The organism is Pseudomonas sp. Irchel s3f7 (assembly GCF_900187615.1).
Classification (GTDB): domain Bacteria; phylum Pseudomonadota; class Gammaproteobacteria; order Pseudomonadales; family Pseudomonadaceae; genus Aquipseudomonas.
The window spans coordinates 1-55943 of record NZ_FYDO01000016.1; the positions used below are offsets into that span (position 1 = coordinate 1).

56 protein-coding genes, 1 tRNA gene and 1 pseudogene (1 of these 58 running past the window's edge) are annotated in these 55943 nt (G+C 59.7%); 45 read left to right on the top strand and 13 right to left on the bottom strand.

All coding sequences use genetic code 11. The annotated features are described in order from the left end of the window. Positions 1-136: pseudogene (locus tag CKW19_RS15200) on the top strand (IS256 family transposase); the annotation flags it as partial. Between the two features lie 89 nt (positions 137-225). Here the strand turns inward: CKW19_RS15200 and CKW19_RS15205 are convergent. Both CKW19_RS15205 and CKW19_RS15210 read right to left on the bottom strand, forming a co-directional pair. Then, the gene (locus tag CKW19_RS15205) at positions 226-555 is read right to left on the bottom strand and encodes a hypothetical protein (protein WP_095058578.1); all 330 of its coding nucleotides are present in this window, start codon (positions 553-555) and stop codon (positions 226-228) included. 160 nt (positions 556-715) lie between these two features. Further along, positions 716-800: transfer RNA gene (locus tag CKW19_RS15210), tRNA-Leu, on the bottom strand. Between the two features lie 106 nt (positions 801-906). Between CKW19_RS15210 and queA the strand changes: the two genes are divergently transcribed. The 6 genes from queA (at position 907) to CKW19_RS15240 (ending at position 7008) form a co-directional block, all read left to right on the top strand. Further along, positions 907-1971 carry a tRNA preQ1(34) S-adenosylmethionine ribosyltransferase-isomerase QueA gene (gene queA / locus CKW19_RS15215; RefSeq protein WP_095058579.1) on the top strand — a complete coding sequence of 355 codons (1065 nt, stop codon included), beginning with the start codon at positions 907-909 and terminating at the stop codon, positions 1969-1971. Positions 1972-1985: 14 nt separating this feature from the next. Then, positions 1986-3101 carry a tRNA guanosine(34) transglycosylase Tgt gene (tgt, locus tag CKW19_RS15220; RefSeq protein WP_160387208.1) on the top strand — a complete coding sequence of 372 codons (1116 nt, stop codon included), beginning with the start codon at positions 1986-1988 and terminating at the stop codon, positions 3099-3101. 43 nt (positions 3102-3144) lie between these two features. Then, positions 3145-3483, top strand: a complete 339-nt coding sequence (gene yajC, locus CKW19_RS15225) for a preprotein translocase subunit YajC (RefSeq protein ID WP_007916913.1) — start codon at positions 3145-3147, stop codon at positions 3481-3483. A 64-nt stretch (positions 3484-3547) separates the two neighbouring features. Further along, positions 3548-5416: a protein translocase subunit SecD gene (gene secD, locus CKW19_RS15230; RefSeq protein ID WP_095058580.1), complete on the top strand. Its 1869-nt coding sequence runs from the start codon at positions 3548-3550 to the stop codon at positions 5414-5416. A 9-nt stretch (positions 5417-5425) separates the two neighbouring features. Further along, positions 5426-6340: a protein translocase subunit SecF gene (gene secF / locus CKW19_RS15235; RefSeq protein WP_095058581.1), complete on the top strand. Its 915-nt coding sequence runs from the start codon at positions 5426-5428 to the stop codon at positions 6338-6340. A gap of 119 nt (positions 6341-6459) precedes the next feature. Next, entirely contained in the window at positions 6460-7008 is a 549-nt protein-coding gene (locus tag CKW19_RS15240) for a glycine zipper 2TM domain-containing protein (RefSeq protein WP_095058582.1), read from the top strand. Positions 7009-7334: 326 nt separating this feature from the next. Here the strand turns inward: CKW19_RS15240 and suhB are convergent, their stop codons facing one another. Further along, positions 7335-8153 carry an inositol-phosphate phosphatase gene (suhB, locus tag CKW19_RS15245; protein ID WP_016984379.1) on the bottom strand — a complete coding sequence of 273 codons (819 nt, stop codon included), beginning with the start codon at positions 8151-8153 and terminating at the stop codon, positions 7335-7337. Between the two features lie 146 nt (positions 8154-8299). Here suhB and trmJ point away from each other — a divergent pair, with 146 nt between their 5' ends. From trmJ to CKW19_RS15350, 21 genes are all read left to right on the top strand, one after another. After that, a complete protein-coding gene (gene trmJ / locus CKW19_RS15250) occupies positions 8300-9070 on the top strand; it encodes a tRNA (cytosine(32)/uridine(32)-2'-O)-methyltransferase TrmJ (RefSeq protein WP_095058583.1) in 771 nt (256 codons plus the stop codon). Between the two features lie 2 nt (positions 9071-9072). Beyond that, on the top strand, positions 9073-9849 hold the full coding sequence (cysE, locus tag CKW19_RS15255) for a serine O-acetyltransferase (protein ID WP_095058584.1): 777 nt from the start codon (positions 9073-9075) through the stop codon (positions 9847-9849). 258 nt (positions 9850-10107) lie between these two features. Then, positions 10108-10599 (top strand): Fe-S cluster assembly transcriptional regulator IscR, encoded by a 492-nt coding sequence (gene iscR, locus CKW19_RS15260; protein ID WP_003227911.1) that lies wholly within the window; start codon positions 10108-10110, stop codon positions 10597-10599. A 50-nt stretch (positions 10600-10649) separates the two neighbouring features. Beyond that, the gene (locus CKW19_RS15265; RefSeq protein WP_095058585.1) at positions 10650-11864 is read left to right on the top strand and encodes an IscS subfamily cysteine desulfurase; all 1215 of its coding nucleotides are present in this window, start codon (positions 10650-10652) and stop codon (positions 11862-11864) included. 101 nt (positions 11865-11965) lie between these two features. Beyond that, complete coding sequence (iscU, locus tag CKW19_RS15270; RefSeq protein ID WP_007974006.1) at positions 11966-12352, top strand: Fe-S cluster assembly scaffold IscU; 387 nt, start codon at positions 11966-11968, stop codon at positions 12350-12352. A 27-nt stretch (positions 12353-12379) separates the two neighbouring features. Next, positions 12380-12703: an iron-sulfur cluster assembly protein IscA gene (iscA, locus tag CKW19_RS15275; RefSeq protein WP_003227904.1), complete on the top strand. Its 324-nt coding sequence runs from the start codon at positions 12380-12382 to the stop codon at positions 12701-12703. Between the two features lie 8 nt (positions 12704-12711). Continuing rightward, positions 12712-13233 (top strand): co-chaperone HscB, encoded by a 522-nt coding sequence (hscB, locus tag CKW19_RS15280; protein WP_095058586.1) that lies wholly within the window; start codon positions 12712-12714, stop codon positions 13231-13233. Between the two features lie 51 nt (positions 13234-13284). Further along, on the top strand, positions 13285-15150 hold the full coding sequence (hscA, locus tag CKW19_RS15285) for a Fe-S protein assembly chaperone HscA (RefSeq protein WP_095058587.1): 1866 nt from the start codon (positions 13285-13287) through the stop codon (positions 15148-15150). After that, entirely contained in the window at positions 15150-15491 is a 342-nt protein-coding gene (gene fdx, locus CKW19_RS15290) for an ISC system 2Fe-2S type ferredoxin (protein ID WP_095058588.1), read from the top strand. Before hscA ends, fdx begins: the two co-directional genes overlap by 1 nt. Before the next feature lie 14 nt (positions 15492-15505). Beyond that, positions 15506-15706: a Fe-S cluster assembly protein IscX gene (gene iscX / locus CKW19_RS15295; protein ID WP_007973999.1), complete on the top strand. Its 201-nt coding sequence runs from the start codon at positions 15506-15508 to the stop codon at positions 15704-15706. A gap of 88 nt (positions 15707-15794) precedes the next feature. Then, positions 15795-16220: a nucleoside-diphosphate kinase gene (ndk, locus tag CKW19_RS15300; protein WP_007916882.1), complete on the top strand. Its 426-nt coding sequence runs from the start codon at positions 15795-15797 to the stop codon at positions 16218-16220. A gap of 28 nt (positions 16221-16248) precedes the next feature. Continuing rightward, positions 16249-17394, top strand: a complete 1146-nt coding sequence (rlmN, locus tag CKW19_RS15305; RefSeq protein ID WP_095058589.1) for a 23S rRNA (adenine(2503)-C(2))-methyltransferase RlmN — start codon at positions 16249-16251, stop codon at positions 17392-17394. Positions 17395-17410: 16 nt separating this feature from the next. Continuing rightward, entirely contained in the window at positions 17411-18169 is a 759-nt protein-coding gene (gene pilW / locus CKW19_RS15310) for a type IV pilus biogenesis/stability protein PilW (protein ID WP_095058590.1), read from the top strand. Then, on the top strand, positions 18169-19188 hold the full coding sequence (locus tag CKW19_RS15315; protein WP_095058591.1) for a RodZ family helix-turn-helix domain-containing protein: 1020 nt from the start codon (positions 18169-18171) through the stop codon (positions 19186-19188). The genes pilW and CKW19_RS15315 overlap by 1 nt, the downstream gene beginning before the upstream one ends. 3 nt (positions 19189-19191) lie before the next feature. Further along, a complete protein-coding gene (gene ispG, locus CKW19_RS15320) occupies positions 19192-20301 on the top strand; it encodes a flavodoxin-dependent (E)-4-hydroxy-3-methylbut-2-enyl-diphosphate synthase (protein ID WP_095058592.1) in 1110 nt (369 codons plus the stop codon). Between the two features lie 37 nt (positions 20302-20338). Next, entirely contained in the window at positions 20339-21628 is a 1290-nt protein-coding gene (gene hisS, locus CKW19_RS15325) for a histidine--tRNA ligase (protein WP_095058593.1), read from the top strand. A 42-nt stretch (positions 21629-21670) separates the two neighbouring features. Beyond that, on the top strand, positions 21671-22312 hold the full coding sequence (locus tag CKW19_RS15330) for a tetratricopeptide repeat protein (protein ID WP_095058594.1): 642 nt from the start codon (positions 21671-21673) through the stop codon (positions 22310-22312). Beyond that, a complete protein-coding gene (bamB, locus tag CKW19_RS15335; RefSeq protein WP_095058595.1) occupies positions 22305-23456 on the top strand; it encodes an outer membrane protein assembly factor BamB in 1152 nt (383 codons plus the stop codon). The genes CKW19_RS15330 and bamB overlap by 8 nt, the downstream gene beginning before the upstream one ends. A gap of 236 nt (positions 23457-23692) precedes the next feature. Next, positions 23693-25162: a ribosome biogenesis GTPase Der gene (gene der, locus CKW19_RS15340; RefSeq protein ID WP_095058596.1), complete on the top strand. Its 1470-nt coding sequence runs from the start codon at positions 23693-23695 to the stop codon at positions 25160-25162. 210 nt (positions 25163-25372) lie between these two features. Next, on the top strand, positions 25373-26521 hold the full coding sequence (locus CKW19_RS15345) for a pyridoxal phosphate-dependent aminotransferase (protein ID WP_095058597.1): 1149 nt from the start codon (positions 25373-25375) through the stop codon (positions 26519-26521). Beyond that, on the top strand, positions 26509-27300 hold the full coding sequence (locus CKW19_RS15350) for an amidohydrolase (protein WP_095058598.1): 792 nt from the start codon (positions 26509-26511) through the stop codon (positions 27298-27300). Before CKW19_RS15345 ends, CKW19_RS15350 begins: the two co-directional genes overlap by 13 nt. Before the next feature lie 144 nt (positions 27301-27444). Here the strand turns inward: CKW19_RS15350 and leuA are convergent, their stop codons facing one another. Further along, the gene (gene leuA, locus CKW19_RS15355; protein WP_095058599.1) at positions 27445-29124 is read right to left on the bottom strand and encodes a 2-isopropylmalate synthase; all 1680 of its coding nucleotides are present in this window, start codon (positions 29122-29124) and stop codon (positions 27445-27447) included. Positions 29125-29512: 388 nt separating this feature from the next. On the opposite strand from leuA, the gene CKW19_RS15365 reads away from it, so the two are divergent. Beyond that, positions 29513-29869, top strand: a complete 357-nt coding sequence (locus tag CKW19_RS15365) for a hypothetical protein (RefSeq protein ID WP_095058600.1) — start codon at positions 29513-29515, stop codon at positions 29867-29869. Positions 29870-29955: 86 nt separating this feature from the next. On the opposite strand, the gene CKW19_RS15370 is transcribed toward CKW19_RS15365, so the two are convergent. Genes CKW19_RS15370 through CKW19_RS15380 form a run of 3 tightly spaced genes read right to left on the bottom strand, consistent with a single transcriptional unit; the run spans position 29956 to position 33093 of the window. Further along, entirely contained in the window at positions 29956-30777 is an 822-nt protein-coding gene (locus CKW19_RS15370) for a M23 family metallopeptidase (RefSeq protein ID WP_095058601.1), read from the bottom strand. Positions 30778-30780: 3 nt separating this feature from the next. Continuing rightward, complete coding sequence (gene xseA / locus CKW19_RS15375) at positions 30781-32160, bottom strand: exodeoxyribonuclease VII large subunit (RefSeq protein ID WP_095058602.1); 1380 nt, start codon at positions 32158-32160, stop codon at positions 30781-30783. 42 nt (positions 32161-32202) lie between these two features. Beyond that, on the bottom strand, positions 32203-33093 hold the full coding sequence (locus CKW19_RS15380) for a LysR family transcriptional regulator (RefSeq protein WP_095058603.1): 891 nt from the start codon (positions 33091-33093) through the stop codon (positions 32203-32205). A gap of 99 nt (positions 33094-33192) precedes the next feature. Between CKW19_RS15380 and CKW19_RS15385 the strand changes: the two genes are divergently transcribed. Then, the gene (locus CKW19_RS15385) at positions 33193-33960 is read left to right on the top strand and encodes a sulfite exporter TauE/SafE family protein (RefSeq protein WP_095058604.1); all 768 of its coding nucleotides are present in this window, start codon (positions 33193-33195) and stop codon (positions 33958-33960) included. Positions 33961-34103: 143 nt separating this feature from the next. Here the strand turns inward: CKW19_RS15385 and CKW19_RS15390 are convergent, their stop codons facing one another. From CKW19_RS15390 to CKW19_RS15400, 3 genes are read right to left on the bottom strand one after another with little or no spacing between them, the layout of a single operon-like run. Further along, positions 34104-34496 carry a DNA polymerase III subunit chi gene (locus tag CKW19_RS15390; RefSeq protein WP_095058605.1) on the bottom strand — a complete coding sequence of 131 codons (393 nt, stop codon included), beginning with the start codon at positions 34494-34496 and terminating at the stop codon, positions 34104-34106. A gap of 8 nt (positions 34497-34504) precedes the next feature. After that, positions 34505-34933 carry a DNA polymerase III subunit chi gene (locus CKW19_RS15395; protein ID WP_095058606.1) on the bottom strand — a complete coding sequence of 143 codons (429 nt, stop codon included), beginning with the start codon at positions 34931-34933 and terminating at the stop codon, positions 34505-34507. Positions 34934-34991: 58 nt separating this feature from the next. Further along, on the bottom strand, positions 34992-36482 hold the full coding sequence (locus CKW19_RS15400; protein WP_095058607.1) for a leucyl aminopeptidase: 1491 nt from the start codon (positions 36480-36482) through the stop codon (positions 34992-34994). Between the two features lie 415 nt (positions 36483-36897). On the opposite strand from CKW19_RS15400, the gene lptF reads away from it, so the two are divergent. The 8 genes from lptF to pdxJ all read left to right on the top strand — a co-directional run bounded on the left by lptF (position 36898) and on the right by pdxJ (position 45289). Next, a complete protein-coding gene (gene lptF, locus CKW19_RS15405) occupies positions 36898-38016 on the top strand; it encodes an LPS export ABC transporter permease LptF (protein WP_095058608.1) in 1119 nt (372 codons plus the stop codon). After that, on the top strand, positions 38009-39070 hold the full coding sequence (gene lptG / locus CKW19_RS15410; RefSeq protein ID WP_095058609.1) for an LPS export ABC transporter permease LptG: 1062 nt from the start codon (positions 38009-38011) through the stop codon (positions 39068-39070). Before lptF ends, lptG begins: the two co-directional genes overlap by 8 nt. Before the next feature lie 171 nt (positions 39071-39241). Next, positions 39242-41041 (top strand): translation elongation factor 4, encoded by a 1800-nt coding sequence (lepA, locus tag CKW19_RS15415; protein ID WP_095058610.1) that lies wholly within the window; start codon positions 39242-39244, stop codon positions 41039-41041. A 5-nt stretch (positions 41042-41046) separates the two neighbouring features. Next, positions 41047-41901 (top strand): signal peptidase I, encoded by an 855-nt coding sequence (gene lepB, locus CKW19_RS15420; protein WP_095058611.1) that lies wholly within the window; start codon positions 41047-41049, stop codon positions 41899-41901. Between the two features lie 185 nt (positions 41902-42086). Next, positions 42087-42776 carry a ribonuclease III gene (rnc, locus tag CKW19_RS15425; RefSeq protein WP_053162288.1) on the top strand — a complete coding sequence of 230 codons (690 nt, stop codon included), beginning with the start codon at positions 42087-42089 and terminating at the stop codon, positions 42774-42776. Beyond that, positions 42769-43671, top strand: coding sequence for a GTPase Era (era, locus tag CKW19_RS15430; RefSeq protein WP_095058612.1), 903 nt, complete (start codon positions 42769-42771; stop codon positions 43669-43671). The genes rnc and era overlap by 8 nt, the downstream gene beginning before the upstream one ends. A 131-nt stretch (positions 43672-43802) precedes the next feature. Further along, complete coding sequence (gene recO, locus CKW19_RS15435; RefSeq protein ID WP_095058613.1) at positions 43803-44492, top strand: DNA repair protein RecO; 690 nt, start codon at positions 43803-43805, stop codon at positions 44490-44492. 50 nt (positions 44493-44542) lie between these two features. Next, positions 44543-45289 (top strand): pyridoxine 5'-phosphate synthase, encoded by a 747-nt coding sequence (pdxJ, locus tag CKW19_RS15440; protein ID WP_095058614.1) that lies wholly within the window; start codon positions 44543-44545, stop codon positions 45287-45289. Between the two features lie 120 nt (positions 45290-45409). Here the strand turns inward: pdxJ and mltF are convergent, their stop codons facing one another. Further along, the gene (gene mltF / locus CKW19_RS15445; RefSeq protein ID WP_095058615.1) at positions 45410-46870 is read right to left on the bottom strand and encodes a membrane-bound lytic murein transglycosylase MltF; all 1461 of its coding nucleotides are present in this window, start codon (positions 46868-46870) and stop codon (positions 45410-45412) included. Between the two features lie 285 nt (positions 46871-47155). Here mltF and purL point away from each other — a divergent pair, with 285 nt between their 5' ends. After that, entirely contained in the window at positions 47156-51052 is a 3897-nt protein-coding gene (purL, locus tag CKW19_RS15450; RefSeq protein ID WP_095058616.1) for a phosphoribosylformylglycinamidine synthase, read from the top strand. Positions 51053-51057: 5 nt separating this feature from the next. Further along, positions 51058-51369 carry a YqfO family protein gene (locus tag CKW19_RS15455; protein WP_095058617.1) on the top strand — a complete coding sequence of 104 codons (312 nt, stop codon included), beginning with the start codon at positions 51058-51060 and terminating at the stop codon, positions 51367-51369. 129 nt (positions 51370-51498) lie between these two features. Here the strand turns inward: CKW19_RS15455 and CKW19_RS15460 are convergent, their stop codons facing one another. After that, the gene (locus tag CKW19_RS15460; protein ID WP_095058618.1) at positions 51499-52002 is read right to left on the bottom strand and encodes a murein L,D-transpeptidase family protein; all 504 of its coding nucleotides are present in this window, start codon (positions 52000-52002) and stop codon (positions 51499-51501) included. A 108-nt stretch (positions 52003-52110) separates the two neighbouring features. Next, complete coding sequence (locus CKW19_RS15465; RefSeq protein ID WP_095058619.1) at positions 52111-52662, bottom strand: NUDIX hydrolase; 552 nt, start codon at positions 52660-52662, stop codon at positions 52111-52113. Between the two features lie 147 nt (positions 52663-52809). Here CKW19_RS15465 and CKW19_RS15470 point away from each other — a divergent pair, with 147 nt between their 5' ends. The 5 genes from CKW19_RS15470 to purT form a co-directional block, all read left to right on the top strand. Next, the gene (locus CKW19_RS15470) at positions 52810-53409 is read left to right on the top strand and encodes a CoA pyrophosphatase (protein WP_095058620.1); all 600 of its coding nucleotides are present in this window, start codon (positions 52810-52812) and stop codon (positions 53407-53409) included. A gap of 54 nt (positions 53410-53463) precedes the next feature. Beyond that, positions 53464-53988: a gamma carbonic anhydrase family protein gene (locus CKW19_RS15475; protein WP_095058621.1), complete on the top strand. Its 525-nt coding sequence runs from the start codon at positions 53464-53466 to the stop codon at positions 53986-53988. Then, positions 53985-54200 carry a DUF1289 domain-containing protein gene (locus CKW19_RS15480; protein WP_053162270.1) on the top strand — a complete coding sequence of 72 codons (216 nt, stop codon included), beginning with the start codon at positions 53985-53987 and terminating at the stop codon, positions 54198-54200. Before CKW19_RS15475 ends, CKW19_RS15480 begins: the two co-directional genes overlap by 4 nt. Before the next feature lie 146 nt (positions 54201-54346). Further along, the gene (locus CKW19_RS15485; protein ID WP_095058622.1) at positions 54347-54814 is read left to right on the top strand and encodes a VUT family protein; all 468 of its coding nucleotides are present in this window, start codon (positions 54347-54349) and stop codon (positions 54812-54814) included. An 87-nt stretch (positions 54815-54901) separates the two neighbouring features. After that, positions 54902-55943 carry the 5' portion of a formate-dependent phosphoribosylglycinamide formyltransferase gene (gene purT, locus CKW19_RS15490; RefSeq protein WP_095058623.1) on the top strand. It continues 140 nt past the right edge of the window, so 1042 of the gene's 1182 nt are visible here — the first part of the coding sequence; it begins with the start codon at positions 54902-54904; its stop codon lies beyond the right edge, outside the window.

The window sequence follows — 55943 nt, forward strand, 5'->3', positions numbered from 1 at the left end:
TGCGGCGACAAAACTGATCTGGCTTGGGCTGCGCAACATCACAGCAAACTGGGGCTCAGCGGCCCATGACTGGAAAAGTGCGATGAATCAATTCGCGATTCTGTACGGAGATCGATTTATCAGGCCAACCTGGTAAAAGCATGGCCTGCCTAACGGCAGGCCGTACCGGCCTGCACACAAAATATCTGACAGTCCCGTCCCGTTTTTTAGGTCGCCCGCCTTCATTCATTGAATATCTTTCAGATAATCCTTGAGCGCAATTAGCGGACTATCAAGCTGCTCCATCGTCTGAACCCCGGCAAATTCCCCCGCCAACCTCCCCAACTCCCGCCCCAACGGCTTATCCACACCCCCAATAGCCTCCAGCGCCAACCCCACACACTCACCCACCTTCACCTGAATCCCCTCAATATCCCCTCGCCGCACCAGCAACTCAAACACATCCCGCTGGTAATCACCCATGACCAGATCGTCACGCAAAATCGGGCTTGAATCTTCCGATTCATAAGCCAGTTTGAGGGAGAAGAGGGCGACGGTTTCCAGGTGTAATTCCATGGGGGGAATCCTTGTGAAATGTTCCGGCGGTGCGGGTGGTGTGTAAGGGCAAGGGGCAAAAGCATCGCCAGCAGGCTGGCTCCCACAGGGTGTGTGGGGTGTCAGGGGCTTTATCGCGGGCGAAAAAAAAGGCCTTGCTAAGCAAGACCTTTCTTAATTTTGGTGCCCCGAGGGAGACTCGAACTCCCACTCCTTTCGAAAACGGATTTTGAATCCGCCGCGTCTACCAATTCCGCCATCAGGGCAATGGCCGCGGAGTATAGAGATGAGATAACCGCTGGTCAATCAGGTACATGGAGAATTTTTGATATTTCCGCTAGACTTCCCGGCCCTGCTAGACGACACCCCATCATGCGCGTTGCTGACTTTACTTTTGAGCTCCCTGATTCGCTGATCGCCCGCCACCCTTTGGCCGAGCGTCGCAATAGTCGCCTGTTGACCCTGGATGGGGTCAGCGGCGCCCTGGCACACCGTCAATTCACGGATTTGCTGGAGCATTTGCGTCCCGGCGACTTGATGGTGTTCAACAATACCCGGGTGATTCCGGCGCGGCTGTTTGGCCAGAAGGCTTCCGGCGGCAAGCTGGAAATCCTGGTGGAGCGGGTGCTCGACAGTCATCGCGTGCTGGCCCATGTGCGTTCCAGCAAGTCGCCCAAGCCTGGGTCGAAGATCCTCATCGACGGCGGTGGCGAGGCCGAGATGCTGGCGCGCCACGATGCGTTGTTCGAGCTGGGGTTTGCTGAAGAGGTGTTGCCGCTGCTCGACCGCGTCGGGCACATGCCGCTGCCTCCTTATATAGACCGCCCGGATGAAGGCGCCGATCGCGAGCGTTACCAGACCGTCTACGCCGAGCGTTTGGGTGCGGTGGCGGCACCGACGGCGGGGCTGCATTTCGATCAGGTGCTGATGGAGGCGATTGCCGCCAAGGGCGTCGAGACCGCGTTCGTGACCCTGCACGTCGGCGCTGGCACGTTCCAGCCGGTGCGCGTCGAGAAGCTCGAAGACCACCACATGCACAGCGAATGGCTGGAAGTCGGCCAGGACGTGGTGGATGCCGTTGCCGCCTGCCGCGCTCGCGGTGGTCGCGTGGTGGCCGTGGGGACCACCAGCGTGCGTTCCCTGGAAAGCGCCGCCCGCGATGGCGTGCTCAAGCCGTTCAGTGGCGATACCGACATTTTCATCTTCCCGGGCCGGCCGTTTCATGTGGTCGATGCCCTGGTCACCAACTTCCATTTGCCCGAATCCACGCTGTTGATGCTGGTTTCGGCGTTCGCCGGTTATCCCGAGACCATGGCTGCCTACAAGGCCGCGGTCGACAACGGTTACCGCTTTTTCAGTTACGGTGATGCGATGTTCATCACGCGTAATCCTGCGCCGACTGCCCCTAAAGAATCGGGCTCAGAGGAAACTGTATGAGTCGCACCTGTCGTATGTCTTTCGAGCTGCTGGCCACTGATGGCAAGGCTCGTCGCGGTCGTTTGACCTTCCCGCGCGGTACCGTCGAGACCCCGGCCTTCATGCCGGTGGGCACCTACGGCACGGTCAAGGGCATGCTGCCACGGGATATCGAGGCGACTGGCGCTGAAATCATTCTGGGCAACACCTTCCACCTGTGGCTGCGCCCGGGTACGGAAGTGATCAAGAAGCACGGCGACCTGCACGATTTCATGCAGTGGAAAGGCCCGATCCTGACCGACTCCGGCGGTTTCCAGGTGTTCAGCCTGGGCGCCATGCGCAAGATCAAGGAGGAGGGCGTGACCTTCGCTTCCCCGGTCGATGGCGCCAAGGTGTTCATGGGCCCGGAAGAGTCGATGCAGGTCCAGCGTGACCTGGGCTCCGACATCGTGATGATTTTCGACGAATGCACGCCGTACCCGGCTGATGAAGACGTCGCGCGTATTTCCATGGAGTTGTCCCTGCGTTGGGCCAAGCGTTCGAAAGAAGCCCATGGCGAAAACACGGCAGCGCTGTTCGGCATCGTGCAGGGCGGCATGCACCAGGACCTGCGCATGCGCTCCCTGGAAGGCCTCGATCAGATCGGCTTCGACGGTCTGGCCATCGGCGGCCTGTCGGTGGGCGAACCGAAGCACGAAATGATCAAGGTGCTGGATTACCTACCGGGCATGATGCCGGCTGACAAACCTCGTTACCTTATGGGCGTTGGCAAACCGGAAGATCTGGTTGAGGGTGTGCGCCGCGGTGTGGACATGTTCGATTGCGTGATGCCAACCCGTAATGCCCGCAATGGGCATCTGTTCATTGATACCGGCGTGCTGAAGATCCGAAACGCGTTCCATCGCCATGATGATTCGCCGCTCGATCCGACCTGCGATTGCTATACCTGCCAGAACTTCTCCCGCGCTTATCTGCATCACCTGGACAAGTGCGGCGAAATGCTCGGGAGCATGCTCAATACCATCCATAACTTGCGTCATTATCAAGTGCTTATGGCTGGTTTGCGCGAGGCTATTCAACAGGGTACATTGGCCGCCTTTGTCGATGCCTTCTACGCCAAACGCGGGTTACCTGTTCCGCCTTTGGACTGAGTTTACTGACCCCAAGATTCAACATTTGCAACTGGAGTGCTAAATGAGCTTTTTTATCTCTAATGCCATGGCTGACGCCGCTGCACCTGCTGCTGCCGGCCCAATGGGCGGCGGTTTCGAGTGGATTTTCCTGGTCGGTTTCCTGGTCATCTTCTACCTGATGATCTGGCGTCCACAGGCCAAGCGCGCCAAAGAGCAGAAGAATCTGCTGAGCAGCCTGCAGAAAGGCGACGAAGTTGTGACCACCGGCGGCATCGCCGGCAAGATCACTAAAGTTGCAGACGATTTCGTTGTTCTGGAAGTTTCCGACACCGTCGAAATGAAATTCCAGAAAGGCGCCATCGCTGCCACGCTGCCAAAAGGCACGCTGAAAGCGATCTAAGTTTCATCTTCATTTTCAATCGACGGGGCGCGCAAGGCGCCCCGCGTCATAAACGGGCGGCGTGATGCTGAACAAATATCCTCTGTGGAAATACATTCTGATCCTGGCGGTGCTGGCGGTCGGTCTGATTTATTCCGCTCCCAATCTTTATCCTGATGACCCGGCCATTCAGGTCAGCGGTGCAAGCACTGCGCTGCAAGTCAATCAGGCTGATCTGGATCGAGTGAGCGCTGCGCTCAAGGAATCCGGGATCAACGTCAAGGCTGCCACCCTGGCAGAGGGCGGCAAGGGCGGTCTGATTCGCCTGACCAAGGCTGAAGACCAGCTGCCGGCCAAAGACGTCGTGCGCAAGGCATTGGGTGATGACTACGTCGTCGCGCTGAACCTGGCGCAAACCACCCCGCAATGGCTGCGCAACCTCGCTGCGCACCCGATGAAGCTGGGTCTGGACTTGTCCGGTGGTGTGCACTTCCTGCTGGAAGTGGACATGGATAAAGCCCTCGACGCCCGCCTGAAAGTCTACGAAGGCGACGTCAAGAGCCTGCTGCGCAAAGAGAAACTGCGTTATCGCAGCCTGCCGCAACTCGATGGTGCCATTCAGCTGGGCTTCACTGATGAAGCAGCCCGCGAACAGGCCCGTACGCTGATCCGCAAGAGCTTCAACGATTTCGACATTGTTCCGGCCGACCTCAATGGCCAACCGGTACTGCGTCTGGCGATGACCCCGGCCAAGCTGGCGGAAATCCGCGAATACTCCATCAAGCAGAACTTGACCACGGTACGTAACCGCGTCAATGAACTGGGTGTTGCCGAACCGATCGTCCAGCGCCAGGGCGCCAACCGCATCGTGGTTGAGCTGCCGGGCGTGCAGGACACCGCCGAAGCCAAGCGTATCCTCGGCAAGACGGCCAACCTCGAGTTCCGTCTGGCTGCTGAGCCTGGTGCTTCGAAAGCCACTTCCGAGTCTTTCGAGTTCCGTGAGGGCAACCGTCCTCCGGCTCTGATCGAGCGTGGCCTGATCATCACGGGTGACCAGGTCACTGACGCGAAGGCCGGTTTCGGTGAGCAGGGTACGCCGGAAGTGAACATTCGTCTGGACGGTCACGGCGGCGAGCTGATGAACCGTGCGACCCGTTCGAACGTGGGTCGCAGCATGGCGGTGATCTTCATCGAGCAGCGTCCGGTCACCACTTACGTCAAGCAAATGGTCAACGGCGTCGAGAAAGACGTGCCGGTGCAGACGTTCAAGGAAGAGAAAAAGATCATCAGCCTGGCGACCATTCAGTCGCCGCTGGGTGCTCAGTTCCGCATCACTGGCCTGAACGGCCAGGGCGAATCGTCTGAACTGGCACTGCTGCTGCGTGCCGGTGGTCTGGCGGCGCCAATGTACTTCGCTGAAGAGCGCACCATTGGTCCAAGCCTGGGTGCCGACAACATCACCAAAGGCATCGATGCATCGCTGTGGGGCATGCTGTTCGTCTCGCTGTTCATCATGGCCATCTACCGCTTCTTCGGCGTCATCGCCACCGTCGCGCTGGCGGTGAACATGGTGCTGCTGCTGGCCTTGATGTCGCTGCTGGGTGCAACGCTGACCCTGCCGGGTATCGCGGGTATCGTGTTGACCATGGGTATGGCGGTCGACGCCAACGTGCTGATCTTCTCGCGGATTCGTGAAGAGATTGCCGCGGGCATGTCGGTGCAGCGTGCAATCAACGAAGGCTTCGGCCGGGCATTCACCGCGATTCTCGACGCCAACCTGACCACCTTGCTGGTCGGCGGCATCCTCTTTGCCATGGGCACCGGCCCGGTCAAGGGCTTCGCAGTGACCATGTCCCTCGGGATCTTTACCTCGATGTTCACGGCCATCATGGTGACCCGCGCGATGGTCAACCTGATCTTCGGCGGTCGTGACTTCAAGAAGTTGTGGATTTAAGGGGCTGCCATGTTACGTACAATCAACTTCATGGGCGTTCGCAACTTTGCGTTCGGCGTCACATTGTTCCTCACGGTGCTGGCCTTGTTCAGCGTCGCCACCAAGGGCATGAACTGGGGCCTGGACTTCACCGGCGGTACGCTCATCGAGCTGACCTACGAGCGTCCGGCTGACGTCACCAAGGTGCGTGAGCAGCTGGTGAGTGCCGGTTATAACGACGCCATCGTGCAGAACTTCGGTGCAACCACCGATCTGCTGGTGCGTATGCCTGGCGAAGACCCGCAGCTGGGTCACCAGGTGGCCGAGGCCTTGCAGAAGGTGGGTGGCGAGAACCCGGCGACGGTCAAGCGTGTCGAGTTCGTCGGCCCGCAGGTGGGTGAAGAGCTGCGCGACCAGGGCGGCCTCGGCATGCTGATGGCGCTGGGCGGCATCCTGATCTACCTGGCTTTCCGCTTTCAGTGGAAGTTTGCGGTCGGTGCGATCGTGTCCCTGATTCACGACGTGATCGTGACCATCGGTATCCTGTCGTTCTTCCAGATCACCTTCGACTTGACGGTGCTGGCGGCGGTACTGGCGATCATCGGTTACTCGCTCAACGACACCATCGTGGTATTCGACCGGGTTCGTGAGAACTTCCGTGTACTGCGCAAGGCCAGCCTGATCGAGAACATCAACATCTCGACCACGCAAACCCTGCTGCGGACCATGGCGACGTCGATCTCCACGTTGCTGGCGATCGCGGCCCTGTTGTTCTTCGGTGGCGACAACCTGTTCGGCTTCTCCATCGCGCTGTTCATCGGTGTTCTGGCGGGTACTTACTCGTCGATCTACATCGCGAACGTGGTGCTGATCTGGCTGAACCTGAGCACTGAGGATTTGATTCCTGCGGTTAATACCGAGAAGGAAGTCGACGACCGTCCTTGAAGGAAAGTTCTCCTGGCGGTGTAGTCCAAAAAGGCGCGAGTTGAACTCGCGCCTTTTTTTGTGCTCCAAGGCAGGGAGAAGCGCGGACATGTTCCGCATGTGATGGTCAGGAGGTTCATGTGAACAAGTCGATGCTGGTTGGTGCTGTGCTGGGTGCTGTCGGTGTAACTGCCGGGGGTGCTGTCGCCACCTACAGCCTGGTTAAAAGCGGCCCAGAGTACGCACAAGTACTCGCCGTTGAGCCGGTCAAGACACAAATCAAGACTCCACGTGAAGTGTGCAAGGACGTAGCGGTCACCCGGCAAGCGCCGGTGAAAGATCAACACCAGATCGCCGGTACCGTAGTAGGTGCACTTGCGGGTGGTCTGCTGGGTAATCAGATCGGCGGCGGCAGCGGCAAGAAAATTGCCACGGTTGCGGGCGCGGTCGGTGGCGGTTACGCCGGCAACAAGGTTCAGGAGGGCATGCAGGAGCGTGACACCTACACCACGACTCAGACCCGTTGTAATACGGTGAATGACATCAGTGACAAGGTAGTGGGTTACGACGTGCGGTACTCGTTGGAAGGCAAGGAAGGCAAAGTGCGCATGGATCGTGATCCGGGCAACCAGATTCCGGTGGATAAAGAAGGCAAGTTGATCTTGTCGGAGAATCAGACGGCTCATTGATCTGCTGGCACTGGTTAAAAAAGAAGCACCCTGCGGGGTGCTTTTTTTGTGTGCGCAACTTATTGCTGATCTGTAGGAGCCGGCTTGCTGGCGAATGATGCCACACCGTTTGCCTGACGCACCGCTATCGCTGGCAAGCCAGCTCCTACAGGGGGTGGGCATTGCTGGATCTGTAGGAGCCGGCTTGCTGGCGATCTAGGTGTAACAGTCGACATCAATAGTGAATGTCAGATGGAATCGCCAGCAAGCCGGCTCCTGCAAAAGGAATCGTGAATTCCAGGCATAAAAAAAGCACCCCGAAGGGTGCTTTTTCTGTCGCTGGACGCTTAGCGCTTCAGCGAGGCCGGGAGGTGCGGCTGGATGGCCGTCAAAACTGCCTTGAAGCACTTGGTGTTACCGGCAACGATGTGGCCTTTTTCAAGGAAGTCGTGACCACCGGTGAAGTCGCTCACCAGGCCGCCGGCTTCTTGAATCAGCAGGGCGCCTGCTGCCATGTCCCACTCGGACAGGCCCGACTCCCAGAACGCGTCGAAACGGCCGGCAGCCACGTAGGCCAGGTCCAGGCTCGCCGAGCCAGCGCGGCGGATGCCGGCGGTCTGGCCAACCAGGGCGCGGAACATGCCCAGGTAGTTGTCGAGGTTGTCCATCTGGTCGTCACGGAACGGGAAGCCGGTACCCAGCAGGGCGCCGTCCAGGCTGGTGCGGCCGCTGACGCGCAGGCGACGACCGTTCAGTTGAGCGCCGCGACCACGGCTGGCGGTGAATTCTTCCTGGCGAACCGGGTCCAGAACAACCGCGTGCTCAAGACGACCGCGGTATTTGCAGGCGATGCTGACAGCGAAATGAGGAATGCCGCGCAGGAAGTTGGTGGTGCCGTCCAGTGGATCGATGATCCACAGGTATTCTTCGCCTTCGATGCCGGTGCCGGCGTGCAGGCCGGTCTCTTCACCGCGGATCGAGTGGTTCGGGTAAGCCTTGCGCAGGGCGTCGATGATTTTCTGTTCAGCGGCGCGATCCACCTCGGATACGTAATCCTTGGCGTCTTTTTCGTCGACCTTGATGGTATCCAGGCGCTCGATGGAGCGGAAGATCAATTCACTGGCGCTGCGGGCGGCGCGCAGCGCGATATTCAGCATGGGCTGCATGGATGTGTCACCTAAGGTTGTTAAAGAAAGCCGAGCATTCTATCAGAAAGTTTCTACAGGAGAAGGACGACGTTCGCTTTCATGGCTTAACGGTAGCGAGCGCTGTAAGATTCCGCTCCCGATTATTGTGTTCGAGAGCGCCTCCCTTGCTGCAAAACATTCGTGTCGTCCTGGTCAATACCAGCCATCCGGGCAATATCGGCGGGGCTGCGCGTGCCATGAAGAACATGGGCCTGTCGCGGCTGGTGCTGGTCGAGCCTCGTCTGTTCCCGCATCACGAGGCCGATGCCCGTGCCTCCGGTGCCGGTGACATCCTTGAAAACGCGCAAGTCGTCGCCACGTTGGAAGATGCGTTGGTCGGCTGCAATCTGGTGCTCGGCACCAGTGCCCGCGACCGTCGCATTCCCTGGCCGTTGCTCGATCCCCGCGAATGCGGCACGAAAGTGGTCGAGGAAGCCGGGCAGGGTGCAGAAATCGCCTTGGTGTTCGGTCGTGAAGATTCCGGCCTTACCAACGAAGAGCTGCAGCGATGTCATTATCACGTGCACATCCCATCAGACCCTGAGTTCAGCTCGCTGAACCTTGGGGCGGCGGTGCAGGTGTTGAGTTATGAAGTGCGCATGTCCTGGCTGGCGGCCCAAGGTCAGCCAAGCAAGGTCGAGAAGGAAGAAGTGGCTTCGGTCAAAAGCGCTGAGCTGGCGACCATGGATGAGCTGGAGCGATTCTATGAGCACCTGGAGCAAACCCTGGTGGCCATCGAATTCCTCGATCCGGAAAAACCGCGGCACTTGATGGCGCGCCTGCGCCGGTTGTACGGACGCAGCTCGGTCAGTCGGGCGGAAATGAATATTTTGCGTGGCATCCTCACGGAAACCCAAAAAGCGGCCCGTGGTGAGCTTCTTAATCGGAAGGATTAATGATGTTTGAGCGTTTGCGTGAAGATATCCAGAGCGTATTCCATCGAGACCCGGCGGCGCGTAACGCTTTTGAAGTCCTGACCTGCTACCCCGGCATGCACGCCATCTGGATTCACCGTTTGTCGGCAATGCTGTGGCGCGCGGACCTGAAATGGCTGGCGCGGCTGGTGTCGAACTTCGGTCGCTGGTTGACCGGGATCGAGATTCATCCGGGTGCGAAAGTCGGTCGTCGCTTCTTCATTGACCATGGCATGGGTATTGTCATCGGTGAGACCGCCGAGATTGGCGACGACGTGACTATCTATCAGGGTGTGACCCTCGGCGGCACCAGCTGGAACAAGGGCAAGCGCCACCCGACCCTGGGCGATGGCGTAGTGGTCGGGGCGGGCGCGAAGGTGCTCGGTCCGTTCACGGTCGGTGCTGGGGCCAAGGTCGGTTCCAATGCGGTCGTGACCAAGGAAGTACCGCCGGGTGCCACGGTGGTGGGTATTCCGGGGCGGATCATCGTCAAGCCCGACGAAGAGCAGGACGCCAAGCGCAAAGCCATGGCCGAGAAAATCGGCTTCGATGCCTACGGCGTGACTGAAGACATGCCCGACCCGGTGGCGCGTGCCATTGGTCAGCTGCTCGATCACCTGCAGGCGGTCGATGGACGGTTGGAGGGGATGTGCGGGGCGCTGAAGGATCTGGGCAGTAATTACTGTGCGAAAGATCTGCCTGAGCTGCGCGAAGAAGACTTCGCCTGCGTAAAAGACAAAGACGAAAGCAAAGCCGGTTGATGTCACTGTGAGCTGCCGAAGGCTGCGATCTTTTGATCTTAAACGGGCAAGATCAAAAGATCGCGGCCTGCGGCAGCTCCTGCGGGTCGCAATCAGGTAATGGCAGAGCGCTGACCGGTGTGCAATTAAGCCGCAGACCCTGCTATGATGCGCCCGCTCTTTTGCGGGTAATCCTGACTAAAGTACTAGGTCTTATAGTTGACTTAAATACTCGGGAATTGCATACTCGCCCCATTCCGAACTCCGTGGTAATTGTCCATGCGACTGACTACAAAAGGCCGATACGCCGTGACCGCCATGCTCGATCTGGCGTTGCACGCGCAGCACGGGCCCGTGTCCCTGGCCGATATCTCCGAGCGCCAAGGCATCTCCCTGTCCTACCTCGAGCAGCTTTTCGCCAAATTGCGCCGCAGCAATCTGGTGTCCAGCGTCCGGGGTCCAGGCGGCGGTTACCAGCTGTCACGCGACATGCAGGGTATCCAGGTCGCCCAGGTGATCGATGCGGTGAACGAATCGGTCGATGCAACCAAATGCCAGGGCCAGGGTGATTGCCACTCCGGTGACACTTGCCTGACTCACCACTTGTGGTGCGACCTGAGCTTGCAGATTCACGAATTTCTGAGCGGTATCAGCTTGGCTGACCTTGTGACTCGCCGTGAGGTGCAAGAAGTAGCCCAGCGTCAGGACCAGCGCCGTTGCAACAGCAAGGCGCCACGCCTGGACAAGATTGAAGCGTCCGCCGTCGAATGACAGCCGAAGAGCTAGCGGCACGACAGCCAGCCTGATTTAGGAGATAGTCCATGAAATTGCCGATTTACCTTGATTACTCTGCGACCACCCCGGTTGATCCGCGTGTTGCGCAAAAAATGAGTGAATGCCTGCTGGTCGACGGAAACTTCGGTAACCCGGCGTCCCGTTCCCACGTGTTCGGCTGGAAAGCTGAAGAGTCCGTTGAAAACGCCCGTCGTCAGGTCGCCGACCTGGTCAACGCCGATCCGCGTGAAATCGTCTGGACCTCCGGTGCCACCGAGTCCGACAACCTGGCAATCAAGGGTGCGGCGCATTTCTATGCCACCAAAGGCAAGCACCTGATCACCACCAAGATTGAGCACAAGGCTGTCCTCGACACCATGCGCCAACTGGAGCGTGAAGGTTTCGAAGTGACCTACATCGAGCCTCGTACCGATGGCCTGGTGACCCCTGAGATGATCGAAGCCGAACTGCGCGACGACACCATCCTGGTTTCGGTCATGCACGTGAACAACGAAATCGGCACCATCAACGACATTGCAGCGATCGGCGAACTACTCCGCTCCAAGGGCATTCTGTTCCACGTCGACGCCGCTCAGTCCACCGGCAAGGTCGAGATCGACCTGCAGAAGCTGAAAGTCGACATGATGTCGTTCTCCGCCCACAAGACCTACGGTCCTAAAGGCATCGGCGCGCTGTACGTCAGCCGCAAGCCGCGTGTGCGCATCGAGGCGACCATGCACGGCGGCGGTCACGAGCGCGGCATGCGTTCCGGCACCCTGGCCACTCACCAGATCGTAGGCATGGGTGAAGCGTTCCGTGTTGCCAAAGAAGACATGGCGAGCGAGAACGTGCGCATCAAGGCATTGAGCGACCGCTTCTACAAGCAGGTCGAGCACCTGGAAGAGCTGTACGTCAACGGCAGCCTGACCGCCCGCGTTCCGCACAACCTGAACCTGAGCTTCAACTACGTTGAAGGCGAGTCGCTGATCATGGCGCTCAAGGATCTGGCGGTTTCGTCCGGTTCGGCCTGCACCTCTGCGTCCCTGGAGCCTTCGTACGTACTGCGCGCCCTGGGCCGCAACGACGAACTGGCACACAGCTCGATCCGCTTCACCTTCGGCCGCTTCACCACCGAAGAAGAAATCGATTACGCCGCGCAGAAAGTCTGCGAGGCCGTTACCAAGCTGCGCGCTCTGTCGCCGCTGTGGGACATGTACAAAGACGGCGTCGACATCTCGAAGATCGAGTGGGCGGCACACTAAACAAAGAAGCCGCCGGATACAGGTCCTGTAGCAGCGCGGCGGTAAACGCAGCGTAACTACAGGGTCTCAAGAGCGGCCCTGATGAGTGAGGATTTAGAATCATGGCTTACAGCGAAAAGGTCATCGACCACTACGAAAACCCGCGTAACGTCGGCAAGATGGACGCGGAAGATCCTGATGTCGGCACCGGCATGGTCGGCGCTCCGGCGTGCGGCGATGTGATGCGCCTGCAGATCAAGGTCAACGACGCCGGCATCATCGAAGATGCCAAGTTCAAGACCTACGGCTGCGGTTCGGCTATCGCTTCCAGCTCCCTCGCCACCGAGTGGATGAAGGGCAAGACCCTGGACGAAGCAGAAACCATCAAGAACACTCAGCTGGCTGAAGAACTGGCCCTGCCGCCAGTGAAAATTCACTGCTCCGTACTCGCTGAAGACGCTATCAAAGCGGCCGTTCGCGACTACAAGCAGAAGAAAGGCTTGATCTGATTTTTGGCGACGAGTAAGGAGTCACCGATGGCTATCAGCATGACAGAAGCGGCTGCTCGACACGTGCGGCGCTCCCTCGACGGGCGCGGCAAAGGTGAAGGGATTCGTCTGGGTGTTCGCACCACAGGCTGTTCCGGCCTTGCCTACGTGCTGGAGTTTGTCGACGAGGTGGTTGCAGAGGATCAGGTGTTCGAAAGTCACGGCGAAAAAGTGATTATCGACCCGAAAAGCCTGGCCTACCTGGACGGCACCGAGCTCGATTTCGTCAAGGAAGGGTTGAACGAAGGCTTCAAGTTCAACAACCCCAACGTGCGCGGTGAATGTGGCTGCGGCGAAAGCTTCAACATCTGAGGCTTGTCGTGGGTACTCCTTGTCATTTCGCTTTATTTGAGCTGCAACCGAGTTTCGATCTGGATCTCGATCAGCTGGCTACGCGCTACCGTGAGTTGGCGCGCAGTGTTCATCCGGACCGCTTCGCCGACGCTTCCGAGCGTGAGCAGCGGCTGGCGCTGGAGCAATCCGCGAGCCTCAACGAGGCCTATCAGACGCTCAAGAACCCACCCAAGCGCGCGCGTTACCTGCTCGCCTTGAATGGTGGCGAGCTGCCGCTGGAGGTCACGGTGCATGATCCGGAGTTTCTGCTGCAACAGATGGAGTTGCGCGAAGAGCTCGAAGACCTGCAGGACAGCGCAGACTTGAATGGAGTTGCCGTCTTCAAGCGTCGCCTGAAGGCAGCCCAGGATCGGCTGAACCAAAGCTTCTCGGCTTGCTGGAACGATGCCGCGCAACGCGAACAGGCCGAACGCCTGATGCGGCGCATGCAGTTCCTCGACAAGCTCACCTACGAAGTGCGCCAGTTAGAAGAGCGCCTCGACGATTAACCCAGTGCCGCTCCGGTCGCACGCCTGATATACAGATAAGTCCTGATAACGATGGCCCTACTGCAGATCGCCGAACCCGGCCAAAGTCCTCAACCGCACCAGCGTCGTCTGGCTGTGGGGATCGACTTGGGCACTACCAATTCGCTGGTCGCTGCATTGCGCAGTGGTCTTTCCGAGCCTCTTGCCGACGCAGAAGGGCGGGTCATCCTGCCGTCTGCTGTGCGCTACCACGCTGATCGCGTCGAAGTGGGCGAATCCGCCAAGCTGGCTGCCGCTACCGATCCCTTGAATACCGTGCTGTCGGTCAAGCGCTTGATGGGTCGTGGTCTGTCCGACGTCAAGCAATTGGGTGAGCAACTGCCATACCGTTTTGTCGGTGGCGAGTCGCATATGCCGTTCATCGATACGATCCAGGGCCCGAAAAGCCCGGTCGAAGTCTCTGCCGATATCCTCAAGGTCCTGCGTCAACGCGCCGAAGTGACGTTGGGTGGCGAACTTGTGGGTGCGGTCATCACGGTTCCGGCGTATTTCGACGATGCTCAGCGCCAGGCCACCAAGGATGCGGCCAAGCTGGCCGGTCTGAACGTGCTGCGGTTGCTCAATGAGCCGACCGCCGCCGCTGTGGCCTATGGTCTGGATCAACACGCCGAAGGCCTGGTCGCGATTTATGACCTGGGCGGCGGTACTTTCGATATTTCGATTCTGCGCCTGACCGGCGGTGTCTTCGAAGTTCTGGCCACTGGCGGCGACAGCGCCCTGGGCGGCGATGACTTCGACCACGCGATCGCTGGCTGGATCATTGAGAGCGCGGGCCTGTCCGCCGATCTCGATCCGGGCGCGCAGCGTCAACTGCTGCAAACCGCCTGTGCGGCCAAGGAAACGCTGACCAATGCTCCGTCGGTCGAAGTGGCCCACGGCGACTGGAAAGCCGAGCTGACCCGCGAAGCCTTCGATGCGCTGATCGAGCCGATGGTCGCTCGCAGCCTGAAAGCCTGCCGCCGTGCGGTGCGTGATTCCGGTATCGAACTGGAAGACGTACATGCCGTGGTCATGGTCGGTGGTTCGACTCGCGTGCCTCGCGTTCGCGAAGCTGTCGCCGAAGCCTTCGGTCGCCAGCCGCTGACGGAAATCGACCCGGATCAAGTGGTAGCCATTGGTGCTGCGATCCAGGCCGATACCTTGGCCGGCAACAAGCGTGACGGCGGCGAACTGCTGTTGCTCGACGTGATTCCGTTGTCCCTGGGGCTGGAAACCATGGGTGGCTTGATGGAGAAGGTGATTCCGCGCAACACCACCATCCCCGTCGCCCGCGCCCAGGACTTCACCACTTACAAAGACGGCCAGTCGGCCATGGCCATCCACGTATTGCAGGGCGAGCGTGAGCTGATCAGCGACTGTCGCTCGCTGGCTCGCTTCGAGCTGCGCGGTATTCCGGCGATGGTGGCTGGCGCGGCGAAGATTCGCGTGACCTTCCAGGTCGATGCCGATGGTCTGCTCAGCGTTTCCGCCCGCGAACTCGGTTCGGGCGTTGAGGCCAGCATCCAGGTCAAGCCGTCCTACGGTCTGACCGACGGCGAAATCGCCAAAATGCTCAAGGATTCGTTCCAGCACGCCAATGACGACAAGGTTGCCCGCGTGCTGCGTGAGCAGCAGGTCGACGCTCAGCGCCTGATCGAAGCGGTGCAGGCTGCACTTGAGGTCGACGGCGAGCGTTTGCTCGACGCTGAAGAGCGCATGGTCATCGACATGCAGGTGCAGGAACTGGTCGAACTGATGAAAGGTACCGATGGTTACGCCATCGAGCAGCAGACCAAGCGTCTGTCGCAAGTGACCGACGCTTTTGCTGCCCGCCGCATGGATTTGACGGTGAAAGCCGCTCTGTCGGGGCGCAACCTGAATGAAATCGAGGATATCTGATGCCGCAGGTCATTTTTCTGCCCCACGAGAAGTTCTGCCCGGAAGGCATGGTTGTTGAGGCTGAGACGGGTGTTTCCATCCTCGAACTGGCCCATGAGCACCACATCGAGATGGAAAGTGCTTGTGGCGGCGTCTGTGCGTGCACCACTTGTCATTGCATCATTCGTGAGGGTTTCGACTCGCTGGAAGAGGCCGACGAGCTGGAAGAAGACTACCTTGATAAGGCTTGGGGTCTTGAGCGTGAGTCCCGTCTGGGTTGTCAGGCCAGGGTCGGTACCGAAGACCTGACCGTCGAGATTCCGAAGTACTCGCTCAACCACGCAGCCGAAGCACCGCACTGATTCAAGGAATTGTCATGAAACTCAAGTGGACTGATGTGCTGGAAATCGCGATCCAGCTGGCTGAAAGCAAGCCCGACGTGGACCCTATGTCGGTCAACTTCGTCGATCTGCGTAAATGGGTGATGGAACTGCCCGATTTCGACGACATGCCTGAGCATTGTGGCGAAAAGATCCTGGAGGCCATCCAGGCCCACTGGATCGAAGAACGCGACTGAGCCACGCCGCAGGTTAGGCAATACCCGAGAACCCGCGTATAATTCGCGGGTTTAATTTTTCGTAAATTACCGTTTCTGGAGTTACACCATGGCTGTTCAACGTACTTTCTCCATCATCAAGCCTGACGCTGTTGCAAAAAACGTTATCGGCGAGATCACCACTCGTTTCGAAAAAGCTGGCCTGCGCGTTGTAGCTTCGAAACTGAAGCAACTGTCCAAAGCTGAAGCTGAAGGCTTCTACGCTGAGCACAGCGCTCGTGGTTTCTTCGGCGACCTGGTTGCTTTCATGATCTCCGGTCCGGTTGTCGTTCAGGTTCTGGAAGGCGAAAACGCTATCGCTCTGAACCGTGAGCTGATGGGCGCTACCAACCCTAAAGAAGCTGCTGCCGGCACCATCCGCGCTGACTTCGCTGATTCCATCGACGCCAACGCTGTGCACGGTTCGGACTCCGAAGCCGCTGCCGCTCGCGAAATCTCGTACTTCTTCGCAGCTACTGAAGTAACCACTCGCTAAGCATTGGCTTAAGAGTGAAGGTGAATCCATGACTACATCGACTGTAAAAATTAACCTGCTGGGTCTGACTCAGCTGGAAATGGAAAAATTCTTCGACTCAATCGGGGAGAAGCGTTTCCGTGCCGGTCAGGTAATGAAATGGATTCACCACTTTGGCGTCGATGATTTCGATGCCATGACGAACGTCAGCAAGGCCTTGCGCGAAAAGCTCAAGGCTGTTGCTGAGGTCCGTGGTCCGGAAGTGGTCAGCGAGGACATCTCCAGCGACGGCACCCGTAAGTGGGTGGTGCGCGTGGCGTCCGGCAGCTGCGTCGAGACCGTGTACATTCCCCAGGGCAAACGCGGCACCTTGTGCGTTTCGTCCCAGGCAGGCTGTGCCCTGGATTGCAGTTTCTGCTCCACCGGCAAGCAAGGCTTCAACAGCAACCTCACCGCCGCCGAAGTCATCGGTCAGGTGTGGATTGCCAACAAATCCTTTGGCAGCGTCCCGGCAACCGTCGACCGTGCCATCACCAACGTGGTGATGATGGGCATGGGTGAGCCGCTGCTGAACTTCGATAACGTCATTGCGGCCATGCATCTGATGATGGACGACCTGGGCTACGGCATTTCCAAGCGCCGTGTGACCCTGTCGACCTCCGGCGTGGTGCCGATGATCGATGAGCTGTCCAAGCACATCGACGTCTCGCTGGCGTTGTCCCTGCACGCACCGAATGACGCATTGCGTAACCAATTGGTGCCGATCAACAAGAAGTATCCGCTTAAGATGCTGCTCGAGTCGTGCCAGCGCTACATGTCGTCCTTGGGCGAGAAGCGCGTGCTGACCATCGAGTACACCTTGCTCAAGGACGTGAACGACAAGGTCGAGCACGCCGTTGAAATGATCGAGTTGCTCAAGAACATCCCGTGCAAGATCAACCTGATTCCGTTCAACCCGTTCCCGCATTCCGGTTACGAGCGGCCGAGCAACAACGCCATCCGCCGGTTCCAGGATCAGCTTCATCATGCCGGCTTCAACGTCACCGTCCGCACCACCCGTGGTGAAGACATCGACGCGGCGTGTGGCCAACTGGTAGGGCAGGTGCTGGATCGCACCCGTCGCAGCGAACGTTATATCGCCGTGCGTGAACTCAACGCCGAAAACGATATGGCACAAGACGCTGCGAACAAGTAACCAAGAGAGGATCTCTATGTCCCTGCGCTTTGCGCTGCTTTTGCTGTTGGCCAGCCTGTGTGCTGGCTGCGTGCTTTCGGGTGATTACAATCCGATGAAGACCAGCAAGGGCCGTGATGAAGCGCGAGAGGCATACGTGCAGCTGGGTATCGGTTATTTACAGCAAGGCATGACCGAGCGCGCGAAAGTACCCTTGAAGAAAGCGCTGGATCTGGACGACGCAGACCCGGACGCCAACGCGGCGCTGGGTCTGGTGTTCCAGGCCGAGATGGAGCCGGAGCTGGCTGACCAGCATTTTCGCAAGGCGCTGTCTTCCCGTCCCGCCGATGCGCGAATCCTCAACAATTACGGCAGTTTTCTGTTCGAGCAAAAACGTTACAAGGACGCCTACGAGCGCTTTGAACAAGCTGCTGCCGATACCCTGTATCCTGAACGCTCGCGGGTGTTCGAGAACCTGGGCATGACGGCGGCGATGTTGGGGCAGCGTGATTTGGCCCAACAACAGCTGGAAAAAGCACTGCGCTTGAATCGCCAGCAGCCACGCGCATTGCTGGAAATGGCTGAGTTGTCTTACGAAGACAGGCATTATGTGCCCGCGCGTGACCATTACGACCGTTTTAGCCAACTCACCGAGCAAAATGCACGTAGTCTATTGCTCGGCATTCGGCTGGCGAAAGTGTTTGAAGATCGCGACAAGGCCGCCAGCAAGGGCCTGCAACTAAAAAGACTCTATCCCGGTACGCCGGAATATCAGCAATACCTGTCGGAGCAATGATGAAAGCGGCGCATCCCGAAGTTGTAGCAGCGAATCGCGTTAACCCCGGTGAGACTTTGCGCCAGGCCCGCGAAAGCAATGGCTGGTCGCTGGCCGAAGTGGCCCTCAAGCTCAACCTCACCACCACTTCCCTGAGCAATCTGGAAGCCGGCGCCTTCGACAAGCTGCCTGGGCATACCTTTGCTCGCGGCTATATTCGCGCCTATGCCAAGTTGCTCGGCATGGACCAGACCGTTCTGGTCCAGCAATTCGACCAATCCACCGGTACCGATTCCCAGGGCAGCAGCGTCCACAGCCTGGGGCGAATCGAAGAACCGGTCCGTGTTTCCCATACCATTCTGCGAATCGTCAGCCTGCTGTTGCTGATCGCGGTGATTGGCGGTGGTTTTGTCTGGTGGCAGGATCAAACCTCGCTGCGCACCAAGGACCTGATCGGCCTGGCTCCGGAACACGTTGAAGTCGAAGGCGCCGACGGCACCACGCAGATTCATCCGCTGGACGAGCCGGAAGACCAGGCTGTCGCGGAAGGTCAGGCTGAAGGCGAAACGGCTTTGGCGTTGCCACAGGCCGAAACCTCGGACGAAGCGCCAGCTGAAACCCCGGCAGCCGCACCCGCCGCGCCGACTGCGCCGGCACCTGCTGCACCTGCAATTGCACACAACACCGTGCCAGTTCCTGTGACCCCGGCCCCGGCGGCTCCTGCCGTTCCGGCTCCGGTTGTGACGGCCCCAGCTGCACCGGTCGCACCCGCTCCTGTCGCGACTGCTCCTGTTGCCGGTCAGGGCCAGGTTCAAATTCAGTACACGTCCGACTGCTGGACGCAGGTGACCGACGGCAGCGGCAAAGTGCTGTTCAGTGGTCTCAAGCGTAAAGGCGATAACGTTTCTGTCAGCGGCAAGCCGCCGTTTGCTGTACGTCTGGGCTATGCCCGTGGCGCACAGATCAGCTACAACGGCCAGGCGGTTGATGTTGCTCCGTTCACCAGTGGCGAGACTGCTCGCCTGAAGTTGGGTCAATAAGTCATGCACGGCGAATCTCCAATCAAACGTCGCGAATCGCGCAAGATCTGGGTCGGTAACGTACCTGTTGGCGGCGATGCGCCTATCGCTGTGCAGAGCATGACCAACAGCGACACCAACGATGTCGCGGCCACCGTTGCGCAGATCAATCGTCTGGAAGCGGCCGGTGTCGATATCGTGCGGATCTCGGTGCCGGACATGGACGCCGCCGAAGCCTTCGGCAAGATCAAGCAACAGGTCAAGGTGCCCTTGGTTGCCGACATCCACTTCGACTACAGGATCGCATTGCGCGTAGCCGAATTGGGCGTTGACTGCCTGCGCATCAACCCGGGCAACATCGGTCGCGAAGACCGTGTGCGTGCAGTGGTTGATGCGGCCCGTGATCGCGGGATCCCGATTCGCATCGGCGTCAACGCGGGCTCCCTGGAAAAAGACCTGCAAAAGAAATACGGCGAGCCAACCCCGGCCGCGCTGGTCGAGTCGGCCCTGCGTCATGTCGAGCATCTTGAGCGCTTGAATTTCCAGGACTTCAAGGTCAGCGTGAAGGCTTCCGACGTGTTCATGGCCGTCGAAGCCTACCGATTGCTGGCCAAAGAAATTGTCCAGCCGCTGCACCTTGGCATCACTGAAGCCGGTGGTTTGCGTTCTGGTACGGTGAAATCTGCCGTGGGCCTCGGTATGCTGCTCGCCGAGGGGATTGGCGATACTATCCGCATCTCGTTGGCGGCCGACCCGGTCGAGGAAGTGAAAGTCGGCTACGACATTCTCAAGTCCCTGCACCTGCGTTCCCGTGGCATCAACTTCATTGCCTGCCCGAGCTGCTCGCGGCAGAACTTCGATGTGGTCAAGACCATGAACGAGCTGGAAGGGCGCCTCGAAGACCTTTTGGTACCGCTGGATGTTGCGGTCATCGGTTGCGTGGTCAACGGGCCGGGTGAAGCCAAGGAAGCCCATATCGGCTTGACCGGCGGCACGCCGAACCTGATTTACATCGACGGCAAGCCGTCGCAGAAACTGACGAATGACAATCTGGTGGATGAGCTGGAACGCTTGATCCGCCAGAAAGCGGCCGAAAAGGTCGAAGCTGACGCTGCCGTTATCGCGCGCGGCTGAACCTGACTGAAGAGCCGAACGAATTTAAGGATTTAAAGTGAGCAAGTCATTGCAAGCCATTCGTGGCATGAACGACATCCTGCCCGATCAGACTCCCCTGTGGCGTCATTTCGAAGGCACCGTTTCGCGCCTGCTCGATAACTACGGTTACAAGCAGATCCGCATGCCGATCGTCGAGTTCACCGAGCTGTTCAAGCGCTCCATCGGTGAAGTGACCGACATCGTCGAAAAAGAGATGTACACCTTCGACGACCGCAACGGCGACTCCCTGACCCTGCGCCCTGAAGGCACCGCGGCATGCGTGCGTGCGGTGCTTGAGCACGGCATCACCGGCGGTGGCCAGGTGCAGAAGTTGTGGTACATCGGCCCGATGTTCCGCCACGAGCGTCCGCAGAAAGGCCGTTATCGCCAGTTCCACCAGATCGGTGTCGAAGTCTTCAACCTCGACGGTCCGGACATCGATGCTGAGCTGATCGTGCTGACCTGGCGCCTGTGGGGCGAGCTGGGTATCCGTGACGCGGTCAAGCTCGAGCTCAACAGCCTGGGCACCAGTGAGTCCCGTGGCCGCTACCGTGAAGCGCTGGTCGAGTTCCTGTCCGGTCACCTGGACAAGCTGGACGAAGACAGCCAACGCCGTCTGAAGACCAACCCGCTTCGGGTCCTGGACACCAAGAACGCCGATACACAGGCGATTCTGGTCGACGCGCCGAAAATGGCCGACTACCTCGACGAAGAATCCCGTCTGCACTTCGAAGGCCTCAAGGCTCGTCTGGATGCTGCCGGCATTCCTTACGTGATCAACCCGAAGTTGGTGCGCGGGCTCGATTACTACAGCAAGACCGTTTTCGAATGGGTCACCGACAAACTGGGTGCCCAAGGCACCGTGTGTGCCGGTGGTCGTTACGATGGCCTGGTCGAGCAGATGGGCGGCAAGCCTACGGCTGGCGTCGGTTTCGCCATGGGCATCGAGCGTCTGGTGCTACTGCTGGAAACCCTGGAGCAGATCCCGCAAGAGATCTCCCGTCAGGTCGACGTCTATCTCTGTGCTTTCGGGGAAGAAGCGGAGTTGGCCGGTCTGACCCTGGCTGAACGTGTACGTGATCAATTACCCAACCTGCGTCTGCAAGTGAATGCCGGCGCCGGCAGTTTCAAAAGCCAATTCAAGAAAGCCGACAAGAGCGGTGCGCTGTATGCGCTGATCCTCGGTGACGACGAAATGGCCCAGCAAGTGGTAGGTTTCAAACCCCTGCGTGGCCAGGGCGAACAACAAAGCATTGCCTGGGATGCGCTTGCCGCTCACCTGGCCACCTGCGTCGTGCAGGGTTGAAGCTGTCTTAAACAGCCGAATTAGCGATTAAGGAGTATTGGGGTGTCGAGTACCGAAGACGAAAATTTGGCGGATCTGAAGGATTGGTGGTCGCGCAACGGCAAGCCCCTGGTTACTGGCGGCCTGTTGGCGCTGGTCATCGTATTCGGCTGGCAGGCGTATCACAAATATCAGAGCAATCAGTCGCAAGGCGCCTCGATTCTCTATCAGCAATTGCTGGAAACCACACTGACGCCCGACGGCAAGCCTGATGCAGCCCGTGTTGCGGACCTGGCCGGTAAACTCAACACCGAGTTCGCCGGTAGCGCTTATGCGCAGTACGGCAGCCTGTTCGTGGCCAAGGTTGCGGTCGACAGCGGCAAGCTGGACGACGCAGCCACTGAGCTGAAAGCCATTATCGCCAAACCGGCCAACCCTGCATTGGGCGAAATCGCCCGCCAGCGCCTGGCTCAGGTGCTCGGTGCGCAGAACAAGGCCGATGAAGCGTTGAAACTGCTGGAAGGCGATGCCGACAAGGCGTTCCTGGCCACTCGCGAAGAACTCAAGGGCGACCTGCTGGTGCAGTTGGGCCGTACCGATGAAGCGAACGCAGCGTATCAAAAAGCCAAGGCGGCACTGTCGGACGAAGCGGCGGTCGGTGGCCTACAAATCAAGCTGGACGACCTGGCCAAAGGGGATGCGTGACGTGATTCGTTGGAAACATGCAGCATTGCTGGCCCTGGCCCTGTTGGCCGCGGGTTGCAGCAGCAACAGCAAAAAAGAACTGCCGCCGGCCGAACTGGTCGACTTCAAGGAAGAAGTGGTTTTGCAAAAGCAGTGGAGTCGTTCGATCGGTGACGGTCAGGGCGAGTCCTACAACATGCTGGTTCCGGCGATCGATGGCGATACCATCTATGCCGCCGACGTTACCGGTGTGGTCATGGCCATGGACCGCAGCAACGGCGACGTGAAATGGAAGAAGGATCTTGAGCTGCCTGTTTCCGGTGCCGTTGGCGTCGCTTACGGTCTGCTGACGATCGGTACGATCAAGGGTGAAATTGTTGCCCTGGACGCCATCAACGGTGAAGAGAAATGGCGCGCTCGCGTGTCCAGCGAAGTTCTCGCACCACCGGCCAACAACGGTGACGTTGTTGTGGTTCAGACTCAGGACGACCGTCTGATCGGTCTGGATGCCGCCACCGGTAACCGTCGCTGGATCTATGACAGCACCCCTGCGGTACTGACCCTGCGTGGTACCAGTGCGCCGATCGTGACCAACCGTCTCGCGGTGGCTGGCCTGTCGACCGGTAAAGTGGTCGCTGTGGATATCTCCAACGGCGTACCGGTGTGGGAGCAGCGTGTAGCCATCCCGCAAGGTCGTTCCGAGCTGGAGCGTGTGGTCGATATCGACGGCGGCTTGTTGCTCTCCGGCGGTACGCTGTACGTCGCCAGCTACCAGGGTCGCGTTGCGGCTTTGGACCTGGAAAGCGGTCGCCAGCTCTGGCAGCGTGATGCTTCCAGCTATGCCGGTGTCGCCCAGGGATTTGGCACTGTTTACGTGAGCCTGTCTTCGGGCACCGTTGAAGGCGTCGACGAGCGTTCCACCACAGCCTTGTGGACCAACGACTCGCTGGCTCGCCGTCAACTGTCGGCTCCGGAAGTGTTCTCCAGCTATGTTGCAGTCGGTGACCTGGAAGGTTACCTGCACTTGCTGAGTCAAGTGGACGGCCGTTTCGTCGGCCGCGAACGCATCGACAGCGACGGCCTGCGTGCCCGTCCGCTGGTGGTGGGTGACACGATTTATGTGTATGGCAACAGCGGCAAACTGGAAGCCCTGACCATCAAGTAAGAACTATGCTTGGGGTTAACCGCCCCAGGCTGCTTCACTTGTGGGTATGAATGTGAGAGCGAGCCTGCTCGCGATGGACGTTAACGAATTCGTTTGCGTCCCGAATAAACGCGGTGCCCCCGCGTTTTTCGCGAGCAGGCTCGCTCCCACAGACAAGCGCACAGTGTTGCCCCGAGCACCAGCCGCTGCCTAGCAGCGGCTTTTGTATTTTCTGAAATAACGAAGTGGAGAGCCGCATGGTTCCCGTAATCGCCCTGGTGGGTCGACCGAACGTCGGCAAGTCCACCTTGTTCAACCGCCTGACCAGGACTCGTGACGCCATCGTTGGTGACTTGTCCGGTCTGACCCGTGATCGCCAATACGGTGAGGCCAAGTGGCAAGGGCGTTCCTACATTCTGGTCGACACCGGCGGTATCTCCGGTGATGAACATGGTATGGACGAAAAAATGGCCGAGCAGTCGCTGCTGGCCATTGAAGAAGCGGATGTTGTTCTGTTCCTGGTAGATGCCAAGGCCGGTTTCACCGCCGCCGACCAGATGATCGCCGAGCACTTGCGCAAACGTAACAAGCGTTCCTATGTGGTTGCCAACAAGGTCGACAACATCGACCCTGAAATGGCCCGCGCCGAATTCGCCCCGTTGGGCATGGGCCACGCGATCCCGATCGCAGGTGCTCATGGTCGTGGCATCACTCAGATGCTGGAAATCGCCCTGAGCGATTTCCCGAAAGACGAAGAAGAGCCGGAAGACGGCGAAGAAGAGATCGTTGCCGAAGGCGAGGAAGCCAAGCGCATTCCTGGCCCGAGCGAAAAAGACGGGATCAAGATCGCCATCATCGGCCGTCCGAACGTCGGTAAGTCGACCCTGGTCAACCGTATGCTCGGTGAAGACCGGGTTATCGTGTACGACCAGCCCGGCACCACTCGCGACAGTATCTACATCCCGTTCGAGCGTAACGAAGAGAAGTACACGCTGATCGACACCGCCGGTGTGCGCAAGCGCGGCAAGATCCACGAAGAAGTCGAAAAATTCTCCGTGGTCAAAACCCTGCAAGCGATCAAAGACGCCAACGTGGTGATCTTCGTGATGGACGCCCGCGAAGGCGTTGTGGATCACGACCTCAACCTGTTGGGCTTTGCCATTGAGTCGGGTCGTGCGCTGGTCATCGCGATCAACAAGTGGGACGGCATGACGCCGAGCGAGCGCGACTTCGTGAAGGTCGAGCTGCAACGCCGACTGTTCTTCGTTGATTACGCCGACATCCACTTCATCTCGGCGCTGCACGGTACCGGCGTGGGCAACCTCTACGCGTCCGTACAGAACTCGTTCAAGTCGGCGGTTACCCGCTGGCCAACCAACCGCCTGACCCAGATTCTGGAAGATGCGGTTGGCGAGCACGCGCCACCGATGGTCAACAACCGCCGGATCAAGTTGCGTTACGCCCACTTGGGTGGTGCGAACCCGCCGATCATCGTGATTCACGGTAACCAGATCGAGAAGGTGCCGAAGTCTTACGTGCGTTACCTGGAAAACACTTACCGGCGTGTCTTGAAGCTGGTCGGTACGCCAATCCGCATCGAGTTCAAGGGTGGCGAGAACCCGTACGAAGGCAACAAGAACTCGCTCACCGACCGTCAGGTCAACAAGAAGCGTCGCTTGATGTCGCACCACAAGAAGGCCGACAAGAAGCGCCGCGACAAGCGTTGACGCTTGCGTAGGAGCCGGCTTGCTGGCGATGGCACCATCGCGGTTCATCTGAAGTACCGCAGTGATAGGATCGCCAGCAAGCCGGCTCCTACAGGGTTCGGCAGTAAAAAGGGTACTCACCAGAGTGCCCTTTTTTTATGGGCGCCGGATGGGCTATCCTCGGGCTCTCCCGTGCCGCCGTAGAGCCGGGTGTAGAGCAGGGAATCACCGATGATCACCAGTAAGCTGCCGAATGTCGGCATCACTATCTTCACTCAGATGTCTCAGCTCGCGGCTCAGACCGGCGCGCTCAATTTGTCCCAGGGCTTTCCCGATTTCGACGCCCCGCGAGCCCTGTGCGATGCGGTCGGTCGGCATATCGCCAGCGGCCACAACCAGTATTCACCGATGACCGGCCTGCCGGTGTTGCGTCAGCAGATTGCGACGAAGATCGCCCGCAGCTATGGCGTGAATGTCGATGCCGACCATGAAGTGACGGTCACCCCCGGTGCGACCCAGGCGATCTTTTGCGCCATTCAGGCAGTTATCCACAGCGGTGACGAAGTCATCGTGTTTGACCCGGCTTATGACAGTTACGAGCCTTCGGTAGAACTGGCCGGTGGTCGTTGCGTGCATGTGCAGTTGGGTGTGAACGACTTCAGCATCGACTTCCAGAAGCTCGCCGATGCGTTGAGCCCGCGCACGCGGATGATCATCCTCAACACCCCGCACAACCCCAGCGGCGCGCTGATCAGCAGAGCCGATCTGGACCAGTTGGCGGCACTGATCCGCGATCGCGACATTTATGTCATCAGCGACGAAGTCTACGAACACCTGGTGTACGACGGCGTGCATCACGTCAGCGTGCTGGCCCATGAAGAGCTGTATCAGCGTGCCTTCGTGGTCAGCTCCTTCGGTAAGACCTATCACGTCACCGGTTGGAAAACCGGCTACGTCGTCGCGCCACCGGCCCTGACGGCAGAGCTGCGCAAGGTGCACCAGTACGTCAGTTTCTGCGGCGTGACCCCGCTGCAATACGCCTTGGCCGATTACATGGCCGAGCATCCTGAACACGTCGAAGAACTGCCGGGCTTCTATCAGGCCAAGCGCGACCTGTTCTGCGATCTGCTGGCGCCGTCGCGCTTCAGCTTCAAACGGGTGACTGGCACCTATTTCCAGCTGGTCGATTACTCGCAGATCCGCCCGGACCTCAATGACGTCGAGATGGCGCTGTGGATGACCCGCGAACACGGCGTGGCCAGCATCCCGATCTCGGTGTTCTACCAATCGCCGCCAGTCGGCCAGCGCCTGGTACGGCTGTGCTTTGCCAAACGCGAGGAGACCCTGCGTGAAGCAGCGGAAAAACTATGCGTGATCTGAGTGCGTTGCCCAATCTGAACGTGGCGCTGATCCAGACGTCCCTGGCCTGGCACGACCGCCAGGCCAATCTGGAACATTTCGTACCGCTGCTGGAGCAGGCCCGTGACGCTGATCTGATCATTCTGCCGGAGATGTTCACCACCGGGTTCTCCATGGAGTCCGAAACCCTTGCGGAGTCGGAACACGGGCCGACCAGCAAATGGTTGCGCGTTCAGGCGGCGAAGCTTGATGCGGTGATCACCGGTAGCATCATCGTTCAGGCCGCTGATGGCAGTCATCGTAATCGCTTGTTGTGGGCTCGGCCGGATGGCGAGGTGCTGCACTACGACAAGCGCCACCTGTTCCGCATGGCTGGCGAGCACAACCATTACACCCCTGGCGAGCGTCAGGTTCAGTTCGAGTTGAAAGGCTGGCGGATACGGCCGCTGATTTGCTACGACCTGCGTTTCCCGGTGTGGAGTCGCGATGCCCAGGACACCGACCTGTTGCTCTACACCGCTAACTGGCCGGGTGCACGTCGTCAGCACTGGAACCGCTTGCTGCCGGCGCGGGCGATTGAAAACCTGTGTTATGTGGCGGCGGTGAATCGCATCGGGACTGATGGCAAGGGCTTTGCCTATACCGGCGACAGTCAGGTGCTGGATTTCCAGGGTGAGACATTGCTCAGTGCGGGGGAGGCGGATGGGGTGTTCAAAGTGACGCTGGATGCGGCTGAGCTGGCGGCGTATCGCAAACGGTTTCCGGCGAATCTGGATGCGGATACCTTCGAGTTCACCTGATAACTCTGTAGGAGCTGGCTTGCCAGCGATTGCGTCCTGACAGATGCATCGAGAACTCAGCATCGCCAGCAAGCCGGCTCCTACAGCAGAATGAAAAAAGGCCCCAAGGTTCGCACCTTGGGGCCTTTTGCATTTCAGCGACGCTTAGGCCGCTTTCGCTTCCGGCTGGCTCAGCGAACGGTTCAGGGCACTGAACAGCGCCTTGAAGCTGGCCGTTGTGATGTTTTCATCGATACCCACACCGTGCACCGCACGTTCACCGTTCACACGCAGCTCAATGTAGGCCGCAGCCTTGGCATTGGTGCCCGCGCCGATGGCGTGCTCGTTGTAGTCCATGATTTCCACCGGAATCGGCAGGCCGGCTACCAGTGCTTCCAGAGCACCGTTACCCTTGCCGCGCCAGTGCAGGTTGGTTTCGCCTTGACCTTTGCTGGCCACTTCCACTTCGACGGCGCTGTTGCCGTTTTCTTCCTGCAGGCGATGGCTGACCAGCGCGTACGGGGTGTTGGCCTGCAAGTACTCGCTGTGCAGCAGCGCGTGAATTTGTTGGGCGGTCATTTCCAGGCCCAAGCGATCGGTTTCACGCTGTACAACCTGGCTGAACTCGATCTGCATGCGACGTGGCAGGCTGATGCCGTATTCCTGTTCCAACAGGTAGGCGATACCGCCCTTGCCCGACTGGCTGTTGACGCGGATGACCGCCTCGTAGCTGCGACCGATGTCGGCCGGGTCGATTGGCAGGTAAGGCACTTCCCACATTGCATCGGGTTTCTGCTGGGCGAAGCCTTTGCGGATTGCGTCCTGGTGCGAGCCGGAGAACGCGGTGTGAACCAGGTCGCCGACGTACGGATGACGCGGGTGCACCTGGATCTGGTTGCACTCTTCGACGACTTTGCGCACACCGTCGATGTCGGAGAAGTCCAGTTCTGGGTGAACGCCCTGGGTGTAAAGGTTCAGGGCCACGGTCACGAGGTCGACGTTACCGGTGCGCTCGCCGTTGCCGAACAGGCAGCCTTCGACACGGTCGGCACCGGCCATCAGGCCCAGCTCGGTGGCGGCAACGCCAGTGCCACGGTCGTTGTGGGTGTGCAGGCTGATGATCACGCTGTCACGACGATTGATGTGACGGCCGAACCATTCGATCTGGTCGGCATAGATGTTCGGGGTCGCGCATTCCACCGTGGCCGGCAGGTTGAGGATCATCTTGTGCTCAGGCGTCGGGTTCCAGACCTCGATCACGGCGTCGCAGACTTCCTTGGCGAACTCCAGCTCAGTGGCGCTGAAGGTTTCCGGCGAGTACTCGAAGGTCCACTCGGTGTCCGGTTGCATGGCGGCGTATTTGACGAACAGCTTGGCGGCGTTCACGGCGATGGCCTTGATCCCGTCCTTGTCCTGGTTGAAGACAATGCGGCGGAAGGAAGGAGAGGTCGCGTTGTACAGGTGAACGATGGCTTTCTTCGCGCCGCGCAGGGATTCGAAGGTGCGCTCGATCAAGTCTTCACGGCCCTGGGTCAGCACCTGAATGGTGGTGTCTTCCGGGATATGGTTGTCTTCGATCAGGGTGCGGACGAAGTCGAAGTCGGTTTGCGAAGCGGCCGGGAACGATGCTTCGATTTCCTTCACGCCAACCTGCACGAGGGTTTTCCAGAAGCGCAGCTTCTTGACAGCGTCCATCGGCTCGATCAGCGACTGGTTACCGTCACGCAGGTCGGAACTGCACCAGATCGGCGCGGCGGTGATGGTTTTCGACGGCCAGGTGCGGTCCGGAATGTCGATGGTCGGGAACGCGCGGTATTTCGAAGACGGGTCTTTGAGCATGCTCATCGGGAAATCCTTATTGTGTGGGCCGAAAAAAGGCGGCCTGCCGGTGGATCAAAAGTTCTTGGACTAACGCTTGGGACGAGGCACCACGATTCAGCCCGGCAGTCGTGCACTGACGAGGCACAGGCTGCGGTGCTGGCGAAGCTGAATGAGGGTGTGAGAAGTTTTCATGCGTTCAACCCTAACCTTGGGGGGGAAGGATGGCAAGCAGTCGAAAAAAATTGAGAGGAATACTCGTGAACGGGTATTTTCCGAGATTTTATTGCTTTTTGTTGCATAAATATTTGTCTTGTTTGCGCAAGGTTTAAGCGATGCGCAATCGAAACCTCAAGCACCATGACCGGGTAGCGAGGCTATTCTTAAAGCCTCAGTTGGCAAGCAGGAGTCGGTGATGAACGAGTCCGATTGGAAACGATATTGCGAATTGCGCCCGGTCGCCCATGAGCGAATGTGCACCCGCATCATGACCGACGTCGAAAAGATCGTGCTGGACAAGAGCATCCCACCCTACGAGCGGATCGACGCGAGCGAAGAGCTGCTGAAGGCCGGGCAGAAAGAGTTGTATTGGGCGTTTGGCGTCTTTCGGTTTTCACGCCATGAAGCCCGCTCGCATCTGCTTGGGCTATGTGCGCGGGAGTTGATTACGACGCAGGAGTTGAGCGGTTTCTCGCAGGAGACCCAGGAATGGGTCAGGCACTGCCTGGCGGACCGGGAGGTTCATGGGATTGAGGATCTGGATGCTGAGTAGGGCACTAAAAGATCGCAGCCTGCGGCAGCTCCTACAGGGTAATGCGTTCACCTGAGCTACCGCAGCCTGCGATCTTTTGATCTTGCTTAAGGCTGAAACGCCCCAATAAAAATCGCCGGATCCACCCGTGCATCATTCAGGCTGACATTCCAATGCATGTGCGGCCCGGTCGCTCGCCCAGTCGCCCCGACCTTGCCGACCACGCCGCCGCGAGCCAGTTGCTGGCCGACCTTCACATCGATCTTCGACATATGGCAGAACATGCTGATGAAGCCCTGGCCGTGGTCGACGAACACTGTGTTGCCGTTGAAAAAGTAGTTGCCGATCAGGATCACCTTACCGGCAGCCGGGGTTTTGATCGGTGTGCCGGCCGGCACGGCAAAGTCCAGGCCTGAATGAGGATTGCGCTCTTCACCGTTGAAGAAACGGCGCACGCCGAACTTGCTCGACAGCGGGCCGGCGACGGGTTTGTCCAGCAGCAGGTTGCTCGGCGTGTTCGGGCTGAATGTGCGGTAGGCGGTGATCTGCTCAGCCAGTTCACGCTCGATGCGCTTGAGGTTCTCCGGGTCCGGATTGACCTGTTGCGTGTTCTTCAGCGTGATGCGCTGTTCCGGGTATTTTTTGTTGCCAACAGTGAAACCCAGATTGCGACCGCCGCTGCTGATGGACTGTGCGCCCGGTTTGACCGTCAGCGGCACGCCGACAATGGCCAGCCAGTTGTTCTGTTCCTTGACCACCAGCACCGGTTTGCCCTGATAGCTGGCTTTTGGCGCCTGGGCGGAAGCGCCCAGGTCGACCACGGCCACGCCGCCCGGCACGGGTTTGTTCAGCAGGCGGGTGATGTAGCTGTCGGCGTGGGCGTTGAAGGTCAGGCACAGCAACAGCAGTGGAGCTAAAAAGCGCGGCATGGATCAGTCCAGTAAAGAAAGGGTGACAGGCGTCAGGTGATTGTCTTCGACCCGGACCTGCAGTTCGCCTTCACCCAGTTTGGCGGTCAGGCGCTGGCCGGTGCGGGTTTGCCCGGCGCTGCGGATCGCCTTGCCGCGCTCGTCCAGCAAAATGCTGTAGCCACGGCCGAGAGTCGCCAGCGGGCTGACCACATGCAACGTCTGCATCTGGCTGTGCAGTTGCAGGCGACGACTCTTCAGCCCTTCGCGGATGGCGCGGGGGAGGCGTTCGGCCAGGCTGTCGAGGCGCTGGCGCAGCATCGCCAGTTGACGTCCCGGATGCTGCCCGGCCAGCCGTGTCTCCAGACGGATCAAACGTTCACGACGCGTGTTGAGGCTGCGCTCGAACGCGCGGCGCATGCGCATGTCCAGGTCGTCCAGACGTTGCGCTTGCTGGCGCAAACGTTCGCCGGGGTGGCGCAGACGTCGAGAGATGCCTTCCAGTCGCAGCCGGTCGCGCATCAAACGGTCGCGCATGCGCATCACCAATCGGCGGTGCAGGCTTTCGACCCGGCGTACCAGGTCGCTGGAATCCGGTGCCAGCAGTTCGGCGGCCGCGGAGGGTGTTGGGGCGCGAACGTCGGCGACGAAGTCACTGATCGATACGTCGGTTTCATGGCCGACGGCGCTGACGATCGGTGTTCCGCAGGCGTCAACGGCGCGGGCAACCGCTTCTTCGTTGAAGCACCAGAGGTCTTCCAGCGAACCACCGCCACGGGCCAGGATCAACGCATCGAAGCCGCGGGCATCCGCCAGTTTCAAGGCGCGGACAATCTGCGCGGTGGCTTCGCGGCCCTGCACGGCGGTGGGGATCAGCGTTAGCTGTATTTGCGGCGCACGGCGACGAAACACGCTGATGATGTCGCGGATCACAGCGCCGGTAGGCGAACTGATGATGCCGATGCGTTGCGGATGCGCCGGCAGCGGCACTTTGCGTTCGGCGCTGAACAGGCCTTCGGCACTGAGTTTTTCCTTGAGCGCATCGAAGGCCAGGCGCAAGGCGCCATCGCCGGCCGGCTCTACGGTGTCGAGGATCAGCTGATAATCGCCGCGCCCCTCGAACAGCGAGACTTTGCCTCGGACCTTGACCGCCAGGCCATCCTTCAAGGCCTGACGCACGCGCGCGGCGTTTTGCCGAAACAGTGCGCAACGCACCTGGGCGCCGCTGTCCTTGAGGGTGAAATACACGTGGCCGGACGCCGGGCGGGCGAGGTTGGAGATTTCGCCTTCGACCCAGATGTTGCTGAACACGTCTTCGAGCAACACCCGCGCGCGGCCGTTGAGCTGGCTGACGGTCAGGACTTCGCGGTCCAGGCCGAGTCTTGCAAAGGGATCTTTAATCATGGGGCGCAGTTTAAAGGCATTTTCCAAGTGAATGCACGATCCCTATATCACCAAATGATCGATGAACTGTTGAACCAGCGTCGTTGGGTGTTTGCGGTATGCCAAGGCGACGCTGCTATGGCTGTCGGGGTCTGCCAATGGCAGAAAATGGACGTCGGGTGGCGCAATGTCCTGCATCGATTCCGGCAAAAGGGCGATACCAAATCCCGCCTGGATTAATTGCAGTTGCGTGGTTTTACGCGACATCACCCGAGCTGCTTTGGGGAAGAAGCCCTGGCGCATGCACAACTGCGCAGACAGGTAGCTAAGCCCTCCTCGTTGGGGGTGAGGGATGGAAATAAACGCTTCTTCACGCAACTGTCCCAGGTTGATTGGCTGCCCGGGTATGTCCCCGGCCAACCAGTGATCGGGCGGAACTGCCACCAGCAAAGGTTCATCGTAAAGCACCTCTATCTGTATCCCTTCGCACTGGCGGAGCAATGGCAAACGCAATAGACCGACATCCAGTCGACCGTCTGCCAATTCTTGCAGCTGCGCTTCGGAAGACAACTGGGCGATGTCCATGGATACACCGGGATGATGTTCAAGATAATCGCTGACACTGCGTAGCAGTCGGCCGCTCATGGGCACCGTGCTGGAATGACTCAGGCGTAAGGTACCGGTTTGGCCACTACCGATCTTGGTGGCCATTTCGCTGGCCTTGATCAGTTCGCTCAACAGATTTTTGGCTCGGGGTAAAAAAGCTTCCCCCGCAGGTGTGAGCTGGGGCCTGCGTGCAGTACGTTCAAAGAGCGGGGTTTGCAGGTGCGCTTCCATGTCCTTGATTTGTCGACTCAGCGCCGACTGGGCGATGAACAGGCGCTCGGCTGCGGCCCCAAAACTGCCGCACTCAGCGATTTCTACGAAGTAACGCAGTTGCCGGATTGAAAGCACAAGGCATGCCTTTTTGAGATTGGTGGGTGGCTTTGACGATATTAGTCGCAACCCTCGGCAATGGCTAAAGTCAGCGAACTTAAATAGAGGAACGCTGCAATGAGCGTATTGACGTTGCTGGGGCAATGGCCGTTTGGCGCCATGGACTGGCTGGTGATTGGTGCAGGCATTGCCTTGGCCTACATCGTATTTGGCATCGCCGGGTTTGGCACCGCGCTGGTGGCGGGGCCGATTCTGATTCTGTTTATGCCGCTGTCGAAGATCGTACCGCTGCTGGTGTTGCTGGATTTCGTCGCGGCTTTCGGCAATCTGCTGCCTTCGCGGCGTGATGTGGCCAGGCCGGAGTTGCTGCGGTTGCTGCCGTGTATGGCGGTGGGCTGCACCGTGGGGGTGGTTTTTCTGCTGAACCTCAAGTCGGATCTGTTGCTGTTGTTGATGGGGCTGTTTATCAGCGCCTATGCGATCTACAGCCTGTGGGTGAAAAGCCGGCCGACGCAATTGTCCGCAGCATGGGCAGTGCCGATGGGTACCGTGGGCGGGATGTTTGGCGCGTTGTTCGGCAGTGGTGGGTTTTTGTATGCGATCTATCTGAACAGTCGTTTGTCCAAGGAGGCGGCGCGAGCGACCCAGAGTGCATTGATCAGCTGCAGCACGGTGGTGCGATTGAGCCTGTTTGCTATCGCCGGGGTCTACGCGGATTTGCCACTGCTGGCGCTGGCATTGTGTCTGTTGCCGGCCATGGCGTTGGGGCTGTGGGTCGGGCGGCGGCTGACCATGAGGTTGTCCCGAGAGGCATTCGTGCGGTTGGTGACGTGGTTGGTGTTGGCCAGCGGGATAGCCCTGATTGGGCGCTACTTGAGCACCTGAACAGATAACGGCGATGTCTCGCGCCGCTCTGTAGAAGTCCGGCTTGCCGGCGATAGCGTCCTCAAGGGCCTCATCGCCGGCAAGCCGGGCTCCTACAGAGTTTGCGGTTCGCAAGAGAGCGGTTCGATCGACGGGGCAGGGCGTCAGTCGTTGTACTGACTCAACAGCCGTTCCAGTCGCGCACTGAGGCGTCGTTTGATTTCGGTTTCGATGTGCGGGGCGAAGTCGTCGATCACGTCTTGCATGATCAGCTCTGCGGCGGCGCGCAGTTCGCTGTCCAGGTGCAGCAAATCGTCCGGGTTCTTGCTGGCCACTGGCGCAGGTGCCGGTTCGGCAACGGGTGCCGGGGCTGGCGGTGCGACGCTCGGTGCGGGTTCGCTGACGGCGTCGAACAACATGGGAATCTGTTCCTGGTCGTCGTCCTCGACCGTTTCGGTCAGCAGTGGTGGTTGCAGGTTTTCGTCGCCGAGCAACTGGCGGATCGACTCAAGGTCGTCCAGCAGGTGAGACGGTTGCAGCGGTTTTGGAGTGTCCATCGGAATGCTCAGAGTCGCTGTAAACGGTGGTCTTGCAGAGGATAGCCTTGTTCGCGGTAGAAACGAAAACTCTCCCGCGCGGCCTGGCGAATTGTCGGGTCTTCCACCACCACTTCCGCCACGCGGGCGAAACGCGGGGCGAAGGCCGGGACTTTCAGGTCGAGGTTGACCAGCAAGTCTTGATGCTGACCGCAGTCATCGCCAAAACCCAGCACGATCAAGCCGTCCGGTTCATTTTCGGCGGGACCGTGGGGCACGAAGCTTTCGCCCTTGAAGGTCCACAGGCGTGCATCGAGGTCATCGCGCTGGGTCGCATCGCTGCAATGCAGGTAAACGCGGTGGCCCATGCGCCAGGCTTTTTCGGTGAGCTTGCAGGCGAAATCCAGGCGTGCCGAAGGGTCGGCGCTGGGCAGGATATAGAAGTCGACTTTGGTCATTGCGGTTCCTGAGCCGGGGCGGCGTTGCCCGAAAGCAACGCCCCCTGGATCATTGATTTCAGGCTTTGGCGCGGTCCAGCAGGTACTGGGTCAGCAGGGGGACCGGACGGCCAGTGGCGCCCTTGTCCTTGCCGCCGCTGATCCATGCGGTACCGGCGATGTCCAGATGCGCCCAGTTCAGGTTCTTGGTGAAGCGCGACAGGAAGCAGGCAGCGGTGATGGTGCCGGCTTTCGGGCCGCCGATGTTGGCGATGTCGGCGAACGGGCTGTCCAGTTGCTCCTGGTACTCATCGAACAGCGGCAGTTGCCAGGCACGGTCGTCAGCAGCTTTGCCGGCGCTCAGCAGTTGGCCGATCAGTTCGTCGTTGTTGCCCAGCAAGCCCGAGGTGTGCGAGCCCAGTGCAACGATGCAGGCGCCGGTCAGGGTGGCGATGTCGATCACCGCTTGCGGCTTGAAGCGCTCGGCGTAGGTCAGGGCGTCGCACAGCACCAGGCGGCCTTCGGCGTCGGTGTTGAGGATTTCCACGGTCTGGCCGCTCATGGTGGTGACGATGTCACCCGGGCGTGCAGCGTTGCCGCTCGGCATGTTTTCGGCACAGGCCAAAATGCACACCAGGTTGATCGGCAGATTCAGCTCAAGCACGGCACGCAGGGTACCGAACACGCTGGCCGCGCCGCCCATGTCGTACTTCATTTCATCCATGCCGGCGCCCGGCTTCAGGCTGATGCCGCCAGTGTCGAAGGTGATGCCTTTGCCGACCAGTGCGTACGGCTTCTCGGATTTCTTGCCGCCGTTGTACTGCATGACGATCAGGCGCGGCGGTTGAGCGCTGCCCTGGCCGACCGCGTAGAACGAGCCCATGCCCAGAGCCTTGATCTTCTTCTCGTCGAGGACTTCGACTTTCAGATCCTTGAACTCTTTGCCCAGGTCTTTCGCCTGCTCGCCGAGGAAGGTCGGGTGGCAGATGTTAGGCGGTAGGTTGCCCAGGTTGCGGGTGAAGGCCATGCCGTTAGCGATCGCGGTAGCGTGAGTCACGGCGCGCTGCACTTCAGCCTGAGCGGCCTTGATGGTCAGCAGGGTGATTTTCTTCAGCGCGAGGGGTTCGGCTTTCTGGCTTTTGAACTGATCGAACGTGTATTCGCCATCTACCAGGGTTTCAGCCAGCAGGCGGGTCTTGCCGTAGCTGTCGCGACCTTTGACCACGACTTCGTCGAGCGCCAGTACCGCGTCGCTTCCGCCCAGGCCTTTGAGGGTGTTGAGGATGCCGGCGATGATTTTACGGAACGGGCGATCACCCAGTTCGTCGTCCTTGCCCACGCCCACCAGCAGCACGCGGTCGGCCTTGAGGTTCGGCAGGCTGTGCAGCATCAGGCTCTGGCCAACTTTACCGGCCAGATCGCCGCGCTTGAGTACGGTGCTGATCGCGCCACCGCTCAATTCATCGAGTTGTTTGGCCACGGCGCCGAGCTTGCGGCCTTCGCTGACGGCAACCACCAGCGTGGCGGTCTTCAACGTTTCCGGGTTTACGCTTTTTACAACCAGTTCCATGTCCGGTTCCCTGAATTGATGGTGATCTCGCAAGTGCCCGACACCGTATGTGCGCCCACTTGCCTATAAAGAGAAAGACGCCAGGTCGATCGGCGACAAAGGCCGCAGTTTGAACCTCGCTACCGGCGCCTGACAACCCTCGGTTGTGCGATCTTCATGGTTTGCAGGCCACAGCAGGAGCGAGCTTGCTCGCGAGGAGCCCCGGACCGCTGTGGGGTTTCTGGGTTGTCGCGTTATCGTTGACGAGCATCGCGAGCAAGCTCGCTACTACAAGGTGCTTCAATGCATTGCGCAGTGACAGGCGCACCCAATCACAGGATAATGCGCCATCTTTTTCGGCGGCTCCTGCCTTGCGGGCTGTCTGATACGTTTGCTTGTTTGGCCGCCTTAGCCTGACAACCCTGGAGTGTCTGGTTTGATTGTCTTCCGTTATCTGTCCCGCGAAGTCCTCTTGACCTTGAGCGCCGTCAGCGCCGTGCTGCTGGTCATCATCATGAGCGGCCGCTTCATCAAATACCTTGCCCAGGCAGCTGCGGGTCAACTCGATCCGGGCTCGTTGTTCCTGATCATGGGTTTTCGCATGCCGGGCTTTCTCCAGCTGATTTTGCCGCTGGGGCTGTTTCTGGGGATCCTGCTCTCCTACGGTCGCCTTTATCTTGAGAGCGAAATGACCGTCCTGTCGGCCACTGGCATGAGCCAGCAGCGCCTGTTTTGCATGACCCTTTTCCCGGCGACACTGGTGGCGTTGATCGTTGCCTGGTTGAGCCTGAGCCTGGCCCCACAGGGCGCCAATCAATTTCAATTGCTGCTGAACAAGCAGGATGCACTGACCGAGTTCGATACCCTGGAACCCGGCCGTTTCCAGGCCCTGCGCGACGGTACCCGAGTGACGTATACCGAACAGCTGTCGGATAATCGCGTCAATCTGGGCGGAGTGTTCATTTCCCAGAAAAACCTCAATTCAGACAAAAAGGACCGCGGGATCTCCGTATTGGTGGCTGAAAAGGGTCGTCAAGAGATCCGCCCCGACGGCAACCGCTACCTGATCCTCGATAACGGCTATCGCTATGACGGTAATCCGGGGCAGGCCGACTACCGGGCGATCAAGTACGACGAGTACGGTGTGTTGCTGCCCAAGCCTGATGTCAGCGACGAAGTCACCGACCGCGATGCCATGACCACGGCCACCTTGCTGGGCAGCGATGACATTCGTTCGCGCACCGAGCTGCAATGGCGTTTGTCCCTGCCATTGCTGGTGTTCATCGTGACCTTGATGGCGGTGCCGCTGTCGCGGGTCAATCCGCGCCAGGGCCGATTCCTCAAGCTGCTGCCGGCGATTCTTCTTTACATGGCTTATCTGTCCATCCTGATTGCCGCCCGCGGCGCCCTCGAAAAAGGCAAGATTCCACCAGCGCTGGGTTTATGGTGGGTTCACGGGATCTTCCTGGTCATTGGCCTGGGCCTGCTTTACTGGGAGCCCTTGCGCTTGAAGATGGCGAGTCGCCGCAGCAAGCTGGAGGTGGCCCGTGGTTAAGCTGGATCGCTACATCGGTATCAGTGTGTTCATGGCGATTCTCGCAGTGCTCGGGATCATCCTGGGCCTGGCCACGCTGTTTGCGTTCATTGATGAAATGAGTGACGTCAGCGACACCTATACGCTGCTCGATGTGCTGAGCTATGTGTTGCTGACCGCACCGCGTCGTCTGTACGACATGCTGCCGATGGCGGCTCTGATCGGTTGCCTGATCGGCCTTGGCAGCCTGGCCAGCAACAGCGAATTGACCATCATGCGCGCCGCTGGCGTGTCGATTGGCCGAATCGTCTGGGCGGTGATGAAGCCGATGCTGGTGCTGATGCTGGCGGGTGTGCTGGTCGGCGAGTATGTCGCCCCGGCCTCTGAATCCATTGCCCAGGCCAACCGCTCGCTGGCTCAGGGCAGTGGCGACTCACAAAGCGCCAAACACGGCTTGTGGCACCGTCAGGGTGACGAGTTCATCCATGTCAACTCGGTCCAACCCAACGGTGTTCTGTACGGCGTGACCCGTTATCGCTTCGATAACGAGCGGCACATGTTGTCGGCGAGCTTCGCCAGGCGTGCGGAGTTCGACACGGATCACTGGCAGCTGTCGGACGTCAGCACCACGCTGTTCCATGAAAAGAACACCGAAGTGGTGTCTACACCGGTCGAGCGTTGGGATGTGGCGTTGAGCCCGCAATTGCTCAATACCGTGGTCATGACGCCGGAGTCGCTGTCGATCAGTGGTCTGTGGAGTTACATCCACTATCTGGCGGATCAGGGGCTGAACAATGGTCGCTACTGGCTGGCGTTTTGGGTCAAGGTGTTGCAGCCGTTGGTCACTGCCGCGCTCGTGCTGATGGCGATTTCCTTCATTTTCGGACCCTTGCGCTCGGTGACCCTCGGTCAGCGGGTCTTCACCGGCGTGCTGGTGGGCTTCACCTTCCGCATCGTCCAGGATCTGTTGGGGCCTTCGAGCCTGGTATTCGGGTTCCCGCCGCTGTTTTCCGTACTGCTGCCGGCCGGTGTCTGTGCCCTGGCGGGGCTCTGGTTACTACGACGCGCCGGATGATGGCAGGGTAAAACCCCGCGTTTGATGACAAAGAAACGCCCCGGTCGCAAGGCCGGGGCGTTTTTGTACGTGCCGTCTGACCTGCGAACGTGACGCTTGCGCCGTGGATCAGGTACAATTCCCGGCTATTTTTCGGCGGGCTATGCCTGCAGCCTTTTTGAGTGTTGATCCGTGAGTGATTTGAGTCATATCCGCAATTTCTCCATCATCGCCCACATTGACCATGGCAAGTCGACGCTGGCCGATCGCTTCATCCAGATGTGTGGCGGCCTCGCCGAGCGCGAAATGGAAGCCCAGGTTCTGGACTCCATGGACCTCGAGCGCGAGCGCGGGATCACCATCAAGGCTCACAGCGTTACTCTGTATTACAAGGCCAAAGACGGCATCAACTACCAGTTGAACTTCATTGATACCCCCGGCCACGTTGACTTCACCTATGAGGTGAGCCGTTCGCTGGCTGCCTGTGAGGGCGCGCTGCTGGTGGTCGACGCCGGTCAAGGCGTTGAAGCACAGTCGGTTGCCAACTGCTACACGGCCATCGAGCAGGGCCTGGAAGTGATGCCGGTGCTGAACAAGATCGACCTGCCACAGGCCGATCCGGACCGCGTCAAAGAAGAAATCGAAAAAATCATCGGCATCGATGCCACTGACGCGGTCACGTGCTCTGCCAAGACCGGTCTGGGCGTCGATGAAGTGCTCGAGCGTCTGGTCGCCACCATTCCAGCACCGACCGGCAACTACGAAGATCCGCTGCAAGCGTTGATCATCGACTCCTGGTTCGACAACTACCTGGGCGTTGTGTCCCTGGTGCGCGTTCGCCATGGCCGCGTGAAGAAGGGTGACAAGATCCTGGTCAAATCCACCGGCAAGATCCACCTGGTGGACAGCGTCGGTGTATTCAACCCGAAGCACACCCCTACCGCTGACCTCAAGGCCGGTGAAGTGGGCTTCATCATCGCCAGCATCAAGGACATTCACGGTGCGCCAGTGGGCGACACCCTGACCTTGAACACCACGCCAGACGTGGACGTGCTGCCAGGCTTCAAACGCATTCAGCCGCAGGTGTATGCCGGTCTGTTCCCGGTCAGCTCCGACGACTTCGAAGACTTCCGTGAAGCGCTGCAAAAGCTCACCCTGAACGACTCGTCGCTGCAATACACGCCGGAAAGCTCCGACGCACTGGGCTTCGGCTTCCGTTGCGGTTTCCTCGGCATGCTGCACATGGAAATCATCCAGGAGCGCCTGGAGCGCGAGTACAACCTGGACCTGATCACCACGGCGCCGACGGTAATCTTCGAGCTGCTGCTCAAGACCGGCGAGACGATCTACGTCGATAACCCGTCCAAGCTGCCGGACCTGTCTTCCATCGAAGACATGCGCGAGCCGATCGTGCGCGCCAACATTCTTGTGCCGCAAGAGCACCTGGGTAACGTCATTACCCTGTGCATCGAAAAACGTGGTGTACAGGTCGACATGCTGTTCCTCGGCACTCAGGTACAAGTGACCTACGACCTGCCGATGAACGAAGTGGTCCTGGACTTCTTCGACCGTCTGAAATCCACCAGCCGCGGCTATGCTTCGCTGGACTACCATTTCGATCGTTATCAATCGGCTAGTCTGGTGAAACTGGACGTGCTGATCAACGGTGACAAGGTCGATGCCCTGGCGCTGATCGTGCACCGTGACAACTCGCACTACAAAGGTCGCCAACTGACCGAGAAGATGAAAGAACTGATTCCGCGGCAGATGTTCGACGTGGCAATCCAGGCCGCCATTGGCGGGCAGATTGTGGCGCGTACAACCGTCAAGGCGCTCAGAAAGAACGTATTGGCCAAATGCTACGGTGGTGACGTCAGCCGTAAGAAGAAACTGCTGGAAAAGCAAAAGGCCGGTAAAAAACGCATGAAGCAGGTCGGTAACGTGGAAATTCCACAAGAAGCCTTCCTTGCCGTGCTCAGGTTGGATAGTTAGGTCCTATGTCACTAAATTTCCCGCTGTTGCTGGTCATCGCCGTGTTTGTCTGCGGCCTGTTGGCGTTGCTTGATCTGTTGATCCTGGCGCCGCGTCGGCGTGCCGCCATCACCTCCTATCAGGGCAGCGTCAGCCAGCCGGACATGGTCGTGGTCGAGAAACTGAACAAAGAACCGCTGCTGGTTGAATACGGCAAGTCGTTCTTCCCGGTGTTGTTCATCGTGTTGGTGCTGCGTTCGTTCCTGGTGGAACCGTTCCAGATTCCGTCCGGTTCGATGAAGCCGACCCTGGATGTCGGCGACTTCATCCTGGTGAGCAAGTTTTCCTACGGGATTCGCCTGCCGGTGATCGACAAGAAAGTCATCGACGTCGGTGATCCGCAGCGCGGTGATGTGATGGTGTTCCGCTATCCAAGCGATCCGAACGTCAACTACATCAAGCGTGTGGTGGGCCTGCCGGGTGACAAGATTCGCTACACCGCCGACAAGCGATTGTTCGTCAACGGTGAATCGGTTGCCGAACAATTGCTCGGCTCCGAGCCGGGCACGCTGGGCAGCGCGGAACTCTACAAGGAAAAGCTCGGTGTCGCCGAGCACCTGATCCGCAAGGAAATGAGCCGCTACCGCGCCACGCCTGACCGTTCGTGGACTGTGCCTGCCGGGCACTACTTCATGATGGGCGACAACCGCGATAACTCGAACGACAGTCGCTACTGGGATGATCCGAGCATTCCCAAGGATCTGCTGGGCATGGTTCCCGACAAGAATATCGTCGGCAAGGCCTTCGCGGTCTGGATGAGCTGGCCGGAACCCAAACTCAGTCACCTGCCGAATTTCTCGCGGGTTGGCCTGATCAAGTAATCAAACACGGCGCTGTTGAACACAGCGCCGAATGCATTTCTGGAACCGACACAATCGGTGCCCGGGAGCATGAAGCCAATGATATTCAGGACGTTATTTTTGAACACAGCGTTAATTGTCCCAGGCCTGCGCCGAATCCCGGCGGTGGCGGTGGAATCCAACCACGAACTCAGCGTGGGTAAACCGTGAGCGTCTCCTTAAGCCGTCTCGAGCGTCAGCTCGGCTACACCTTCAAGGATCAGGAGCTGATGGTCCTGGCCCTGACTCACCGCAGTTTTGCCGGGCGTAACAATGAACGCCTGGAATTCCTCGGTGATGCCATCCTCAACTTCGTTGCTGGCGAGGCGCTGTTCGATCGCTTCCCGCTGGCCCGCGAAGGCCAGTTGTCGCGTTTGCGCGCACGCCTGGTGAAAGGTGAGACCCTGGCCGTACTGGCCCGTGGTTTCGACCTTGGCGATTACCTGCGCCTGGGCTCTGGCGAGTTGAAAAGCGGCGGTTTCCGTCGCGAGTCGATTCTGGCCGATGCCCTCGAAGCGCTGATCGGTGCGATCTACCTTGATGCCGGCATGGAAATGGCCCGCGAGCGTGTGCTTGCCTGGCTGGCCGGCGAGTTCGAAGGCCTGACGCTGGTCGACACCAACAAAGATCCAAAGACCCGCCTGCAGGAATTCCTGCAGTCCCGTGGTTGCGAACTGCCGCGTTACGAAGTGGTGGATATCCAGGGTGAACCGCATTGCCGGACGTTCTTCGTCGAATGCGAAATCATCTTACTGAATGAAAAAAGCCGAGGTCAGGGTGTGAGTCGTCGTATTGCCGAACAGGTAGCGGCCGCCGCAGCACTGATTGCCCTGGGTGTGGAGAATGGCAATGACTGATTCAAACGCAACTCGCTGTGGCTATGTTGCCATCGTCGGCCGTCCCAACGTGGGCAAGTCCACGCTGCTGAACCACATCCTGGGTCAGAAGCTGGCGATCACCTCGCGCAAGCCGCAAACCACCCGTCACAACATGCTCGGTATCAAGACCGAAGGTGATGTGCAGGCGATCTACGTCGACACCCCCGGCATGCACAAGGGTGGCGAAAAGGCCCTGAACCGCTACATGAACAAGACCGCTTCGGCGGCGTTGAAAGACGTCGACGTGGTGATCTTCGTGGTGGACCGCACCAAGTGGACCGAAGAAGACCAGATGGTTCTGGAGCGCGTGCAGTACGTGACCGGCCCGCTGATCGTCGCGCTGAACAAGACCGACCGCATCGAAGACAAGGCCGAGCTGATGCCGCACCTGAGCTGGTTGCAGGAGCAGCTGCCGAACGCGCAGATCATCCCGATTTCCGCGCAGCACGGGCACAACCTCGAAGCGCTGGAGCGCGTGATCGCCGGTTACCTGCCGGAAAACGATCACTTCTTCCCGGAAGACCAGATCACTGACCGCAGCAGCCGTTTCCTCGCCGCCGAACTGGTGCGCGAGAAAATCATGCGCCAGATGGGCGCCGAGCTGCCTTACCAGATCACCGTCGAAATCGAAGAGTTCAAGCAGCAGGGCAAGACCCTGCACATCCATGCCTTGATTCTTGTCGAGCGTGATGGCCAGAAGAAGATCATCATTGGCGACAAGGGCGAGCGCATCAAGCGCATCGGCACCGAGGCGCGCAAGGACATGGAGCTGCTGTTTGACTCCAAGATCATGCTCAACCTGTGGGTCAAGGTTAAGGGCGGCTGGTCCGATGACGAGCGCGCATTGCGTTCGCTGGGTTACGGCGACCTGTAATACTCCGAAAGCCCCCCTGTAGGAGCGAGCTTGCTCGCGATGGACTTGAGAGCGCCGCGTTCATTCAGAAAGCCCGCGTTATCGTTATCCACCATCGCGAGCAAGCTCGCTCCTACAGTATGTGAGACTTGATGTCCTCAACTCCGCCCATCGCCCAACCCGCCTATGTCCTGCACTCCCGCGCCTACCGCGAAAACAGTGCGTTGGTGGACTTCCTCACGCCGCAAGGGCGGCTACGGGCGGTGTTGCGCAGTGCGCGGGGCAAGGCCGGGACACTGGCGCGGCCGTTCGTGCCGCTGGAAGTCGAGTTTCGGGGCAGGGGAGAGCTGAAGAATGTCGGGCGCATGGAAAGTGCCGGCGTTTCCACCTGGCTCAACGGCGAAGCATTGTTCAGCGGGCTTTACCTCAATGAACTGCTGATTCGCCTGCTGCCCGCCGAAGACCCGCTTCCCTCGGTGTTTGATCACTACGCCGCGACCCTGCTGGCGCTGGCCGAAGGTCGACCGCTGGAGCCGTTGCTGCGCTCCTTCGAGTGGCGCTTGCTCGATGATCTCGGTTACGGTTTTTCGTTGATTCTCGATATCCACGACGCCCCCATCGCGCCGGACGGCCTCTACCGCTTGCAAGTGGATGCGGGGCTGGAGCGGGTGTATCTGCTGCAACCCGGTCTGTTCAATGGCGCCGAACTGCTGGCCATGGCCGAAGCCGATTGGTCTGCCCCTGGTGCTCTGTCTGCCGCCAAGCGCTTGATGCGCCAGGCGTTGGCCGTTCATTTGGGCGGACGTCCACTTGTCAGTCGCGAGCTGTTTCGCAAGCCCTGATCACACCGTATGCTGTGCACCGAACTTTCTCTTCTTCTGGAGCGCTTTCCGTGACCACCAGCACCCGCATTCTTCTTGGCGTGAACATCGACCACGTTGCCACCCTGCGTCAGGCCCGGGGCACTCGTTACCCGGATCCGGTCAAGGCAGCGCTGGACGCGGAAGAGGCAGGCGCCGACGGCATTACCGTGCACCTGCGTGAAGACCGTCGCCACATTCAGGAGCGCGACGTTCTGGTGCTCAAGGATGTGCTGCAAACCCGCATGAACTTCGAAATGGGCGTCACCGAAGAAATGATGCAGTTCGCCGAGCGCATCCGCCCGGCACACATCTGTCTGGTGCCGGAAACCCGTCAGGAGCTGACCACCGAAGGTGGCCTGGATGTCGCGGGGCAGGAAGCGCGCATCAAGGCAGCGGTTGAGCGTCTGTCGAAGATCGGTTCTGAAGTGTCGTTGTTCATCGATGCCGACGAGCGCCAGATCGAAGCCTCGCGCCGTGTCGGTGCTCCAGCCATCGAACTGCACACCGGCCGTTATGCCGATGCCGAAACCCCGACCGACGTGGCCGAAGAGCTCAAGCGTGTGGCCGATGGCGTGGCGTTTGGTCTGGCCCAGGGCCTGATCGTCAATGCCGGCCATGGCCTGCACTATCACAACGTTGAAGCCGTGGCGGCGATCAAGGGCATCAACGAGCTGAACATCGGCCATGCGCTGGTGGCCCATGCGTTGTTCGTGGGCTTCAAGTCGGCGGTGTCGGAGATGAAGGCGCTGATTCTGGCGGCGGCGCTCAAAGGCTGACATCGGGGCGCTACCATCGCTGGCAAGCCGGCTCCTACAAATCTGTGTCGATCCGCAATGGTGGGCTAACCCTGTAGGAGCTGGCTTGCCAGCGAAGGCGATCTTGAAGGCGCCATGGAGTCAGAGCGGCGCAGCCTCTTGAGCCGGTTTGCTCTTGTCGATCCCCGGAACCAGCAGTTTGCCCTCGGCCACCTGATCGCCTTCAAGCTGCGGCTGCGTGACCCAGGTCAGGATGTCGTAGTAGCGACGGATGTTCGCCACAAAGTGCACCGGTTCGCCGCCACGGGCGTAGCCGTAACGGGTTTTGCTGTACCACTTCTTTTCTGACAGGCGCGGCAGGATCTTCTTCACGTCCAGCCATTTGTCCGGGTTCAACCCTTCCTTGGCCGTCAGTTTGCGCGCGTCATCCAGATGGCCGCTGCCGACGTTGTAGGCGGCCAGGGCAAACCAGGTGCGATCAGGTTCCTGGATCGAGTTGTCCAGTTGCTCTTTCATATAGGCCAGGTACTTGGCGCCGCCCATAATGCTTTGCTTGGGGTCGAGGCGGTTGGACACGCCCATGGCCTGCGCGGTGTTCTGGGTCAGCATCATCAGGCCGCGCACGCCGGTCTTGGACGTGACTGCGGGCTGCCACAACGATTCCTGGTAACCGATCGCTGCGAGCAGGCGCCAGTCGACTTTCTCTTTCTTGGCATACGCCTTGAAGTGCTGCTCGTACTTGGGCAGACGCTGCTGCAAGTGCTGCGCGAAGGTGGTGGCACCCATGTAGCCGAGAACGTCGACGTGCCCGTAGTAGCGGTCTTTGAGGCGCTGCAACGTGCCGTTCTTCTTGACCTTGTCGAGGTAGTCGTTGATTTCGTTGAGCAGGCTGTTGTCATCGCCCAGCGCGACGGCCCAGCTCTGGTTGCTGGCATCACCCAGGTCAAAGGCGACACGGATGCTGGAGAAATACACCTGGTTCATCGCGACTTCGTTGGAGTCGACCAGGGTCAGATCGATCTGACCTTCGTCGACCATGCGCAGGAGATCAACGACCTCAACCGCGTCAGACTCTTCGTATTCGATGCCGGGAAATTTCTGTTTCAGCTGCGCCAGTTGCTCGGCGTGGGTGCTGCCCTTGAGCACCATGATCTTCTTGCCCACCAGATCCTTCGCATCGGTCGGCCGCGATTGGCCGTTGCGATAGATGACCTGAGGAGTCACTTCCAGATAGGAGTGGGAAAACCGCACCTGCTTTTTGCGTTCTTCGCTGCCGACCAGGCCGGCAGCCGCCAGCACCGGGCCGTTGGGCTTGCCGACCTGATTGAACAGGTCGTCGAGGTTGTCGGCGGTCTCGATCTTGAGTTCGACGCCCAGATCCTCGGCGAAGCGCTTCACCAGCTCGTATTCGAAGCCGGTTTCGCCGTTACGATCCTGAAAGTAGGTGGCGGGGCTGTTTCGCGTAACCACGCGCAGCACACCATCCTCCTTTACGCGCTCGAGCGTGTTGGGTTTATCAACACAGCCACCGAGCACCAGGAAGAGTCCGGTTGCGATCAGCCATTTGGCGTACCGCGGACGCAAAGCCGTTGGGGAAAACATCTGCGCAGTATACGCAAAGGACCACGGGCGCCATATCTCGACAGCGAGGGGGTTGTCTGCTAGACATCACAAAACCGGCCGAAACCCCACGGGAATGGGCCTTTCGTGCATTTTGTTACAGTAAAAATAAGCGGTTGTGTCACGCCTGATTAACCTGACTTTCGAGGCAGAAACACAGATCGACACTCGAGTGCAACCGTGCGTAGCGTTTCGGGTGATGTCGCGGGCGGTTTAGGCTAGAATGCACGGCCTCAAAGCACACCCCTTCCCGAGGCTGTCCCGAAGATGTTGATCCTGCGCGGCGCTCCTGCCCTTTCTGCCTTTCGCCACAGCAAACTCCTTGAGCAACTGAGCCAGAAGGTTCCGGCTGTCAGTGGCTTGTATGCTGAATTCGCTCACTTCGCCGAAGTCACCGGCGTCCTGACCGGCGACGAACAGCAGGTGCTTGCGCGCCTTCTGAAGTACGGCCCTAGCGTTCCAGTACAAGAGCCGACCGGTCGTCTGTTTCTGGTGTTGCCGCGTTTCGGCACCATCTCGCCGTGGTCGAGCAAGGCCAGCGACATCGCTCGCAACTGCGGCCTGGCGAAAATCCAGCGGCTTGAGCGCGGTATCGCGTTCTACGTGGCCGGCCAGTTCAGCGACGCTGAAGCCCAGCTGATTGCCGACGGCCTGCACGACCGCATGACCCAGATCGTCCTCGGCAACCTGGAACAGGCTGCCGGTCTGTTCAGCCACGCCGAACCGAAGCCCCTGACCGCCATCGACGTGTTGGGTGGCGGCCGCGCCGCGCTGGAAAAAGCCAACACCGAGCTGGGCCTGGCCCTGGCCGAAGACGAGATCGATTATCTGGTCAACGCCTTCGTCGGCTTGAAGCGCAACCCGCACGACATCGAACTGATGATGTTCGCCCAAGCGAACTCCGAGCACTGCCGTCACAAGATCTTCAACGCCAGTTGGGACATCGACGGCCAGAGCCAGGAAAAAAGCCTGTTCGGCATGATCAAGAACACCTACGTGATGCACAGCGAAGGCGTTCTGTCGGCTTATAAGGACAACGCTTCGGTAATCGTCGGCTCCGTGGCCGGTCGTTTCTTCCCGGACCCTGAGACCCGCCAGTACGGCGCGGTGCAGGAACCGGTGCACATCCTGATGAAGGTTGAAACCCACAACCACCCGACCGCGATTGCCCCGTTCCCGGGCGCATCCACCGGTTCCGGCGGCGAGATCCGCGACGAAGGTGCAACCGGCCGTGGCGCCAAGCCGAAGGCTGGCCTGACCGGTTTCACCGTGTCGAACCTGCAGATCCCGGGCTTCGAACAGCCGTGGGAAGTGCCATACGGCAAGCCTGAGCGCATTGTTACCGCGCTGGACATCATGATCGAAGGCCCGCTGGGCGGCGCTGCGTTCAACAACGAATTCGGTCGTCCGGCCCTGACCGGTTATTTCCGTACCTTCGAACAATCGATCACCACCCCGCACGGTGATGAAGTTCGCGGTTACCACAAGCCGATCATGCTGGCTGGCGGTATGGGCAACATCCGTGAAGAACACGTCAAGAAAGGCGAGATTCTGGTCGGCTCCAAGCTGATCGTGCTCGGCGGCCCGGCGATGCTCATCGGCCTGGGTGGCGGCGCGGCTTCCTCCATGGCCACCGGCACCAGCTCGGCAGACCTCGACTTCGCTTCCGTACAGCGTGAAAACCCTGAGATGGAGCGTCGCTGCCAGGAAGTCATCGACCGTTGCTGGCAACTGGGCGACAAGAACCCGATCAGCTTCATCCACGACGTGGGTGCGGGTGGTCTGTCCAACGCCTTCCCGGAACTGGTCAACGACGGCGACCGTGGTGGCCGTTTCGAACTGCGCAACATTCCAAACGACGAGCCGGGCATGGCCCCGCACGAAATCTGGTCCAACGAATCCCAGGAACGTTACGTTCTGGCAGTCGGCCCGGCTGACTTCGAGCGCTTCAAGGCGATCTGCGAACGTGAGCGTTGCCCGTTTGCCGTCGTCGGTGAGGCCACCGCCGAACCGCAACTGACCGTGACCGACAGCCACTTCGGCAACAGCCCGGTGGACATGCCGCTGGAAGTGCTGCTGGGCAAGGCTCCACGCATGCACCGTTCGGTGGTTCGTGAAAACGAACTGGGCGACGATTTCGATCCGTCGACCCTCGACATCGCCAACTGCGTCGAGCGCGTCCTGCATCACCCGGCCGTGGCGAGCAAGAGCTTCCTGATCACCATCGGCGACCGCACCATCACCGGCCTCGTGGCCCGTGACCAGATGGTCGGCCCGTGGCAGGTTCCGGTGGCCGACGTTGCCGTCACCGCCACCAGCTTCGACGTCTACACCGGTGAAGCCATGGCCATGGGCGAGCGTACTCCGCTGGCACTGCTGGACGCTCCGGCGTCGGGCCGCATGGCCATCGGTGAAACCCTGACCAACATCGCGGCTTCGCGTATCGGCAAGATCTCCGACATCAAACTGTCGGCGAACTGGATGTCGGCGGCCGGTCACCCGGGCGAAGACGCACGTCTGTACGACACCGTGAAAGCGGTCGGCATGGAGCTGTGCCCTGAGCTGGGCATCACCATTCCGGTGGGCAAGGACTCGATGTCCATGGCCACGCGCTGGAACGATGAAGGCGTGGACAAGTCCGTCACGTCGCCGATGTCCCTGATCGTGACCGGTTTCGCGCCAGTGACTGACATCCGTCAGACCCTGACCCCGCAACTGCGCATGGACAAGGGCACCACCGACCTGATCCTGATCGATCTGGGTCGTGGCCAGAACCGCATGGGCGCCTCGATCCTGGCTCAGGTTCACGGCAAGCTCGGCAGCCAGGCTCCGGACGTCGATGACGCCGAAGACCTCAAGGCCTTCTTCGCGGTGATCCAGGGCCTCAACGCCGACGGTCACCTGCTGGCCTACCACGACCGTTCCGACGGTGGTCTGCTGACCAGCGTTGTGGAAATGGCGTTTGCCGGTCACTGCGGCCTGAGCCTGAACCTCGACGGTCTGGCCGAAACGTCTGCCGACATCGCGGCCATCCTGTTCAACGAAGAGTTGGGCGCGGTCATCCAGGTTCGCCAGGATTCCACTCCAGACATCCTCGCGCAGTTCAGTGCTGCCGGTTTGGGTGATTGCGTGTCGGTGATCGGTCAGCCAATCAACAATGGCGAGATCGGCATCACCTTCAACGGTGACACCGTATTTGAAGGCCAGCGTCGTCTGCTGCAACGCCAGTGGGCCGAGACCAGCTACCAGATCCAGCGTCTGCGTGACAACGCCGACTGCGCCGAGCAAGAGTTCGACGTGCTGCTGGAAGAAGAAAACCCGGGCCTGAGCGTCAAGCTGAGCTACGACGTCAACCAGGACATCGCCGCGCCTTACATCAAGAAAGGCATTCGCCCACAGGTTGCCGTACTGCGTGAGCAGGGCGTCAACGGTCAGGTGGAAATGGCGGCTGCGTTCGATCGCGCCGGTTTCAACGCGATCGACGTGCACATGAGCGACATTCTGGCCGGCCGTGTCGACCTGAACGAGTTCAAGGGCATGGTCGCTTGTGGCGGCTTCTCTTACGGCGACGTATTGGGTGCCGGTGAAGGCTGGGCGAAATCCGCACTGTTCAACAGCCGTGCCCGCGATGCGTTCCAGGGTTTCTTTGAGCGCAACGACAGCTTCACCCTCGGCGTGTGCAACGGTTGCCAGATGATGTCCAACCTGCACGAGCTGATTCCGGGTAGCGAGTTCTGGCCGCACTTCGTGCGTAACCGCTCCGAACAGTTCGAAGCCCGTGTTGCAATGGTGCAGATCCAGGAGTCGAACTCGATCTTCCTGCAAGGCATGGCCGGTTCACGCATGCCGATCGCCATCGCCCACGGCGAAGGTCATGCCGAGTTCGAAAGCGAAGAGGCGCTGCTGCAAGCCGATCTGTCCGGTTGCGTGGCGATGCGTTTCGTCGACAACCACGGCAAGGTCACCGAAAGCTACCCGGCCAACCCGAACGGCTCGCCGCGCGGGATCACCGGTTTGACCAGCCGCGACGGTCGCGTAACCATCATGATGCCGCACCCGGAGCGTGTGTTCCGCGCCGTGCAGAACTCGTGGCGTTCGGATGAGTGGAACGAAGATGCTCCGCTGATGCGTATGTTCCGTAACGCTCGCGTCTGGGTTAACTGATAGCCGTGTACAAGCTCAGCTTCTTTGTTCCCGACAGTCATGTCGACGTGGTCAAAAGTGCCGTATTCGCCGCCGGTGGCGGGCGGATCGGTGCTTACGATCACTGTGCATGGCAGGTGTTGGGCCAGGGTCAGTTTCGCCCACTGGACGGCAGTCAGCCGTTCATTGGCGAAGCGGGGCAGGTCGAACAGGTCGAGGAATGGAAGGTTGAGCTGGTGGTCGCCGATGAGCTGATTCACTCGGTAGTGGCGGCGCTTAAACAGAGCCATCCCTACGAGACACCGGCTTATGAGGTGTGGCGGTTGGAGGATTTCTGATCTTCCCGCCGTTGAAACGAAAAACCCGCTGAAAGCGATTTCAGCGGGTTTTTTAATGCCCGTAGGAATGTGATCTCTGTGGCGAGGGGGCAAGCCCCCTCGCCACAAAAGCCCCAACTCACAACGAGGTCAGGGGCGAATCTCGATCATCGTGCCGTCCGGCACCAGGTTCCAGACTTCGCGCATGTCCATGTTGCGCATGGCGATGCAGCCGTCGGTCCAGTCCAGGGTGTGGAACAGGTTTTCCGGGTTTTCTTCGGTGTCCGGAGTCCCGTGGATCATGATCATGCCGCCAGGATCAACCCCTTCGCGCCGTGAACGGGCGGCGTCGCTGATGTTCGGGTAGGAAACATGCATCGCCAGGTTGAAGCGTTCGCTGACCTTGCGCCAGTCAACCCAGTAGAAACCTTCCGGCGTGCGTTTGTCGCCTTCCATCAGCTTCGGACCCGTGGGGCGTTTGCCCAGGGAAATGCGATAGGTCTTGATCGGCTTGCCGTCATTGATCAATTGCAATTGATGGGAAGACTTGAGAACCAGAATTTTCTCGATGACCTTGCCGTTCAGGGTTTCCACGGCAGAAGCCTGGGATACCGAGACGAACGACAAACAGAATAGGGCAAGCAACCAGCGCATTGAAACGATTCCCCAGGAGGTGTCGCGACTACATATATTTATAGGTGTTTTTGTAGGAGCTGCCGAAGGCTGCGATCTTTCGGCGGCTTCAGGAGTATCCAGTATGTATCAAGTGATGACAGGCTGAGCAAGCGGCGGGATCGATTCGGACCGTACGGGATAGACCTCGGTCCGCCGGTCAGCGAAGAAGCATTCTAAGGTACGGCCCACCGTGCGGAAAGCCAGCTCGTCCCAAGGGATGTCCGCTTCGTCGAATAATTGCACTTCCAGGCTCTCGGGGCCGGGGGCGAAGTCCAGGTCCGTCAGTTCGGCGCGGAAGAACACATGCACCTGACTGATGTGCGGCACGTCGATCAGGGTATAGATGCTCAGGTTGCGCACGCGGGCGCAGGCTTCTTCGGCGGTTTCACGAATGGCTGCCTGCTCGATGGTCTCGCCGTTTTCCATGAAACCGGCGGGCAGGGTCCAATAGCCGAGGCGTGGCTGGATGGCGCGGCGGCACAACAACACCTTGGTGCCCCAGGTCGCCACGCAGCCAGCGACGATATTGGGGTTCTGGTAATGAATCGTGTGACAGCTGTCGCAGACAAAACGCAGGCGCGAATCGCCCTCGGGAATGCGCGGGGTCACCGGGTTACCGCACTGGCTGCAAAATTTCATGCTTGGGTTCCTGAATGCTGCGCCTATCTTGGCGTGCGGCGGTGTCTGTCGGCAAGTTGTCGTTTCGCGACATGGGGCTGTTTCGGGGGTTGGGCGACCGCAATGATTGGTGCATGATGCAGGGTAAGGCACAGATCGAGAACACTCATGCTGGATGAGCTACTGCATCGGGTAAGTAATCATATTCCACGTACGCTGGAGACTGACCGTCGTTTCCCCGAGGCAGCGGTGCTGGTACCCATCACTCGCAGTGACGAGCCGGAACTGGTGCTGACATTGCGCGCCAGCGGGCTCTCGACCCACGGTGGCGAAGTGGCTTTTCCGGGCGGCCGCCGTGACCCCGGAGACCCCGACCTGATTTTCACTGCCCTGCGCGAAGCCGAGGAAGAAATCGGTTTGCCGCCGGGGCTGGTCGAAGTGATCGGCCCGCTCAGCCCGTTGATCTCCCTGCATGGCATCAGGGTCACGCCCTATGTCGGGGTGATTCCCGACTTCGTCGAATACCAGGCCAACGATGCCGAGATCGCTGCAGTGTTCAGCGTGCCCCTGGAATTCTTCCGCAAGGACCCGCGCGAACATACCCACCGCATCGACTATCAGGGACGCAGTTGGTACGTGCCGAGCTATCGCTATGGCGAGTTCAAGATCTGGGGCCTGACGGCCATCATGATCGTCGAGTTGATCAACCTGCTGTATGACGCGAAAATCAGTCTGCACCAGCCTCCCAAAAGTTTTATCAATACCTGAAGCCATCATTCGAATGGCTGACACCGCGGCTGCCTGAGCCTTGAGGACAACAAGATGAAATACCGCCTGGGCGACGCCCGCGTCGAAACTCACCCACAAAGCTGGGTGGCACCCAATGCCGTGCTGGTGGGCAGGGTCAAACTGGAAGAGGGCGCCAGCGTCTGGTTCAACGCCGTGCTGCGTGGCGACAACGAGCTGATCCTGATCGGCAAGAACAGCAACGTCCAGGACGGCACGGTGATGCACACCGACATGGGCTACCCGCTGACCATTGGCACCGGCGTGACCATCGGCCACAACGCGATGCTCCACGGCTGCACCGTAGGCGATAACAGCCTGATCGGCATCAACGCGGTCGTGCTTAATGGCGCGAAGATCGGCAAGAACTGCATCATCGGCGCCAACGCGCTGATCGGTGAAGGCAAGGAGATCCCCGACGGTTCGCTGGTCATGGGTTCGCCCGGCAAGGTGGTGCGTGAACTGACCGAGGCGCAGAAGAAAATGCTCGAGGCGGGTGCGGCTCACTACGTGCACAACGCCCAGCGCTATGCCCGCGATCTGGCCGAGCAGGAAGAATGACCACTAACGAACGCCCGGTCGCATCGCCCTGCGTGAACATTTGCGCGCTGGACGACGATGACATCTGCACCGGTTGCCAGCGTACCGTGGAAGAGATTACCCGCTGGAGCCGCATGGACAACGACGAGCGCCGCAAGGTGTTGGGGTTGTGTCATGAGCGGGCGAAGGCCAGTGGGCTTGTCTGGATGATCGGCGCAAAACCCGGGAATTGACGAACGGCTTTCACTGTAGGAGCGAGCATGCTCGCGATGAACCCGTGAACGCAGCAGGGTGTCAGGATTGCCACGTTATCGTTCACGACCATCGCGAGCATGCTCGCTCCTACAGTATCCTGTGCGCCAATCTGACAGGTATTTCCATGCTCTTCCTGATCGCCTACATCAGCAGCGTCGTGCTGATCAACTACGCCTTTTCCACCGCCCCGCATCTCGACATCATCTGGTCGGCCTGGGGTGGTCTGGTGTTTATCCTGCGCGACATGGTGCAGACCCGCTTCGGCCATGGCGCGATTGTGGCGATGCTGGCGGCGCTGGTGCTGTCCTATGCAACGTCCGATCCTTCCATCGCCCTGGCCAGCGCCACGGCGTTCGCGGTGTCCGAGTGCATCGACTGGCTGGTGTTCAGCATCACCAAACGCCCGTTGCACGACCGCCTGTGGATAAGTTCGGCCCTGAGCATTCCCCTCGATACCTTTATCTTCTTCGGCATGATCGACGCGCTGACGCCGGGTGTGATCCTCACCGCCCTCGGTTCAAAGTTCGCCGGTGTCACGGCCGTGTGGTTGATCATGGCCTGGCGCCTGCGCAAACAGGCTGTCGTCAGCTGAAGTTCATGTAAAATGCCGCGCTTTCTCCCCATGGGAAGCGCGCCTGGCGACGCGACCCTCGATGATCCGCATCTTGAGGACCTTCAGATGACCCGTATCGGAACTCCATTGTCGCCGACTGCGACCCGCGTATTGATGTGTGGCTGTGGCGAGTTGGGCAAGGAAGTGGTGATCGAGCTGCAACGCCTGGGCGTTGAAGTGATTGCCGTGGACCGCTACGCGAATGCGCCGGCCATGCAGGTTGCCCATCGCAGCCACGTGATCAACATGCTCGACGGTGCCGCCCTGCGTGCGGTGATCGAAGCCGAGAAGCCGCACTTCATCGTGCCGGAAATCGAAGCCATCGCCACGGCGACCCTGGTAGAGCTGGAAGCCGAAGGCTTCACCGTGATCCCGACTGCCCGCGCCGCGCAGTTGACCATGAACCGCGAAGGTATCCGTCGCCTGGCTGCCGAAGAGCTGGACCTGCCGACCTCGCCGTACCACTTCGCCGACACCTTCGAGGACTACAGCAAGGCTGTCGAAGACCTTGGGTTCCCGTGCGTGGTCAAGCCGGTCATGAGTTCCTCGGGCAAAGGCCAAAGCCTGTTGCGCAGCGCCGATGACGTGAAGCAAGCCTGGGATTACGCTCAGGAAGGCGGACGCGCCGGCAAGGGTCGCGTGATCATCGAAGGCTTCATCGACTTCGACTACGAAATCACCCTGCTGACCGTGCGTCACGTCGGCGGGACTACGTTCTGTGCGCCGGTCGGCCACCGTCAGGAGAAGGGCGACTATCAGGAATCCTGGCAGCCGCAAGCCATGAGCCCGGTTGCCTTGGCGGAATCCGAGCGCGTTGCCAAAGCAGTCACCGAAGCCTTGGGCGGCCGTGGACTGTTTGGCGTTGAGTTGTTCATCAAGGGCGATCAGGTGTGGTTCAGCGAAGTCTCGCCGCGCCCGCACGATACGGGTCTGGTGACCCTGATTTCTCAGGACTTGTCGCAATTTGCTCTGCACGCGCGTGCCATTCTCGGCCTGCCGATTCCGTTGATTCGTCAGTTCGGGCCGTCGGCCTCGGCGGTGATCCTGGTGGAGGGGCAGTCGACCCAGACCGCATTCGCCAACCTGGGTGCTGCGTTGAGCGAGCCGG

What these genes read in the sequence shown, in the direction of transcription:
- CKW19_RS15205 (WP_095058578.1), bottom strand. Translation starts at nt 555, where the DNA reads ATGGAATTACACCTGGAAACCGTCGCCCTCTTCTCCCTCAAACTGGCT.
- queA (WP_095058579.1), top strand. Translation starts at nt 907, where the DNA reads ATGCGCGTTGCTGACTTTACTTTTGAGCTCCCTGATTCGCTGATCGCC.
- tgt (WP_160387208.1), top strand. Translation starts at nt 1,986, where the DNA reads ATGTCTTTCGAGCTGCTGGCCACTGATGGCAAGGCTCGTCGCGGTCGT.
- yajC (WP_007916913.1), top strand. Translation starts at nt 3,145, where the DNA reads ATGAGCTTTTTTATCTCTAATGCCATGGCTGACGCCGCTGCACCTGCT.
- secD (WP_095058580.1), top strand. Translation starts at nt 3,548, where the DNA reads ATGCTGAACAAATATCCTCTGTGGAAATACATTCTGATCCTGGCGGTG.
- secF (WP_095058581.1), top strand. Translation starts at nt 5,426, where the DNA reads ATGTTACGTACAATCAACTTCATGGGCGTTCGCAACTTTGCGTTCGGC.
- suhB (WP_016984379.1), bottom strand. Translation starts at nt 8,153, where the DNA reads ATGCAGCCCATGCTGAATATCGCGCTGCGCGCCGCCCGCAGCGCCAGT.
- cysE (WP_095058584.1), top strand. Translation starts at nt 9,073, where the DNA reads ATGTTTGAGCGTTTGCGTGAAGATATCCAGAGCGTATTCCATCGAGAC.
- iscR (WP_003227911.1), top strand. Translation starts at nt 10,108, where the DNA reads ATGCGACTGACTACAAAAGGCCGATACGCCGTGACCGCCATGCTCGAT.
- CKW19_RS15265 (WP_095058585.1), top strand. Translation starts at nt 10,650, where the DNA reads ATGAAATTGCCGATTTACCTTGATTACTCTGCGACCACCCCGGTTGAT.
- iscU (WP_007974006.1), top strand. Translation starts at nt 11,966, where the DNA reads ATGGCTTACAGCGAAAAGGTCATCGACCACTACGAAAACCCGCGTAAC.
- iscA (WP_003227904.1), top strand. Translation starts at nt 12,380, where the DNA reads ATGGCTATCAGCATGACAGAAGCGGCTGCTCGACACGTGCGGCGCTCC.
- hscA (WP_095058587.1), top strand. Translation starts at nt 13,285, where the DNA reads ATGGCCCTACTGCAGATCGCCGAACCCGGCCAAAGTCCTCAACCGCAC.
- fdx (WP_095058588.1), top strand. Translation starts at nt 15,150, where the DNA reads ATGCCGCAGGTCATTTTTCTGCCCCACGAGAAGTTCTGCCCGGAAGGC.
- iscX (WP_007973999.1), top strand. Translation starts at nt 15,506, where the DNA reads ATGAAACTCAAGTGGACTGATGTGCTGGAAATCGCGATCCAGCTGGCT.
- ndk (WP_007916882.1), top strand. Translation starts at nt 15,795, where the DNA reads ATGGCTGTTCAACGTACTTTCTCCATCATCAAGCCTGACGCTGTTGCA.
- rlmN (WP_095058589.1), top strand. Translation starts at nt 16,249, where the DNA reads ATGACTACATCGACTGTAAAAATTAACCTGCTGGGTCTGACTCAGCTG.
- pilW (WP_095058590.1), top strand. Translation starts at nt 17,411, where the DNA reads ATGTCCCTGCGCTTTGCGCTGCTTTTGCTGTTGGCCAGCCTGTGTGCT.
- CKW19_RS15315 (WP_095058591.1), top strand. Translation starts at nt 18,169, where the DNA reads ATGAAAGCGGCGCATCCCGAAGTTGTAGCAGCGAATCGCGTTAACCCC.
- ispG (WP_095058592.1), top strand. Translation starts at nt 19,192, where the DNA reads ATGCACGGCGAATCTCCAATCAAACGTCGCGAATCGCGCAAGATCTGG.
- bamB (WP_095058595.1), top strand. Translation starts at nt 22,305, where the DNA reads ATGCGTGACGTGATTCGTTGGAAACATGCAGCATTGCTGGCCCTGGCC.
- der (WP_095058596.1), top strand. Translation starts at nt 23,693, where the DNA reads ATGGTTCCCGTAATCGCCCTGGTGGGTCGACCGAACGTCGGCAAGTCC.
- CKW19_RS15345 (WP_095058597.1), top strand. Translation starts at nt 25,373, where the DNA reads ATGATCACCAGTAAGCTGCCGAATGTCGGCATCACTATCTTCACTCAG.
- CKW19_RS15350 (WP_095058598.1), top strand. Translation starts at nt 26,509, where the DNA reads ATGCGTGATCTGAGTGCGTTGCCCAATCTGAACGTGGCGCTGATCCAG.
- leuA (WP_095058599.1), bottom strand. Translation starts at nt 29,124, where the DNA reads ATGAGCATGCTCAAAGACCCGTCTTCGAAATACCGCGCGTTCCCGACC.
- CKW19_RS15365 (WP_095058600.1), top strand. Translation starts at nt 29,513, where the DNA reads ATGAACGAGTCCGATTGGAAACGATATTGCGAATTGCGCCCGGTCGCC.
- CKW19_RS15370 (WP_095058601.1), bottom strand. Translation starts at nt 30,777, where the DNA reads ATGCCGCGCTTTTTAGCTCCACTGCTGTTGCTGTGCCTGACCTTCAAC.
- xseA (WP_095058602.1), bottom strand. Translation starts at nt 32,160, where the DNA reads ATGATTAAAGATCCCTTTGCAAGACTCGGCCTGGACCGCGAAGTCCTG.
- CKW19_RS15385 (WP_095058604.1), top strand. Translation starts at nt 33,193, where the DNA reads ATGAGCGTATTGACGTTGCTGGGGCAATGGCCGTTTGGCGCCATGGAC.
- CKW19_RS15390 (WP_095058605.1), bottom strand. Translation starts at nt 34,496, where the DNA reads ATGGACACTCCAAAACCGCTGCAACCGTCTCACCTGCTGGACGACCTT.
- CKW19_RS15395 (WP_095058606.1), bottom strand. Translation starts at nt 34,933, where the DNA reads ATGACCAAAGTCGACTTCTATATCCTGCCCAGCGCCGACCCTTCGGCA.
- CKW19_RS15400 (WP_095058607.1), bottom strand. Translation starts at nt 36,482, where the DNA reads ATGGAACTGGTTGTAAAAAGCGTAAACCCGGAAACGTTGAAGACCGCC.
- lepB (WP_095058611.1), top strand. Translation starts at nt 41,047, where the DNA reads ATGTCACTAAATTTCCCGCTGTTGCTGGTCATCGCCGTGTTTGTCTGC.
- era (WP_095058612.1), top strand. Translation starts at nt 42,769, where the DNA reads ATGACTGATTCAAACGCAACTCGCTGTGGCTATGTTGCCATCGTCGGC.
- recO (WP_095058613.1), top strand. Translation starts at nt 43,803, where the DNA reads ATGTCCTCAACTCCGCCCATCGCCCAACCCGCCTATGTCCTGCACTCC.
- mltF (WP_095058615.1), bottom strand. Translation starts at nt 46,870, where the DNA reads ATGTTTTCCCCAACGGCTTTGCGTCCGCGGTACGCCAAATGGCTGATC.
- purL (WP_095058616.1), top strand. Translation starts at nt 47,156, where the DNA reads ATGTTGATCCTGCGCGGCGCTCCTGCCCTTTCTGCCTTTCGCCACAGC.
- CKW19_RS15460 (WP_095058618.1), bottom strand. Translation starts at nt 52,002, where the DNA reads ATGCGCTGGTTGCTTGCCCTATTCTGTTTGTCGTTCGTCTCGGTATCC.
- CKW19_RS15465 (WP_095058619.1), bottom strand. Translation starts at nt 52,662, where the DNA reads ATGAAATTTTGCAGCCAGTGCGGTAACCCGGTGACCCCGCGCATTCCC.
- CKW19_RS15470 (WP_095058620.1), top strand. Translation starts at nt 52,810, where the DNA reads ATGCTGGATGAGCTACTGCATCGGGTAAGTAATCATATTCCACGTACG.
- CKW19_RS15475 (WP_095058621.1), top strand. Translation starts at nt 53,464, where the DNA reads ATGAAATACCGCCTGGGCGACGCCCGCGTCGAAACTCACCCACAAAGC.
- CKW19_RS15480 (WP_053162270.1), top strand. Translation starts at nt 53,985, where the DNA reads ATGACCACTAACGAACGCCCGGTCGCATCGCCCTGCGTGAACATTTGC.
- CKW19_RS15485 (WP_095058622.1), top strand. Translation starts at nt 54,347, where the DNA reads ATGCTCTTCCTGATCGCCTACATCAGCAGCGTCGTGCTGATCAACTAC.